The organism is Rickettsiales bacterium Ac37b (genome assembly GCA_000746585.2).
GTDB lineage: Bacteria > Pseudomonadota > Alphaproteobacteria > Rickettsiales > Arcanibacteraceae > Ac37b.
In genome coordinates this window covers 1557130-1614800 of the sequence record CP009217.2, presented here as the reverse complement: position 1 = coordinate 1614800, position 57671 = coordinate 1557130, and the positions used below count along the sequence as shown (strand labels likewise).

The 57671-nt window shown below is 29.7% G+C and carries 52 protein-coding genes and 3 tRNA genes (2 of these 55 only partly in view); 21 read left to right on the top strand and 34 right to left on the bottom strand.

Features of this window, described 5'->3' with window-relative positions; genetic code table 11:
* Positions 1–109: the end of an Orotate phosphoribosyltransferase gene (pyrE, locus tag NOVO_07975; protein AIL65926.1), read on the top strand. It extends 479 nt beyond the left edge of the window; only the last 109 of its 588 coding nucleotides appear in the window; its start codon lies beyond the left edge, outside the window; the stop codon is at positions 107–109.
* On the opposite strand, the gene NOVO_07970 is transcribed toward pyrE, so the two are convergent.
* The 7 genes from NOVO_07970 to bepC all read right to left on the bottom strand — a co-directional run bounded on the left by NOVO_07970 (position 101) and on the right by bepC (position 9109).
* Complete coding sequence (locus NOVO_07970) at positions 101–1126, bottom strand: hypothetical protein (protein AIL65925.1); 1026 nt, start codon at positions 1124–1126, stop codon at positions 101–103. The two genes, pyrE and NOVO_07970, sit on opposite strands and share 9 nt — an antisense overlap.
* A 707-nt stretch (positions 1127–1833) precedes the next feature.
* Positions 1834–2970, bottom strand: a complete 1137-nt coding sequence (gene dnaJ, locus NOVO_07965) for a Chaperone protein DnaJ (GenBank protein AIL65924.1) — start codon at positions 2968–2970, stop codon at positions 1834–1836.
* Between the two features lie 12 nt (positions 2971–2982).
* On the bottom strand, positions 2983–4893 hold the full coding sequence (dnaK, locus tag NOVO_07960) for a Chaperone protein DnaK (GenBank protein ID AIL65923.1): 1911 nt from the start codon (positions 4891–4893) through the stop codon (positions 2983–2985).
* Positions 4894–5017: 124 nt separating this feature from the next.
* Positions 5018–5734, bottom strand: coding sequence for a tRNA (guanine-N(1)-)-methyltransferase (gene trmD / locus NOVO_07955; protein ID AIL65922.1), 717 nt, complete (start codon positions 5732–5734; stop codon positions 5018–5020).
* 18 nt (positions 5735–5752) lie between these two features.
* Positions 5753–6952: an Ankyrin repeat protein gene (locus tag NOVO_07950; GenBank protein ID AIL65921.1), complete on the bottom strand. Its 1200-nt coding sequence runs from the start codon at positions 6950–6952 to the stop codon at positions 5753–5755.
* Positions 6953–6954: 2 nt separating this feature from the next.
* Positions 6955–7578, bottom strand: a complete 624-nt coding sequence (locus NOVO_07945) for a hypothetical protein (GenBank protein ID AIL65920.1) — start codon at positions 7576–7578, stop codon at positions 6955–6957.
* Positions 7579–7696: 118 nt separating this feature from the next.
* Positions 7697–9109: an Outer membrane efflux protein BepC precursor gene (bepC, locus tag NOVO_07940; GenBank protein ID AIL65919.1), complete on the bottom strand. Its 1413-nt coding sequence runs from the start codon at positions 9107–9109 to the stop codon at positions 7697–7699.
* Between the two features lie 267 nt (positions 9110–9376).
* On the opposite strand from bepC, the gene NOVO_07935 reads away from it, so the two are divergent.
* The 6 genes from NOVO_07935 to tig all read left to right on the top strand — a co-directional run bounded on the left by NOVO_07935 (position 9377) and on the right by tig (position 14603).
* Positions 9377–9451 (top strand) — tRNA-Cys (locus tag NOVO_07935).
* A gap of 329 nt (positions 9452–9780) precedes the next feature.
* The gene (locus NOVO_07930) at positions 9781–10704 is read left to right on the top strand and encodes a hypothetical protein (protein AIL65918.1); all 924 of its coding nucleotides are present in this window, start codon (positions 9781–9783) and stop codon (positions 10702–10704) included.
* A 129-nt stretch (positions 10705–10833) separates the two neighbouring features.
* Positions 10834–11703 carry a hypothetical protein gene (locus NOVO_07925; GenBank protein ID AIL65917.1) on the top strand — a complete coding sequence of 290 codons (870 nt, stop codon included), beginning with the start codon at positions 10834–10836 and terminating at the stop codon, positions 11701–11703.
* Positions 11694–12923, top strand: coding sequence for a CCA-adding enzyme (gene cca / locus NOVO_07920; GenBank protein ID AIL65916.1), 1230 nt, complete (start codon positions 11694–11696; stop codon positions 12921–12923). Before NOVO_07925 ends, cca begins: the two co-directional genes overlap by 10 nt.
* Positions 12924–13142: 219 nt before the next feature.
* A tRNA-Leu gene (locus tag NOVO_07915) sits at positions 13143–13226 on the top strand.
* Between the two features lie 36 nt (positions 13227–13262).
* Positions 13263–14603, top strand: a complete 1341-nt coding sequence (gene tig / locus NOVO_07910; protein ID AIL65915.1) for a Trigger factor — start codon at positions 13263–13265, stop codon at positions 14601–14603.
* Positions 14604–14904: 301 nt separating this feature from the next.
* Here the strand turns inward: tig and NOVO_07905 are convergent, their stop codons facing one another.
* Complete coding sequence (locus NOVO_07905) at positions 14905–15123, bottom strand: hypothetical protein (protein ID AIL65914.1); 219 nt, start codon at positions 15121–15123, stop codon at positions 14905–14907.
* Between the two features lie 334 nt (positions 15124–15457).
* Here NOVO_07905 and NOVO_07900 point away from each other — a divergent pair, with 334 nt between their 5' ends.
* On the top strand, positions 15458–15850 hold the full coding sequence (locus NOVO_07900; GenBank protein ID AIL65913.1) for a Transposase: 393 nt from the start codon (positions 15458–15460) through the stop codon (positions 15848–15850).
* Positions 15851–16002: 152 nt separating this feature from the next.
* Positions 16003–16311: a hypothetical protein gene (locus NOVO_07895; protein ID AIL65912.1), complete on the top strand. Its 309-nt coding sequence runs from the start codon at positions 16003–16005 to the stop codon at positions 16309–16311.
* Positions 16312–16315: 4 nt separating this feature from the next.
* Here NOVO_07895 and NOVO_07890 read toward each other — a convergent pair whose 3' ends face one another.
* The 7 genes from NOVO_07890 to NOVO_07860 form a co-directional block, all read right to left on the bottom strand.
* Positions 16316–16477: a hypothetical protein gene (locus NOVO_07890; protein AIL65911.1), complete on the bottom strand. Its 162-nt coding sequence runs from the start codon at positions 16475–16477 to the stop codon at positions 16316–16318.
* Positions 16478–16925: 448 nt separating this feature from the next.
* A complete protein-coding gene (locus NOVO_07885) occupies positions 16926–18272 on the bottom strand; it encodes an Ankyrin repeat protein (protein ID AIL65910.1) in 1347 nt (448 codons plus the stop codon).
* 121 nt (positions 18273–18393) lie between these two features.
* A complete protein-coding gene (locus tag NOVO_07880) occupies positions 18394–19080 on the bottom strand; it encodes an Ankyrin repeat protein (GenBank protein AIL65909.1) in 687 nt (228 codons plus the stop codon).
* A gap of 522 nt (positions 19081–19602) precedes the next feature.
* On the bottom strand, positions 19603–20583 hold the full coding sequence (locus NOVO_07875) for a hypothetical protein (GenBank protein AIL65908.1): 981 nt from the start codon (positions 20581–20583) through the stop codon (positions 19603–19605).
* A 62-nt stretch (positions 20584–20645) separates the two neighbouring features.
* On the bottom strand, positions 20646–21662 hold the full coding sequence (locus tag NOVO_07870; protein ID AIL65907.1) for a beta-lactamase/D-alanine carboxypeptidase: 1017 nt from the start codon (positions 21660–21662) through the stop codon (positions 20646–20648).
* 45 nt (positions 21663–21707) lie between these two features.
* A complete protein-coding gene (locus tag NOVO_07865; protein AIL65906.1) occupies positions 21708–24056 on the bottom strand; it encodes a Sensor histidine kinase in 2349 nt (782 codons plus the stop codon).
* Positions 24057–24071: 15 nt separating this feature from the next.
* Positions 24072–25058, bottom strand: a complete 987-nt coding sequence (locus tag NOVO_07860) for a hypothetical protein (GenBank protein AIL65905.1) — start codon at positions 25056–25058, stop codon at positions 24072–24074.
* Between the two features lie 449 nt (positions 25059–25507).
* On the opposite strand from NOVO_07860, the gene NOVO_07855 reads away from it, so the two are divergent.
* The 4 genes from NOVO_07855 to NOVO_07835 all read left to right on the top strand — a co-directional run bounded on the left by NOVO_07855 (position 25508) and on the right by NOVO_07835 (position 28658).
* Positions 25508–25732, top strand: a complete 225-nt coding sequence (locus NOVO_07855; GenBank protein AIL65904.1) for a hypothetical protein — start codon at positions 25508–25510, stop codon at positions 25730–25732.
* Positions 25713–26012 carry a hypothetical protein gene (locus NOVO_07850; protein AIL65903.1) on the top strand — a complete coding sequence of 100 codons (300 nt, stop codon included), beginning with the start codon at positions 25713–25715 and terminating at the stop codon, positions 26010–26012. Before NOVO_07855 ends, NOVO_07850 begins: the two co-directional genes overlap by 20 nt.
* 663 nt (positions 26013–26675) lie before the next feature.
* Positions 26676–26927 (top strand): hypothetical protein, encoded by a 252-nt coding sequence (locus NOVO_07845; protein ID AIL65902.1) that lies wholly within the window; start codon positions 26676–26678, stop codon positions 26925–26927.
* 420 nt (positions 26928–27347) lie between these two features.
* Positions 27348–28658, top strand: coding sequence for a hypothetical protein (locus tag NOVO_07835; protein ID AIL65901.1), 1311 nt, complete (start codon positions 27348–27350; stop codon positions 28656–28658).
* Here the strand turns inward: NOVO_07835 and NOVO_07830 are convergent.
* From NOVO_07830 to NOVO_07815, 4 genes are all read right to left on the bottom strand, one after another.
* Positions 28517–29320 (bottom strand): hypothetical protein, encoded by an 804-nt coding sequence (locus tag NOVO_07830; protein ID AIL65900.1) that lies wholly within the window; start codon positions 29318–29320, stop codon positions 28517–28519. The genes NOVO_07835 and NOVO_07830 overlap by 142 nt on opposite strands.
* A 118-nt stretch (positions 29321–29438) precedes the next feature.
* A complete protein-coding gene (locus NOVO_07825; GenBank protein AIL65899.1) occupies positions 29439–30320 on the bottom strand; it encodes a hypothetical protein in 882 nt (293 codons plus the stop codon).
* A 21-nt stretch (positions 30321–30341) separates the two neighbouring features.
* Positions 30342–31244 (bottom strand): hypothetical protein, encoded by a 903-nt coding sequence (locus NOVO_07820; GenBank protein AIL65898.1) that lies wholly within the window; start codon positions 31242–31244, stop codon positions 30342–30344.
* 492 nt (positions 31245–31736) lie between these two features.
* Positions 31737–33926, bottom strand: coding sequence for a Sensor histidine kinase (locus tag NOVO_07815; GenBank protein ID AIL65897.1), 2190 nt, complete (start codon positions 33924–33926; stop codon positions 31737–31739).
* 199 nt (positions 33927–34125) lie between these two features.
* Here NOVO_07815 and NOVO_07810 point away from each other — a divergent pair.
* Positions 34126–34202 (top strand) — tRNA-Arg (locus tag NOVO_07810).
* 200 nt (positions 34203–34402) lie between these two features.
* Here NOVO_07810 and NOVO_07805 read toward each other — a convergent pair.
* On the bottom strand, positions 34403–35287 hold the full coding sequence (locus NOVO_07805; GenBank protein AIL65896.1) for a Transposase: 885 nt from the start codon (positions 35285–35287) through the stop codon (positions 34403–34405).
* Between the two features lie 271 nt (positions 35288–35558).
* Here NOVO_07805 and NOVO_07800 point away from each other — a divergent pair, with 271 nt between their 5' ends.
* Positions 35559–35939 (top strand): hypothetical protein, encoded by a 381-nt coding sequence (locus NOVO_07800; GenBank protein AIL65895.1) that lies wholly within the window; start codon positions 35559–35561, stop codon positions 35937–35939.
* Positions 35940–36036: 97 nt separating this feature from the next.
* Here NOVO_07800 and NOVO_07795 read toward each other — a convergent pair whose 3' ends face one another.
* The 9 genes from NOVO_07795 to NOVO_07750 form a co-directional block, all read right to left on the bottom strand.
* The gene (locus tag NOVO_07795; GenBank protein AIL65894.1) at positions 36037–37878 is read right to left on the bottom strand and encodes a Sensor histidine kinase; all 1842 of its coding nucleotides are present in this window, start codon (positions 37876–37878) and stop codon (positions 36037–36039) included.
* 5 nt (positions 37879–37883) lie between these two features.
* Positions 37884–38699 (bottom strand): hypothetical protein, encoded by an 816-nt coding sequence (locus NOVO_07790; GenBank protein ID AIL65893.1) that lies wholly within the window; start codon positions 38697–38699, stop codon positions 37884–37886.
* A gap of 3 nt (positions 38700–38702) precedes the next feature.
* On the bottom strand, positions 38703–39836 hold the full coding sequence (locus NOVO_07785; protein ID AIL65892.1) for an S-adenosyl-L-homocysteine hydrolase: 1134 nt from the start codon (positions 39834–39836) through the stop codon (positions 38703–38705).
* 512 nt (positions 39837–40348) lie between these two features.
* Positions 40349–42712, bottom strand: a complete 2364-nt coding sequence (locus NOVO_07780) for a Sensor histidine kinase (GenBank protein AIL65891.1) — start codon at positions 42710–42712, stop codon at positions 40349–40351.
* 147 nt (positions 42713–42859) lie between these two features.
* A complete protein-coding gene (locus NOVO_07775) occupies positions 42860–43930 on the bottom strand; it encodes a hypothetical protein (protein ID AIL65890.1) in 1071 nt (356 codons plus the stop codon).
* Entirely contained in the window at positions 43911–44486 is a 576-nt protein-coding gene (locus NOVO_07770; GenBank protein AIL65889.1) for a tryptophan 2,3-dioxygenase, read from the bottom strand. The genes NOVO_07775 and NOVO_07770 overlap by 20 nt, the downstream gene beginning before the upstream one ends.
* A 419-nt stretch (positions 44487–44905) precedes the next feature.
* Positions 44906–47296 (bottom strand): Sensor histidine kinase, encoded by a 2391-nt coding sequence (locus NOVO_07760; protein AIL65888.1) that lies wholly within the window; start codon positions 47294–47296, stop codon positions 44906–44908.
* Positions 47297–47370: 74 nt separating this feature from the next.
* On the bottom strand, positions 47371–48435 hold the full coding sequence (locus NOVO_07755) for a Methyltransferase domain protein (GenBank protein AIL65887.1): 1065 nt from the start codon (positions 48433–48435) through the stop codon (positions 47371–47373).
* Between the two features lie 179 nt (positions 48436–48614).
* The gene (locus NOVO_07750) at positions 48615–49349 is read right to left on the bottom strand and encodes a hypothetical protein (protein ID AIL65886.2); all 735 of its coding nucleotides are present in this window, start codon (positions 49347–49349) and stop codon (positions 48615–48617) included.
* Between NOVO_07750 and NOVO_07745 the strand changes: the two genes are divergently transcribed.
* From NOVO_07745 to NOVO_07725, 5 genes are all read left to right on the top strand, one after another.
* Positions 49287–49478 (top strand): hypothetical protein, encoded by a 192-nt coding sequence (locus NOVO_07745; protein ID AIL65885.1) that lies wholly within the window; start codon positions 49287–49289, stop codon positions 49476–49478. The genes NOVO_07750 and NOVO_07745 overlap by 63 nt on opposite strands.
* A 196-nt stretch (positions 49479–49674) precedes the next feature.
* Positions 49675–50871 (top strand): hypothetical protein, encoded by a 1197-nt coding sequence (locus NOVO_07740; protein AIL65884.1) that lies wholly within the window; start codon positions 49675–49677, stop codon positions 50869–50871.
* Between the two features lie 296 nt (positions 50872–51167).
* Positions 51168–51560: a Transposase gene (locus tag NOVO_07735; protein ID AIL65883.1), complete on the top strand. Its 393-nt coding sequence runs from the start codon at positions 51168–51170 to the stop codon at positions 51558–51560.
* 152 nt (positions 51561–51712) lie between these two features.
* A complete protein-coding gene (locus NOVO_07730; GenBank protein ID AIL65882.1) occupies positions 51713–52021 on the top strand; it encodes a hypothetical protein in 309 nt (102 codons plus the stop codon).
* A 53-nt stretch (positions 52022–52074) separates the two neighbouring features.
* Entirely contained in the window at positions 52075–52980 is a 906-nt protein-coding gene (locus NOVO_07725) for a hypothetical protein (GenBank protein AIL65881.1), read from the top strand.
* 280 nt (positions 52981–53260) lie between these two features.
* Here NOVO_07725 and NOVO_07720 read toward each other — a convergent pair whose 3' ends face one another.
* Positions 53261–53479: a hypothetical protein gene (locus NOVO_07720; GenBank protein ID AIL65880.1), complete on the bottom strand. Its 219-nt coding sequence runs from the start codon at positions 53477–53479 to the stop codon at positions 53261–53263.
* A gap of 253 nt (positions 53480–53732) precedes the next feature.
* Between NOVO_07720 and NOVO_07715 the strand changes: the two genes are divergently transcribed.
* Positions 53733–54581: a hypothetical protein gene (locus NOVO_07715; protein AIL65879.1), complete on the top strand. Its 849-nt coding sequence runs from the start codon at positions 53733–53735 to the stop codon at positions 54579–54581.
* On the opposite strand, the gene NOVO_07710 is transcribed toward NOVO_07715, so the two are convergent.
* The 4 genes from NOVO_07710 to argS all read right to left on the bottom strand — a co-directional run.
* Positions 54578–54886: a hypothetical protein gene (locus NOVO_07710; protein AIL65878.1), complete on the bottom strand. Its 309-nt coding sequence runs from the start codon at positions 54884–54886 to the stop codon at positions 54578–54580. The two genes, NOVO_07715 and NOVO_07710, sit on opposite strands and share 4 nt — an antisense overlap.
* Positions 54887–55038: 152 nt before the next feature.
* Entirely contained in the window at positions 55039–55431 is a 393-nt protein-coding gene (locus NOVO_07705; protein ID AIL65877.1) for a Transposase, read from the bottom strand.
* An 89-nt stretch (positions 55432–55520) separates the two neighbouring features.
* Positions 55521–56369 carry a Replication-associated recombination protein A gene (rarA_2, locus tag NOVO_07700; protein AIL65876.1) on the bottom strand — a complete coding sequence of 283 codons (849 nt, stop codon included), beginning with the start codon at positions 56367–56369 and terminating at the stop codon, positions 55521–55523.
* Between the two features lie 43 nt (positions 56370–56412).
* Positions 56413–57671: the 3' portion of an Arginine--tRNA ligase gene (gene argS, locus NOVO_07695; GenBank protein ID AIL65875.1), read on the bottom strand. The gene runs 472 nt beyond the window's last position; only the last 1259 of its 1731 coding nucleotides appear in the window; its start codon lies off the right edge, out of view; it ends in the stop codon at positions 56413–56415.

The window sequence follows — 57671 nt, the reverse complement described above, 5'->3', positions numbered from 1 at the left end:
CTTTATATCTCTTTTAAGAATAGAGGCAAAAACTTATGCAGAGGAAACATTACCAGCTCATTTAAAAAATATGGAAGCAACAAAACCAGGAAGTAGAAATTTAGCCTAGTTTTTCTAAATTATGAGATATTTTATTATTTTTTAACATGTTTAATTCTTTAGTATCAAATATTCTTTCTGCTATTTTTTTACCATATTCCTTATGATAATCATACTGGTATAGCCAAGAACCCCAATAACGTTTATTTTCATCATGAGATAAAAAATATAATATATCATCTTTTGTTATAACTAGCTGTTCTTCTGATGTATATCGTAAATATAATAATGATAATATAGCTTGTTCATGTAAATGAATCAAAAATTTTTTAACATCTTCTTTAAAAATTACATTCGGTTGTTCAGTAACAATGCGTGGATCTCTGCTATATTTTAACCATTGCTGAATAAACTCACGATTTTTTTGATTATTGACTAATAAAACTACTGATGCACATAAATGCAGTGCATTATAACATTCTTCTCGATCACAATCCATTAGCACATAGGCATCTCTTTTTACAAAATGATAATTTTTAGCATGAGATGTATGTAATTTAATTTTTCCTTCGGCAGACATTCCATTATATACAAGTACTCTATTGTATTTTTTAGTAAGTTCTACTAACAAACTTAAATCATTTTTTATATGATAATCACCATCTAAATATAAAATTATTTCTCCTTCTGGCAATCTGCGCATTGCATCAAGAATAATATAAGGCTTCCATAACCAATAACCTGCACCACGTTTTTTTTCTAGTATAAACTTATTATCCATATAAAATTTGTGATCAAGATCTTGAGGACTATAGGTAAAAATTCTGTCAATACCATAATCATGCGCTGATTGATTTTGGAGCTCACGATTTGAATATTGTACTAATCCGCCCCCAGCATAGTTTACTAAAGTAATCTGATCAATTTTTTTAAAGGCAGTACCAATATGATTTTTTATAGCTTTATATTCAAATAATGCGTCATAATATATAATTATTAAATATATATATACTGATAAAAGCAATATCACTAATATCATTAGTGCATCAAAACTTTTGATTAATCTATTCGTAAACCTTGCTATCATTTATATTACTATATAAATATTTTGTTAAACGTTTAACATGTTACCTTATTTATATTAAGAAATAATTAATACGTTTATTGTTAGAAGAGAGCAATATATTTTGAACAAATATAGAGTAAAGGTGATTTAAAATAGTACTAGAAGAGGATTTATCATGAAACTTAAGTTAAAAACCAAAAGTATAAAAATATAGTAAATTGACTTTAATCTAGGATGTAGTTAGCTCAAAATTTTCCTACTATTTGCAGGCTTCGCTTATCACTCTTATAGCAAAAACAGTTTAAGTTTGATACAAGGAATGAGGAGCACATCCTACTAATTGCTAGGTGAATATTGATCGACACCGCATGAAAATTCAAATGTTTTTACTATAGTCCCATATACAACTTAGTTTACTGATAGGTAATAATAATTTTGGCTAATATACTATAGTTTCTTGATTTAAATTAACATATGCGTCACTCTTCGCTAATCTAACAAAAACTAGGTTTCTCTCATCATGCTTATCTGCTAAGGAAGCTGAAAAAACTATAATAGCCATATTTCTTACATTCATCACCTTTTGTACAATCTGATTGTCACCTTTGAATTCTAATGCATTAGGTAAATCTTAGAGTAGTATTTTAAGTATGATGAAGATCTAGGAGCATCGGCACTCACTAACCACGGAAAATTAATTTAAATTAAAAATTATATAAAACTAGATATTACTCCTTTAGTTCTCCCCAAAAATCTTTAACTTTTTGAAAAAAGCTCTCAGATTTAGGGTTAGATTTACCACTATCTTCTTTATTAAATTCCTCTAATAATTCTTTTTGACGAGAAGTCAAATTAACTGGTGTTTCTACAAGTACATGCACATACATATCTCCTCTATTTTTAGAGCGAACAATAGACATACCTTTACCTTTTAATCTAAATTGATCACCGGTTTGTGCACCAGATGGTATAGTAACTTTTGTTTTAGTACCCTCAATAGTTGGTACTTCTATATTACCGCCGAGTGCAGCTATAGCCATTTTTAGTGGAATTTTACAATGTATATTTGCACGTTCGTCAACTGTAAAAAATGGGTGAGGTGCGATAGTAATAAATATATAAAGATCACCAGCTGGCCCCCCTCTTACTCCTGCTTCACCTTCCCCAGCAAGCCTTATACGCGTACCATTTTCTACCCCCGCAGGAATTGATACCACAAGGTTTTTCTCACGATTTACTCTACCAGCCCCAGAACATATTCTGCAAGGATTTTTAATCGTTTTACCCATACCATTACAAGTAGGACATGTTCTTTCAATAGCAAAAAAACCTTGCTGTGATCTAATTTTACCAGATCCTCTACAACTACTACAAGCAGCTGCTTCTTGCTTATCTTGGCTACCAGTAGCATTACAAGTATCACATTTTAACATTGTAGAAAATTTAATGCTTTCCTGTTTACCATGAAAAACTTCTTCTAAGGATACATTTAAATTATATCTTAAATCAGCACCCCTAACGCGATGAGAAGCATTGGAAGCGGCACGACCAGCTCCCATAAAATCTCCAAAAAAGTCGCCAAATATATCAGATATATCTTCAAAACCAGCAGCACCAGCCCCTGCATTACCTGCACCTTGTTTAAAAGCATTATGACCATATCGATCATAAGCAGCTCTTTTCTGCTCATCTTTTAATATATCATAAGCTTCATTAACTTCTTTAAATTTACGCTCTGCTTCTTTATTACCTGGATTTAAATCCGGGTGATACTTCTTTGCAAGTTCACGATAAGATTGCTTAATCTTATCGCCACTTGCATCACGTGCAACTCCAAGTATTGTATAATAATCTGTAGTAGACATAACCCTATATTATTAATTATTTTTATCTTTTACTTCTTCATATTCCGCATCTACCACTTTGCCTTCACTTGTATTACTATCATTAGAAGCATTAGTAGAAGAAGCACTATCATCAGCTGCATTTGTTTTATACATATGCTCACCCATTTTCATAGATACTTCCATCAAAGCTTGAGTTTTATCCTGAATAAGCTGTAACTCATTTCCATTTATTACACCTTCTAGATCCGATATTGCTACTTCAATATTAGCTTTGTCTGAATCTGGTATCTTATCACCATGTTCTTTTAAGCTTTTCTTAGTAGAATGTATCAGACTATCAGCATGATTTTTTGCCTCTACAAGTTCTCTGCGCTTTTTGTCTTCACCGGCTTTACTTTCAGCCTCTTTGACCATACGTTCAATTTCATCATTTGCCAAGCCACCAGAAGCCTGAATTTTTATCTGTTGTTCTTTTCCTGTAGCTTTATCCTTGGCTGAAACATGCACTATACCATTAGCATCTATATCAAAAGTAACTTCAATCTGAGGCATACCACGCATAGCTGGCGCAATACCCTCCAAATTAAACTGACCAAGTAATTTATTGTCAACAGCCATTTCCCTTTCACCCTGGAATACTCTAATAGTTACAGCTGATTGATTATCTTCAGCAGTTGAAAAGACCTGGCTTTTCTTAGTTGGAATAGTGGTATTACGCTCAATAAGACGTGTAAAAACACCACCTAAAGTTTCAATACCTAAAGAAAGAGGTGTTACATCAAGCAATAATATATCCTTTACCTCACCAGTTAATACACCCGCCTGTATAGCAGCACCAAGTGCTACCACTTCATCAGGGTTAACTCCTCTATGAGGATCACGACCAAAGAAACTTTTTACTGTTTCTATTACTTTAGGCATTCTGGTCATTCCACCTACAAGTACTATCTCTTGTATATCGCTTGCTTTTAAACCAGCATCCTTTAAAGCTTGTTCACAAGGTTTTATAGTTCTGCTAATTAGATCATCCACAAGACCTTCTAATTTAGCTCTGGTAATTTTCATATTTAAATGTTTAGGACCACTAGAATCTGCAGTTATATAAGGCAAATTTATTTCTGTTTGCATTGCACTGGAAAGTTCAATTTTTGCCTTTTCTGCTGATTCTTTTAATCTTTGTAAAGCTAAAGGATCTTTTCTTAAATCTATATTATTTGTAGCTTTAAATTCATCTGCAATATAATCTATTATTCTAGCATCAAAATCTTCCCCACCTAAAAATGTATCACCATTTGTAGATTTTACTTCAAATACACCATCACCTGTCTCTAAAATAGATACGTCAAAAGTACCACCACCCAAATCATATACAGCTATAGTTTTTGTTCCAGATTTATCAAAACCATATGCAAGCGCTGCTGCAGTCGGTTCATTGATAATACGCAATACATCGAGGCCAGCTATCTTTCCTGCATCTTTTGTAGCCTGACGCTGTGCATCATTGAAATAAGCTGGTACAGTAATAACTGCTTGGGTTACTTTTTCTCCTAAATAATTCTCTGCAGTTTCTTTCATTTTTTGTAAAATAAAAGCACTAATTTGACTAGGAGAATATTTTTGTCCACGTAGCTCCACCCAAGCATCTTTATTATCAGCTTTTATAATCTTATAAGGTACTAAATTAATATCCTTTTGAGTCGTAGGATCATCGTAAGTACGACCTATTAACCTTTTCACAGCAAAAATCGTATTATCATGGTTAGTGACTGCTTGTCTCTTAGCAGGGTCACCTACCAACCTTTCCCCAGAAGAAGTCTCTGCTACTACCGAAGGAGTAGTTGCTCTACCTTCCGCATTAAAAATAACTTTAGGATCTTTACCATCCATTACAGCAACACATGAGTTAGTAGTACCCAAGTCAATACCAATAACTTTACCCATTTTTCCTCTCTATTACAAAAATTACTTTATTAAATTATTCTATTACAAACCAGATGATACTTATATAGGTATCTATTTTTTGTATACAAGTACCGAACTAAATTATTAGTGGTATTTTTTAATATTAATCCAAATTAATATTGTATTTTTTCCATAAATCCGGCCTTCTATTAGCTGTAATTTCTTGAGCTTTTTTAAAACGCCATTGTTCAATTACTTGGTGATTACCTGATAATAATAGTTCTGGTACAGTTCTATTTTTCCATATATTTGGCCTAGTATAATGTGGATACTCCAATAAATATTCATATTCATTTTGACCAAAACTTTCTTGACTAAGCGCTAAATCTTTACCTAATACCCCTGGCAATAATCTAACCGCTGAATCAATCATATTCATAGCAGCTAATTCGCCTCCTGACAATATAAAATCACCTATACTAATTTCTTCAATATTATATTCTTCAATAACGCGTTCATCAATACCTTCAAATCTGCCACATATAATTAATATATGCCTATAATCTAATAATTCTCTTATTTTCTGCTGAGTCAATAATTGCCCCCTAGGAGACATATAAAACATTTTTTGTGCAAACGATGCACTTTCGATAGCCTTACCTAGGATGTCTGGTCGCATAACCATACCACTTCCACCACCAAAAGGTCTATCATCTACTGTTCTGTGTGGATTTTCTGCAAAATCTCTAATATTACGTAAATCTAAATTCCATATACCTTTTCGTAAAGCGCTTCCTACCACCGAGTAGCCAAGTGGCCCAGGAAACATTTCTGGGAAAAGAGTTAAAATTGTAACTTCCCAAGAGTTTTTTGCCATCATATATTCTGTACTAAGCTATTAGGATAAAAGCTGAATTAAAGAGGTATCACCTTTTTTAATAGCATAATCAAGAGGGGTATTACCAATATAATTACGTATAGATGGATTAGCTCCCATTACAATCAAGGCATTTGCAATATCATAATACCCTTTTACTACAGCTATATGTAATGCTGTAGAACCTTCTGCGTCTATATCGTTAACATTAGCACCTTTAGCTAATAATAACCTTACTACATCTACTTGTTCCATTAAAGTAGAATATATCAATAGAGTTTCTCCATGTTTATTTTTAGTATTAATAGATATATAATTATTATTTATTAAAGCACGTATACCATTTAAATCACCTCTTACAATAGATTCAAAAGCCATATCCTTGTATGAATCACTTTGAATAGGCTCTGAAAGATGCCTATTATCTTTATTATTAGCAGATATCAAGCTTGCATCATAAGATTTGGCCACTTTATAATTTATCTTTAATAATTTATTAATAAAATTTGCGTTCTCGCTATTAGTTACTATATGCTTGACCTTATTCTTTAATTGTTTACGTTGTTCATCAGTTAAACTTTGATCATCATAATATATAGGCGCAATATCATATGGTATATTAGTATCATCCGCTAATACAGATGATATTTCTTGTTTTAAAAATTCCTCTGAATCTTTTCGAATTTTCGTTTTGTCCTCAGATACTATCTTCTTAACAGAAGGATTAGTTTGTTTAAAAACTTTTGGCGCCGTTTCTTTTATCTCTGGTAAGCTATTTTGAACTTTTGTTTGATTACTTTGCGTATTATCAGATGTATTTGTCTTCTTATCTGATGTTTTTTGATCTACTACCTTTTCATCAGGTGTTTTTTGTTCTACTTTTTTTGACGAATCCGCGGCAGATTTTTCTGTATTTGTATTATGATCATTAACTAAACTACCAATATTTATATTATTATTCCATGGCGTAAAGTCCGTTGTATTATATTTAATAGGCGAATCTTGTGACGATGATTTTAATACTTTACTATTAGAACCATTCAAACTTGGTGATGAAGGAGAAGCACTTATATTATTAATATTTTGTTCATTAGACGATAGTGTATTTTCTTGGTTGGTAATGGCTGGAGTATTGGATAGCTGCTGAGCCATTAATCCAATATCACTATATAAAAATATAGCCAATATAATAACATTCCTAAGCAATCGCAGTATTTTCATAATCAATCTTCATCTTTAGGAATTAACTTCTGTACTTCTTTTTCTACAATATGTTTTACTATACTAGGTAAATTACTATCTAACCATTCTTTTAAATATGGTTTTAAAATTTCAATAATTAAATCTTCTAATGAGGTACCGTTTCTAAAAGACAATCCATCTGATAAAGGTTTACTTACTGTACGCACCAGATTCTTTAAGGTTTCAGACGTTTCCGCAACTGTTTCCTCAGAAAGCATCACATTCTTAGGAGATTTATTTAAAGATTCTAATGATTTGCTATCTTGATTTTTATTAGTCATTATCTGTGTTTCATCATTGCCTATATTATTCTGAGATAATTTTAAATCTTGCTTTCCTTTTTTGACCTCTAATTGATTTGAATTTTCTTCTATTAACTCATCTTCGCTATTTCCAGAAGTAGATTGATTATAAATTCCTTTTTTATCTTTAATATCTACACCTTCTTCTAATTGAATACTATTTTTTTGGTTATCTATTTCACCATCCTGTACTATTTCAGTTAGTTCTAATACATCTTCCTTGCTATTATCTCCAGTGATGACTCCTTTAATAGTTTGCAGAATTTGTTCTACTGATACCGCTTGCTCTCCAATATTTTTCATTTCAAACCAAAGTTAAGTTATTATTTTAGTAATTATACCAACAGTTTTAATAAATAGCATATTATATTAATACTATAAACACATTTTATATCACAATGTGTTAAATTTTATTTAATTTTTACTCCTCAGAAAAACCTATTAGTTGTTTTTTTGCTTTATTATAATATGCATTAGTATCAAATACTTTAACTGGCAATTTTAATTTTTGTGCTGTTAAATCTCCTACCGATGCTTTTAAGGTATAAGTACTTAAAACTTTACTATATTTTACATTACTTAACCTAAGTTTTGCTTGAAATAATTTTTGCTCTGCCTCTAATACATCTAAAAGCGTACGTGTACCCACTTCTTCTTCTTGTTTCATGCTATCTAAAGCTATAGACGCAGCATCAACGGCATCGCTAGAAGACTTAAATGCTTCTTTATATGATGATAATTTATTCCAAGCCTCAATAACTCCCTCAATTACCTGCTCTCTAGACTTCTGAAGTGTATATTTAGAACCTTGAACTTCTATTTTACTATTACGTACTGCCATATATTCAAGACCTGACTGATATATAGGTATTTGAACATTTAACATTACCTTTTTATCGATTACTTTTTGAATAACCCTTTGTGCGGCATTGTTAAGTGTATTATTATCTTGCCTTGCAACAGAAGCATTAATAGAGGCGGATGGCAAAATTCCTAATTTACTACGTACTAATAAATCTTTTTTAGAATCCATATTTAACCTAGCGCTAATAACTACTGGATGGTTATTAGAAGCTATTTCAACCAAATCTCTAAGATTCAAAGGTAAGTTATTAATCTCTTGAATCATAGCTAAATTTGCAGGTTCTATACCTATTACTTGTTTATATTTAGCTTTTGCTATTTCATAATCACCTTCAGCTTGAGCTTTGGACGCTAAAGCTGAAGATAATTGAGATTTTGATTCAGCTACATCAGACCTTGTGGCATCCCCTACTTCAAATCTTTCTTCTGCATATTGTAAAGCCTTAGCAAGCATTTGAACATTGTAAATATTAATATCTAAAGACTCTTTTGCATACAAAACTCCTATATATGCTTGAATAGCAGATAACAATACTTGTTGTTCAGTATTATAAAATGAAGCTACATTTGCAAAAAAAGCTTTTTTGCTTGCTTTAACTCCAAAAACGCTACTACCTGAACTAAATATAGGCTGCTTAACTTGGATACTATCCGCAGAGATAGGTCCATTCAGTTGATTACTGGGTATATTTTTTACTTTTATATTTTGATAGTCCCTACCTCTGTCAATTCCCGCAGCTATACTGGGTAAAAATTCAGCACTTGCTTTGTATACATTTGTACCTGCAGCTTTGAGTTGCTCAAGTGCTTCCTGCAGATTAGGATTATTGTTATAAGTATGAGTCAAGGCTTGGAATAAATCTATAGGCTGAGCTGGATCAGAAGATTTAGCGTAAGATGAGTTTGATAATAATATTACCGTAATTACAGAAAAAAATAAATTTATAATTGTTTTATCAGCTCTACTCATCAATGCCCTATTGTTCTTATAATTATACTAAAAAAAATTTTATAAAATTAAAGTCTTTTTCGTTTAAGTAGTCAAGAATATACCTATATAAAAACTTATATTACATAAGCAAAATATTTATATAAGCAATCTAAATGCCACAACTGATCTAAAAATCAAAGTATTTTTATACTTATTATTATAAAAATTGCAATTCGTAAATTTAACTATTGAATTATAATCAATTTTGTTTATATACTCGTTACAATAATGAACTTATATAAACCTGGCTGGGTAGCAAAGTGGTAATGCCGTGGACTGCAAATCCTCAATGCGCCGGTTCGATTCCGGCCCCGGCCTCCAATAAGTATTAGGTTAGTGATAAATATATTACATGGATTTTTAGCCATTTTTTTATTGTTTTCTCCTCTTGTATACGCAAAGGATGATAATTCTTTTACAAACAAATTTTATAATCCTTTATTAATAGCTACGCAAAAAAATCTACTCACAGATATAGTTTCTTTAATAAATAAGGGATACAATGTTAATACTCGTGAAAATAATATTACTCCATTGTTAATGGCCTCCTATAATAATACTATAATAATAACCTAGAAATTGTAAAATACATTGTCGAAAAAGATGTAGATATCAACTCCTCTAATTCTCAGGGCAATACTCCATTACATGTGGCATACAAATATCCTCAAATTATAGATATCTTAATACAACATGGAGCTGATCCTTTCAAAAAAAATAAATATAACAAAAATGCTGTTGAATTAATGTTCGAAAATAATAATAAAGATGCTATTCAAATTCTTCTTAAACATAAAGTTTTAGATAACATAAATACTACAGAACGTAATAATTTACTAAACTTAACAACTTCTATGTCAATTAAAAAAATATTTGTACCTAATAATGAGCAGCCATCTACCTATGTATTAGCAAAAGAAGATTTAATAGAATTACCTTCAGGTAGTAATATTTTAGTTACTTCTAATGTTTATAAAGATAAAAAAACAACTTCTACAATTAAAGAATTGTCAAAAACTTCTTTTATTACAACTGAAAAAGTAGCTTCTACTCAGCAAAATCACTTAGCCTTAGCTGATAGCAATACAGAAAATCATGATAAAATAAGTAATATAGCTGAATCGTTACCTTTAACACAGCAAAATCACTTAGCCTTAGCTGATAGTAATACAGAAAATCATGATAAAATAACTAACATAGCTGAATCGTTACCTTTAACACAGCAAAACATGGTGAAAAAATCTAACATAAAACAGGCTATGAATGTTTCTGCACAAAATCAATCTTTTAATAAAAATGTCAATATATTTGACAAAAACAATAATAGTCTTTGGATTGAAATTAAACTTTTAAATATGAGAAAAATTAATATTATAAATAATATTTTAAGACAAAATATTACATATCCAATTCGTATCCAAATAATTAGACCTCTATATGATGATAATAATTTAATCTCTGTTAGAGCTGGCCCTATTCACTCATTTAATACAGCAAGTAAATTATGTAAATTAACGAATCATCTAAGCAATGTTTGTATTATTACAGATAAATTATCTGTACAAAGTTTTTAATAATATCAACATTATCACACATGTTTTTTAGCTTTCTATAAAAATTATTAATTTTCTTATTAATTACTATATATTTTATATAAGATTTGCTATATTTTATACGTGAATTTGTTTAACGGGAGGACAAATATGATAACGGCAGGAAGAAAAAGCGATGCTGTTATTTCGGTATGTCAAAATAATGATAAGAAAATTTTAGAAATACAAAACGTTAATCATGCTGCCGAACAATTGCTAGGTCAATACAATAATTCATTAAAAAACCATTCTTTGTATGAAATTATGACGCCAACAAGCGTCGAAAAAATTAGTAGTTATTTAGATTTTGAAGATAATAGTAGTGATCTTGCCAATGTATTAAATAAAATGCGTAAATTAGAAATAATAGGTCGCAACGGCAATATTGTAAATGTTACAATAAAGGCATTCTACTCTTTATCAAACAATAGTAATCCTGTTATAGAGCTTTTAATAAGAGATATATCCTTATACGAGAAAATAGATCAATTAAAACAACAGTTACAAACTAACAGAGCAGATCCTGCAAGAACAGAAGAAGCAACAGGCATAATGAACAAACAAGCATTTTTAGAATGTTTATCTTTAGTATCAGAGTTTATCAGTAATAATCCTATTGATTCCTGCATCGCGATGATCAGCATATCTAATTATAGTAATATTGTAAAAAATTACGGTACAACCATTACCAAACAATTTATAACAGAAATTGTACATAGATACAATGAGTGTACACGTATGGAAGATGTTATAGGTTCTCTTCAGGATAATACTTTAGGAGTTATACTATTCAATTGCAGTGCTCAAGATGCTGTGACAGTTGCAACTCGTATAAAACATAAAATACATTCTTCACCTATTGTAATTGATAACAATATCAATATAATAGCAGAAATAAATATAGGTTATATTGCGATTACACCTAATACCAGCATATACAACCTTATAGATAAATGTGAACTTACTTCTCCATGTCTCTAGCAATTCTTAATAACCATAAAAGCGCTATAAATTTATTACATATTTTACAGTCCTCAGGTAAACAGGCCCGATTTATTGGAGGATGCGTGAGAGATGCATATCTACATAAAGAATGTTCAGATATAGATATTGCTACAACCTTATTGCCTAACGAAACACTTGCTATAATGCATAGTTATAACATACACACATTAAAAACTGGTATAGATTTTGGCACAATCACTGCTATATTTGATAAACAAGCTTTCGAAATTACTACCTTAAGACGTGATATATATTGCAACGGTAGACATGCAAAAGTTATATTTACTGATTCATGGTCAGAAGATGCTGCTCGTAGAGATTTCACTATTAATGCTATGAGTTATTCGCTTAGCAATCAAATACATGACTATTTTAATGGCATTGACGACTTAACCCATGGTATTATAAGATTTGTTGGTGATCCTCACAATCGCATTGTAGAAGACTATCTACGTATACTTAGGTTATTTCGCTTTTTTGCCTATTATGGCAAAAAACCATTAGCATCAAGTATTTTATTGGCATGCAAAGAGCTAGCTAAAGGGATCAATATTCTTTCAGGAGAGCGTATACAAACTGAAATGTATAAAATACTACAAGCTCCTACTTTTGATAATGTATTATTATTAATGCATAATACAAACATTTTATCTTATTTAATAAATTATTTTAATATAGACTTTAATTATTTAAAATTCTTACTTAGAATAGAATATAAATTTAATATATCTATTAATCCAATCAGGAGATTGGCCGCTTTATTATGTCAAGAAAGTAATCAAACAGTAAAAGAACTTGTAATACGCTGGAAACTTTCATCTAAAGATAAACGCCATTTATGCTATCTTACTAAGCCACAAATTTATATAACAGGCGAAGAAACTACAAAAGATTTATATAAAATACTCCGCTTAGCTGATAAAAATTATGTATATGATCTAGTTATATTACAGTGGGCTAAAATATTACAAAAAAATAATTATATTAATGAACAAAAATTACAAGACACGTTAAATATAATTAATAATTGGCATCCTATATCCCCTCCAATTACTGGTCAAGACTTAATTAATATTGGCATTCCCCCTGGTAATGAGCTTGGTAAATTATTAAAAGAGGCTATAAATTTTTGGGAAGAAAATGATTACCGCCCTACAAAAAATGAAATTATTCATTATATTACGAGCAAAATATAATTATCTAATAATAATAAATATAACTAAAAGCTAGTATCATTTATTTTTATAATGACTGAAATTTAGGATTGCTTAAAACTCTTTAATAGCTATAATGAGCCGAAATAATTATAATAAATATAGTAAACTAACTTGCTTTATGATAAGAAAAACTAGTGTAGAAATATTTCTGCATAATATAGGAGAGATATTATCCTTAGAGCAATTTAAATAGCTATCGCGGGTGTGGCGAAATGGTAGACGCGCAAGACTTAGAATCTTGTAACGTGAGTTGTGGGGGTTCAAGTCCCTTCACCCGCACCATTTAATAATAGGTTCACTGCTTAAGGAGTAATATTTGTGACTAAAAATAATTTTCAAGTAACGGAACTAAATAATGAAGGCTTAAAAAGAGCATATAAAATTGTGATTCAATCAGAGATATTGAATCAAAAGCTTGAGGACCGTATTAATGAAGCTGCAAAATCTGCAAAAATTGACGGATTTAGACCTGGAAAAGTACCTGTTTCTGTAATTAAAAATAAATATAATGAATCTTTACAAGCTGAAGTAGTTGAAAAATTAATAGACGATAGTTTAAAACAGTTTATGGAAGAGAAAAAACCTTCCTTGGCAGAGCAACCGAAAATTGAAATCAAAGAGTTCAAATTAGGTGAAAATTTTGAATATCAATTATCTTTTGAAGTTTTGCCTGACATTACTATTCCCGATTATTCAAATATCAGTATAGAAAAATTAGTATGTGAACCTACTGAAGAAGATATCGAAGAACGTCTTAAAAAGATTGCAACTACTACACTAAATTATGTAAAGTCTGACAAAACTGTGGCTGAATCTGGTGATACAGTAATAATAGATTTTGAAGGTAAAATTAATGGAGTAGCTTTTGCACAAGGAAGTGCACAAGATATGAAAGTAGAGTTAGGTGCTGGAAGATTATTACCTGATTTTGAAAAGCAACTTATTGGTGCATCTATTAATCAACCATTACAAATAATACTTACTTTCCCAAATGATTATATGGCAAAAGATTTAGCAGGGAAAGAAGCAGAATTTAGCACCACTATAAAAGAAATTTTAGCGGGTATTCCATACGAAATAAATGACGAACTAGCTTTAAAGCTCGGGCTTGATAATTTAGATGCCCTAAAAGGCAAAGTCAAAGAAGCGTTGGAACAAGAATGGAAACAAGCATCGAATACATACACTCGTAAAAAATTATTTGATCAATTAGAAAAAAAGTGTGATTTTCCTATACCTACTTGCTTAGAAGAGCGTGAATTTAATTCTCTCTGGCAGCGGATCTCTGAAATTAAAAAAACAGATCCTTCATTAGCTGATAAAACTGATGAAGAACTCCAAACTCTTTATAGGAAAATGGCTATAAGGAGAGTTAAATTAGGTATTTTACTTACAGAAATAGGTAAACAGCATAACTTATCTATTACGCAAGAAGATTTAAGGCAAGCAGTATATGCCCAATCCCGTATGTTTCCAGGGCAAGAACATGCTGTATTAGACTATTATCGTAAAAATCCTAAAGCAGTAGAACAATTAAAAGGCCCTATTGTTGAAGATAAAGCTGTAGAATTATTATTGAGCCAAATTACTACTACTGAAAAAATGGTTGGCTATAGTGAATTACTAGAATTATCTGATATAAAAGATGAAGATATGTAAAAGTTATTAAGAGAGAATAGTTTTATACTTATTCTCTCTTAATCATACTACATACTCTATATCATAATATATAGCTTTTAAATTTGTTATTTGGGACGTTGTCGTTCCTCTTCTTATGTACTATTTGTCTTACTCTTGGACAAATTATAGTAAATAATTGTATTTACGATTAACGGTATAGCCCCAGATCATGATCGATAGGATAAATAATTGAGGAGATTTTGTCCAGATAGAAATGATCTATTCATAAGAGGTAAGATCTTTAAGTCTTTTAGCACAGCTATAAGCCATAATAAAGCTCTCAATATATTCCTAGATTGTTGATGGGATTCATAATAGTATCTTTGACTGTAGCTTCTTTTAAAACCCTGTTCGCTAACCTGTCCATTGGTCCAAGATGATTAGGCTTAGTCAATCTATGTTCAATATCATTTTCATTACAAACTCTTCCAAAAATATGAGTAAAAGCATGCCGATGAGGAGCATGGTTAGTAAATTGGATACCATTATAAGTTAACACTGTATGGATTTTATATGGAACTGCTTCAATGAAGTTTCATAAAAAATCTGCTGCTATACCTTAGTCATAGATTTATGAAGTTCAGCATATGCCAACTTTGAAGTTCTATCTATAGCTACAAATAGATATAGTTTACCTTCTTCTGTTCTTACTTCAGCAGTATCAATATGAAAATAGCCTATAGCATATTGCTTAAATTTTTTCTTCTTAAGCCTTTTATTATTGCCTATCTCAGGCAATTTACTAATACCATGTCTTTGTATAGTAAATTAAGTTGATAAAGACATGATATATGATATATTAAAAAGCTCATAAACCCAAAACAGTAGAAGCAATGGCATATTCCTTAGATTTACGTAAAAAAGTAATTCACTATGTTAATAAAGGTTATACCAGAGAAGAAGCTGCAAGAATTTTTGGCATAGGTGAAAGAACAATTTATAGATGGTTATCGAGATCGAAATCCGGGAATTTAGCAGCCACACGAGCAGCTAAGCCATGGAAGAAGCTTGATCCAATCAAATTATTAAACGAGGTGTCTAAAAACAGCAATTGGCTATTATCTGATTTTGCAAAGGTTTTTAATGTGTCTACAGCTGCTATCTGTTTGGCATTCAAGACTTTGGGGATCACACGAAAAAAAAGACCACACTCTATCGTGAACGGGATGAAGCAAAACGGCAATTATTTTTGGCAGCTATCGCAAACTATAAAGCGGAAGATATAGTTTATATTGATGAGAGTGGAATTGATAGCTATTTGTACTATTCTTGGGGATACAGTCTCAGAGGAAGTAAAGTTTATGGTGATATCTCAGGTAAAAAACATGATCGAGAAAGCTTTATTGCAGGTAAGGTTGGGAAGAAAATTATTGCGCCAATGTGTTTCAAGGGCACATGTAATACAGAAGTTTTTAACGAGTGGGTTAGTCAGTGTTTGGTGCCCGAACTAAGATTTGGTCAAGTTGTAATACTTGATAATGCAACGTTCCATAAGTCAGCTAGAACTAGGAATTTAATAGAAGATATAGGCTGTAAACTTTTATTCTTACCACCTTACTCTCCTGATCTCAACCCAATTGAAAAATATTGGGCTCATTTAAAAGCTAAAATCAAACCTATCATTACTAATTTTAATAACCTTAGCGATGCTATTGATTATGGCTTCTCTATGCCATTCTCAACTTAATTGACTATAAACAACGATGTAAACTAGAACGGGTCAAATGAGAAATAGAAGTTTCTAAAGCATAAAGATAATCATTCAGGGGAAGAAGAGTGTGTTTACGAAATGCTACTATAAGAGCTTCTTCATTGGCTGTTAGGACAGTAGAACATATTTTTTTGGGTCCCATAACTCGCTATCGTAGATATAGTTTCTCTTTTTCCATTTTTGTACAGTTTTAGGATTAATCGAGTAAGCTTTAGCTAATTTTGCTATGCTTTCTTTACTATTTTATAGTGCTCTACTATTGCCTCTGTCATTTTGGCGCTACTGTGTAATATTTGTCCCATAATTTCCCCTTGGAAGGTAAATTTTTGTACTGTAGCATAGTTTGGTTTATTATATTATCATAATCTGGGAGCATACATAAGGCTAAAATAAAGCTTTTACCTATAATTTTTTCAGCTTCTTGAGAAGACAGGAATGATGAGTAAAATTTACTTTTTGTTAGGTTAGTGAAGAGTAACGCATATGCTAACTCAAATCAAGAAACTATAACTGTATCCCGAATTCAAATTAATTTACTCTATAATATCCCTTTACAAAAATTGTACTTATGCATAATTAAAATATAAAATTTAATTTTTTGACGGAGATAGAGTTTCTTTATTTTTATTATTTACTATTTCAGCTGTAAATTTACCTATTATATCGCTATTACTTTGCCATTGTTCTCTATATTGTTCATCAACATTTATATTAGACATTATTTTTTTTAGTCTTTTTTCTTGAGCTTCAAAACGTTGATATAAAAAAGTAATGTTGCGCTGCTGCTTATCAATAATGTTCTCCAAATATACTGTACGCTCTGATAATTGATGAGTTTTTTCTACAATATCTTTCATTAAATCTACATTTTGACCTTTAATATAATTCTTCTTTAAACTATTAATTTGGCTACGTTGATGATCTTCTAACAATAATTGATCTATATTCTGAAAGATCATTTGAGTTTCATTAGGGTATTCCTCTAAAAGAAATAAAATTTTTCTTTGTCTATTTTCTTGTAATATTTCCTTGAAAAATCCTTCAGGTGTAAGATTGTAATTTTTACCATAGCTCGCTAAATTTTGTTTTAAACTAGGATCTTGCGTAAAAGGAGATATCTTACTATAAGGTTCTTTGGAAGGAAATTTATCTGGAAATTTGTGATTAAGTATTATAGCAAGCGGTTGTTCAATACTGTTAACTATTTGCTCCGGCGTCGCTTTAATATATTCTATAAGTTTTTCTATAGGAGAACGTATACCTAAGCATAAGAATGGTTTTATCTCTCTTATTCTTCCAAAATTTCGGTGTAATAAACATAAAGATGTTAACCTTATACAGATTTTTTCTAGTTCTATTTCAGGATTTAAATATTCATGAAATTTTGTAATATCCCCTTCATATATGCTATCCGCCAATAGTCCTATTATAATTATGTTATGAAATGTATTAGGAATATCTATATACCCTGCTCCACGCCTATTCCAGACTAGTTTTTTCCCTAGACCAGAATCGGTTTCCCACTTTATTAATTTTATGGGCAATACGGCACCATAATCTATTAATATAGAAGCTACCTCTAACCTATTCTCTTTTAAAGCATAATATAATGGAAAATAATCTACCATATGTATTCCATCTAGATCTGCGCCTGATCGTATAAATAGATTCACTATATCTGTATATCCATTTATTATGGCAGCAACTAAAGGGGTCTTATCATTATACATTATTTCTTTATTCGCATCATATTTTACCAAAATTTTAGCAATTTCTATAAAACCTTTTTCTGCAGCAATATATAAAGCTGTTTTATTATCACTATCACGCTCATCAAGTAATATTTTACCATTTTCAGAATTCAAAAAAGTTTCTAGTATATGAATTTGGTTATTATTAACTACTTCAAAAAATTCCTTACATATAGCTGCTAACATATATAATTACTGTATTACATTAAAGTTAAAATTTATATTATACCGTTATATAATAAATATAGTCAAGGCAATTTAAATAATACAAGGCGCAAGACTTCATCTGGACAACAAACTATAATTTTTATAAAGCTATATTAGGAGCACTAATTGAAAGTGGTCTTTTACTAGATAAGGTAGGAGACTTATATTCAAATGCATTAATCGTATGAAGAAAATCCTCTATTTTTAATTGAATAACTAAAGGAAAATTATCCAATTGAAACAAAGAGCGTCTTATACCCAAAGTACTACATAAATATCTTAACCTTGGAAAAGCATCATCAATTTTAATACCTTCAGCAATATATTGAGTAACAGAGGAAGTTCCCCAATAAATACTTTCAGCATATAAACCTGACTTTATTATAGGTAAAAAATTCTCCGGCACTTCAACGAGATCATTGGTAGTGCGCCACTTAATAATATTATTATCTTCTATATTAATATATATTTTAGCACCTCTATCAATCAATTCCTGAGCAATTTTAGGATAATTATTTTTAATAGAGTAATATAGGGGAGTAGTAAATATACGTCCTGTGCCTTCAATACGCGCTCCCAATTTAAGCAGCTCTTTGGCTGTATCTAGATGACCGTTTATTACCGCTAATGTAAGTGGAGTATAGCCTTCATCATCAATAATTTCTTTATTCACACCTGATTTTATAAGTTCGACTGCTGCAGTTGTGTATCCTTTTTTTACTGCCATAATTAATTTTATTTCCTTATTAGGCAACGCTTTAGGGGGCTCAAAACAATTATTTTTCATATGATGTTTTTACCTTTAGTAATTTTATACTAACCTCTATAGTAAAGGTAATGAAAATATTACATGAACAACAAGCGATGAAGTAATATTTAAATTTCTTAAGCTATATTTTAAATTTCATTTAGTAATATACTAATATTAAATATAAAATATTACAAAATAGTAAAAATATAATTTTTATTATAAAGTAATTGAAGAAACTAAATAATTTTTACATAATTGTTTCAAATCAAGAAACTATAGGGAAAAGCTTATAATAGTATACTTATGAATGATATTACCGTCTTTATGAAGGATTTTCTAGAGGAGCGTGGTATATGGTCTGCTAATAAAGACTTTGTTAGCAATCTTTTGACCAAATTTTATCTAAAAATATTTGGTTAACAGTCCCAGTAAATTAAGTTGAGAATAAAGTTACGCTGCATTTGTTCTAAGTTAATTTACTTTTTAACAGTCTTATAATGGGTTTATTAATAAAAATAATAATTTAAATATTTTTATTACCTTGTGGAAGATAAATACTTATTTCTTACTTTCTATATCTTGTTTTACCATTTTTATTAAACAGCTTGGAACTTTTCCATAACCATAACCTAATCTGAACTTAATAGGTTTAGTATTATTAACACTGTATGCATGTAAAAGATCAAGTTGTTTATATCCTTTAAAGCTTTTTCCATAAGGACCAGCATATTGTCCATATAGCTCTTTAATCCAACTCTTATCAAAATAACGAAAGGGTATACCAGAATCATCCTGCAATACCATACGACTTTTTTCTAATATAACATTACGCATTGGTATAAACCGAGGATCAAAGAATGCATATTGAGCCGCTTTTAAATATGTTATTAAAGGTGCATCCTGCTTTTTCAAAAAAAGCTCCATAGCATTTTTATTCATTAATGAAGTGCTAATATAATAAATATTTTGCACAAAGTTTTTATTAGAATTTTTAACTTGTAATTTAATTCCGTTACCATTAATGTTTGGTTCTATGTTGCCTTCGTCAGTTAGTATAATTTGTTCAGAACTAATAATATTAAATTGAAGCTTTTTTAATAATACAACTATAGGTATAATTACCCCATGATTAGGTTTACCAAAATCTGACCACATGTCTTTTGTAATAAAAAAGCTTCTACGTAATAATGAAAAAATACCTTGCGATAGCTTATCTAAATTAATATTTTCAATAGTTAGATTTAATATTTTGCCGGGGGGTTCTAATCCAATCATTATATATGAACTACAACTAGGAAACAACATCATCATGTGTACTACATCAGGTCCAGAAAAAGGATAAAACAAAGTACAATTCAAAAATTTGTCTTGTTCCAATTCAGCGTGTGCCCATTTATCTATTTCTTTTAAATTTGTATTATAATAATTTTGCCATAAAGCTTCTAATTGTACTGTGTCAAGAGAATTATAATTATTATTTGTTAAACGTTCTGCAATTTCATCCAGCGTCATAGCGTTAGTATTTATGACACTTAACATAAAGAGAATTATTAATATATATTTTATAAACATTTTGTAATAATTTAAGTTAGTTTTTAGATTTAATAAGCAAAAATATGCTCTAAAAATTTTCTACGTAATATATATGGTCCTACAGTTTGTTTATTTGTTAGTATAACCATACCTATTTGCTCTTGTGGTATATAAGAAATCAAAGACGACATTCCACAACAATCGCCATTATGCTCTATAATAGTTAATCTTTTATTACCTAAGCTGAGATTTAAATTGTACCAAAAATATCCATATGTAGTCGATACAATAACATCCCAATCATCTACACATTGTGCCTTTTCAACACGAGTATGTATATTATATAATTTTTGCATCTCAATTAATGAAACTATGCGTTTGTTATCAAATATTCCTTCTAATAAATGAAAATTAAGCCAAACTAACATATCATCTAGGCAGGAATACATTCCTGCCGCAGAATTAACTTGAAAAGTTTCCCAATTCATTTTTATATTATTATTGTTATACGGTATAGCGATATTTTTAGTCTCAGAAATTTTTTTGGTAATATTTGTGCCAGTATTGTATAAATGTAGTGGATATAATATTTTACTATATAATAATTGTTCCCATTTTACATTAGTTTTACTTTCTATTATTTCTTCTAGTAAAAGTAATACTGCATATTGATAACTAAAATCAATATTGAGAACTTTATTATAACACAAAAGTTCCTTTATGAGAATTTGAACGAATTTATGTTTATTATAATTTTCTTTAAGGTGAGTAGAACCAAAATTTTCTTCTAATCCAGTATTCATACACGCTATCTGTTTTAAGCTTAAATTGGAAATTTTATCTTCCCAATTTAATATATCATTATCGACTAGCATAGATATTAATATACCTAAAAAACCCTTAGAAAGAGAAGCAATTTGAAATAAAGTTTTTGAATTAATAGGTAGATGATTATCATAACCACAAACACCATATGTTTTCTTAAATATCACACTACCCTTTTTTATAATACCTAGTGCAATAGCTGGTATTTGTAATTTTTGCATTACGCCTAAAGTTATAGAATCAAAAAGTTTATGGGCCATCTAAAACAAACCTAATATAGTACTTAATAATAAACTTAATAACTATTAAAGCGTAGTAGTAACCGATTTATTAATTACTCTATTAACTACTTCTAATATTTCTTCTCTCTGGTAAGGTTTTCTTATATAGTCTGAAATTTTATCCATATATAATTCACGGTCAAAGTCTAATATTCCTGTCTGCAGGATAACAGGAATATGGGTAAAATTGGTATTTTTCTTAATAGTTTCTAATAACACTAAGCCGTCTATATCTGGAAGCATAATATCTAGTAAAATTAAATCTATCTTGTAATCTTCAAGGTATTTTAAACCAGTATACCCATTATTTGCTTTAATCAAAGTATAATTTGTGCCGTATAATAACATTTCTAAACTAGTTAAGCATATTTCTTCATCATCGATAGCTAATATAATTGCTTTTTTTGTATGAGATAACTGTGTATTATCCTTAGCAGAAAATGTATGACTTTCTATTATATATTTAGGATCATCTATATTACCCATAGGTATAATAAATGTGAATTTTGCACCATGTGGTATATTGTTACCAGCCCAAATACGTCCACCATGTGCTTTAACTATTCTTCTACAAATTGATAAACCGAGTCCTATTCCACTAATTTTAGATTTAGTATTACTGCTTTGTATAAATGATTCAAATATATGATCCAATTCTGTGGCAGGAATACCTAAGCCTTCATCTGTAATTGAAATATATAAACCCTGTACTTTTATATCAGAAATATCTAATTCTGTTTCTTTAATTTCTAGGATAATTTTTCCTTTAGAGGAAAATTTAATAGCATTAACTACTAAATTATATAAAACTTGGGTAATTTTTTCCTTATCCACTAAGGCATATATTTTATCTTTGTCATGTGTTTCTAAAATAATGTCTAAATCTTTACCATAGGTATATATTTTACAATCTTTTAAAACCTCGCTACTCAAGCTTACTATATTCACTTTTTCTAGATAGAGTTGCATATTAACTAGGTCAAATTTGGCAAGGTTTAATACATTATTTACCAAAGTAAATAACCTCATAGCATTATTACTTACTAAAATAGCTAGCTCTTTACGTCTTTCATTGGAAAAATCTTGCCAATATTCAACTAAAACACGTGATATGGACATAATACCTTGAGTAGGAGTTCTAATTTCATGGCTTATATTATTTAAAAATATAGTTTTAGTTGAAAGAGCATCTTCTAATTCCTGTGTTCTAGCTCTTACTTTTTCTTCTAAGCCATCTTTGGCGATAGCTAAATTGACATGGGCCTTTGAAATTAGTGCAGAAAGCTTCCTTTCTCTTTCTAGTAAAGTTTTAACATTGTTTAGAGCTATAGCTAAATCACTTGCTTCCATACTATGAACTTTAGGAATTTCAACCTCTGTACTGCCTCGAGAAATAAGATGAGCTGCCTGAGATAGTTGTAGCATAGGTTTTAGTACGCCTCTATAAAATATTACAATTAAAAGTATAATGATAATAAATAAAAAAGATATTTCTGTAATATTTGCTAAAAAGCTATGTATAAGCGCTTTATAAGATACCCCTTTTTTTATAGAGTTATATACGCATAATATAAATGGTAATTTATCAAGTTTTAAAAAGACATAGCTATCACCCATACCAAACATTGGAGTATGAGAAACAGTTTTAATATAGCGAAAATCAATATTTTGTAGAGCATATAATATAGGTTTATTTGAAACTATAGATTGATTAGGAGCCTCTAATACTATTTGCATGGATTGTGGATCAATTATAGCATAACTTAAATTCTGGTCTTTAATTAAGCTATACAAAACTCTAGATAAGCTAAAAATTTCGAATCCAATAGTTAATGTACCTATATATTCTCCTTGATCATTAGATATGCCTATGCCAGCTGGAATAATCCATTTTCCACTTATGTAACCAAAATTTACTGGATCGAAATGCATTACCCAATTAGTTTTTGCGGATTCTACAACATATTCTCTATGTCCTAAATAGATAGGTTTCTTTAATATACCATGAGCACTATCTACTACTGCATTTTTTTGAGCGTTTACCCAGCCTATAGCACTCCATGAGGAAATAGCATAGATTTTTGGATCTAATGCAAATAAACGTAACAGCTTATATATATATTTTAAGTCTTTACCTGACTGACTTTCATCATCAATAATTTCTCCTAAAAAACGCATTTTGTTTTCGGTATAAGTAATTGTGTGGGTTAAGTGCTTTTCAATAATATCCGCACTACTCATTAGACGTACTAATACGCTCTGGCGTCTGATATCTTCAAATTTCCATGTAACATAGGATAATAATACAAAACCAAATAATATAGTAATAACTATAAAACGTGTCCACAGAGAATAATAACGATTATTAGACATTAATTAATTATAACCTTATTTTTGCTTACTTACTGAAACTAAATAATAACTAACCAACTTTTCCTTTAATATATTAGGCAAAATATATGATAATGCGATAGCAATATATTCGTCAATCATGGATAAAAGTGGATATTTTAACAATAAAGCCTCACTTAATATTTTATTGATTCTAAGTAGGTTAACATTTAAACTAGATTCTCTCGCATCCTCTTCAATTTCCTTTATAGCGTGATATATATGAAAAAAGTTTTCAATATGTACACCGTTATGATTTCTTGAATACAATAAATCGCCTTCTTCTAAATTTAAATCTTGACCATCAATTTGTATATTAAATTTACCTTCCCTCAATGTTTTAAAAGCTTGTTGCTCTTTTAGTAATACTCGCCTTCCTGGAAGGGAAAGAATTATCTCAGAGGTAGTAATATTTCCTAAGAATGACATAGTATTTTGCCTCAAAGCTCTAGTTTGTATATGAGCAAGTACTCCAAATATAGAAAAAGTAATATCTAATTTACCTATCAATTTAGCAAGATCATCAAGGTTGTCCTGTATATTAGCATAAAAAAAATGTACTGTAATGTTATTTTTGGTCAAGATTTTAATAATTTTATTATTATCAGGTTTTTTATCGCTTTCCCAAAATCCATTGGCAAGTAACATATTAATATAATATTCTAAAGCGGTTTTACTAATTTCATATGCAATTAAGTTAATTTTTTTTCCTTTTTTTTCTAGAGAACTAGCAATACTCTCATATACAACTTGATGCCTACCATTTCCGCAGCCAAAATCCATTATATCTATAGAATCTTTATATTGTGCTACTTTTAAAATAGCTTTTTGTATTATATGAAAATCATGTGAAGTAATTTTATTGTTATATAAATAATTATACATAGATCTTGTACCACCTGAATAATATTTATCATATTGTTCGGCACTTTGATACGTCCAAGCAGAATTAGAATAATCAATTATAGATTTAGCAACTTTCATATACCCATCGTGTAATTTGTATAACATTATCAATTTATATACGCTGCAATAGTAAATGCAAATATTTTTCACATTTATATAACCCTAAATGATAATTAGTAATTTATTAGTTACATAGTTATTACATATAAAACATTTATAAAAGAAAAAATATATTAACACATAAATCCCTATTATATAATTTAATTGACTATTTTTCTGCTTAAATATTTTATTTTTATAATGTTTACATATTCATAGTATCATGCTTCATTATAAATAGGTAGGTTATTATTTGAACAATAAAAATTAGAATAAAATTATGATTTTGCTAAGTGTGTGGGTAGCGGCATATACTACTTTAAGCTTTTATGTATTTGTTATAATATGATAATATTAAACTTTAATTATTTATTAAACTAATTGTTATAAAAATAATTAGATTAGCGATTGAATGATAGGAGAAAAATATGCTATTAATGGAGAAATACCGCTCAATTAGAGATAGACTAACTAATATCCTATTACCCACAGAAAGAGATAATAAAAATTATAAGACTAATGTACAAGAATATTTAAAAGAATTGTATCATATAGCGTATGAAATTGTAGAATTTAAAAATCAGAAAGGGAATATAAGATATGATTATGATAAAGGACCGTTGATAGAATATCTTGGTAAGCATATTTGGTAAGCATATCTTTAGAGAGGATTTATTATCGGAAGAAAAAGATTATTATAAGAATTTTTTTTGTAATCTTGACAAGGATAAGAATCTAACGATTTATAAGACTATTTGTGAGGAATATGAATTATATATTAATAAAAATATTCCAAAATCGCCTGAACTGTATATTTACAATGAATACGATCCTAAAGTAGATCATTTTCATCCTACCTCAAAAAGATATCACACAGAGCATGTTTTAATAGGTCGACAAAAAGAATCAAAACAAACATGTCAAATTTCATAATATCTTAAAAGCTTTTTATTTTTAAAAGAAAAGATAAGATTGAATATTATTGATTAGAATAGGTTCTTAGCTATATAAGAAGTTTGTATATTATATAAATATAGTAAATTGATTTGCACTCGGGACACAGTTCGCTCAAAGCTCTCTTACTAATTGTAGGCTTCGCTTATCGCTCCTAGTCCCAACCACAACTTAATTTACTGGAGTCTTTTTACTAAATTAATAACAAATTATAATTAGCATATGCACCACTCTTCGCTAACCTAACAAAAACTAGGTTGCGCTCACCATTACTATCTGTTAATTCAACTGAAAGAACTATAGTTGTGCGCTTTTACACAAAAAATGACTAATAAATATATTAAATTTCAATTTATAAATTATAATATTAACTAATTATCAATAGATTGATAATAATATTAACTAATGAGACTCAGACAAATAGGAGATTTTAATCTCTTATAGTCAAAGCAATTTAAAATAGTTAATTGTTAAAATAATCATTTGGAATAAGACACAGGTAGTAGATGAGCTACATGGCTATATTTAAATTACGTCGACTATAAATTAAACAAATAAATTTCTTTTGCCTTATTAACTTATTAGCAATTCACCTTGCAATATGAAAGGGTAAGATTGATAGTCATAATTTATGAGGATAATATGCCAAAAAATATTAAAAATCATACTAACTCACAAAATAATGAGCCTAAAATTAGTGAAAAAACAACAGAAGAATTAGGTTATCTTATCAAAAACTTTTCTTTGATTAATATGGCACATCTAGAAGATATAAAAGTAGAAAATAAAGTAGCTGTACAAAACTTAGTTAAATATATACAGCTCTTGGTAGATAAAATAGATCCTACAAAATCAGGTCCATATCAAGGAGAGCAACAAGCTAATTTAAATTAGCTAAAAAATGCAACCAAAGGAACTCAAGCTTATCAAATTTATTTAAATAATCTTCCGATTTCTATTGGTAAGGTTGAAGGATTAAAAATAGGTAAGAATGGTAGACGTGAAAAGGGGGAGCTTGATGTTTTAATATCTCCATCAGATTTTTCTAAGCTATTAGAATATAGTAATAAGCTTACAAAATTACTTCCTATAAATAATAAATCAGACATACAATATAGCAGCATCCCTATATTTCAACTTATACCTAAAGCTATCCAAAAAATAACTGAGAAAAATGTAGGCCCATCCCAAGACACGCAACAAAGAGTATCGGAAGAAATCATCACCAAGCTAGACAAAAGAATAACCCCCTCTCTTAATCATAGAGTAAATCTAAAAGAAGAAATAGATGCTTTAGGTGAGTTAGTTAAAAGCGTGGTAAATGAACCTACTCAGAATGAAGAATATAATAATATATCAAAAGAAATTTTACAATTAGTCAATGAAATAAAATCAAATCGCTATCAGAGAAATATGGCACAAACTGCTAGATCTGCTGCTTTATCAGCAGGAAAGCATGCGCACGAAGCTAGAATTGAATTTTCTATTGATGGCAAGGATTATAAAAAATTTCAAGAGCTCAGCAACAAATTACACAAAATAAGTGCAGAAAAAATCCCTACAGAACCAAAGAAAAGCCCAGAATTTACTGGACGCATAAATTTAACAGATAAGCAATTACCTCAAAAATTAAGTACTTCCAAAGCTTTATCTTTAGGTCAGGAAGAAATATTAAGAAGTAAATTTTTATATCTTGATAATGCAGAAGATTTTACTAATAGCCTACAGAATTTATTTGAAAATTTAGAAAAATATCAAAAAATAAATCAGAGAGACCTTGAAGAAATTCTAAAAAAAGTAGAAAGAAATAGCATACAAATCAATACAAAATACTCAAGGGAAATCAGAAATGATCTTGATTCCCAATATCAAATGTTATTAGAAGAACATATAAATGAAATTTCGGGCAATATTCAACATATATTAAAACAATACATTCAGTATGGAGAAGAATTACATAATCAAGTCTTTGATTTGTCCAAAAATATAAGCAAAGAATTAAAAAATATCTCTAATTTAATACGGGAAACTGAAGTAACTTTACAAAATCAAATGGATAAAATGCAAGGAAACTATAAGCCGTCTTTAGAAACTATACCTGAAGATGTAGAAGCTACTTTTAATCCTTCTCAAACTTTCTCTCCAAATGATCTGTGGATAAAACTAGAAAATTCATTTACGCAATTAGAAAAATTTACTGATAAAAATACAATTAATATACCTTCTTTTCAAGACCAGAGCTCAACATTAAACAACATATATGATTTAGATGATTCGGGTATAAGCAGCGGCACAGATATATCCGATAGTGAAACTGACCTTACTAATACTAACAAAATCCACTTAGAACAAAAATCCCTATCATTAAATACTCAAAAAAATATAAAGCCAGAACTAGGAAAGGTAGATACTAAAGCATCTTCTCCAAGGCAGACAGATATCGAACAGATAGTACCAGATATCAAAAGGCTATTTGGCGAACATCACGTACCGCAGAAAGATATAGAGCCCTTAGTTACTAGTGTACGTAATTTATTTAAAGCATCTTCTCCAAAACAAGCAGATGTCGAACAGATAATGCCAGATATCAAAAGGCTATTTGGCGATATAATAAGTAAAAATTGAGATAAAGATAATTTACTAGCTTTTACTCCATCCTTTGGAGATATAGCATTCATAGTATATTGAGTTTGATTAGATAGAGGATTATATTCTTCTATCCTTCTAAATACCTTATTATAATTGCTATGCAGCATTTCTATGCATTTTTCTAAATTTGGCGTTAATTCAATAAATTTTTCTAAAATATATAAATTACCTTTTTCCACAGCAAATATAAACATGCTATCTTTATTATCATGAAGAATAGCATCTCGCTTTGCTTGAGTAGTTATTATTTGAAATAATTTATCTATCCCTGTAAAGCTGCTATGTTCTATAAAGAAATTTAATAATTTCTTAGCATGCTTATAAATGATGTCTTCACAATCTGAAGCAGTTATTGGTAGTTTTAAGAGCAAATCTAGTGTATTTAAATTACCCTTTTTAATTATATTAACAAGGTCTAATTGAAAATATATTTCATGCATTTTCAATCTTAGCATATCAACAAGCTGTATATCATTAGATTCGCAGGCCTTTTCTAACATATATTCATATATTTCAGTATCAGTAAGATTATCTTTAAAGTCTGATATTTCCATATCCATCGTCATATTTTGTGTAAATTTCTTCAAATATTCTTGCCTATAATGCACAATAAGCTCTTCAATATTGCCTGACAACATAATCACCCTCCCCCTCCAAATATTAATTATTTTATTTAAATTTAATATATACTATAATTAATATCAAGAATATTAATAAAAGAAAAATTATTAATTTTATTATAAAACTAATTCTCTTTTATCGAGCTATTTCCATAACTTGTCCTTGTAAAATTTTTTCTACAAAGCTTACTTCAGATTTTTGCTGGTTACTTGAAACTTTAGCCATCGCCTTAAGCACCTCTCTTCTTTCCTCCGCTGATAACTTGTTTTGGGGATCAAATACTTTAAGGATAATATCCATAGCTGGCTCAGATAAACCAAGCATTGATTTACTTACTTCTACTAAATTTTTAACATCTTTGCTTTCTGCATATTCTTTCATCTGTAAAATTTTAATAATAGATATTTTTGGATTATTAATACGTATTTGATATAATTTTTGGCTAAATTCTTTAGCTTCAATAACTTGTTGTTTTAAAAACTCATTATCAATATTTGCAAATATTGCTTGCTCAAGAGCTGGATGAAAACTTAATATAAGTTGTATTATAATTAAATCTTTATTTATATCATTGATTGAGAAAAACCCTTTATCTATAGTCCTACGCTTTTTATCAAGATCAGTTAGGTTGCAAAACAATTTATCTATAGTAACAAGATCATAGTTTTTCACAGCTCTATAGAATATGTGATCAGCATTATTGTTTATTTTATTTTTACGTTCTTCTGCGATTATTGGTAATTTATCCACCCAATTTAAAATTTGACCATCATAATCATGGAGAAGACTTCTGAATATCTCATTAAAAAAAGCTTCATTTATATATTTTATAATACTCGATATAGTTTCTATATTATTATTTTTATATTCTTTTTTAATTATTTCTATTATATCAGAGACTACTGAAGAATTCATACCTCTAAATATTAGAAAATTATAACGCGAAGAATTCGATTTAATTTTTTCAATTACTTGACGTTTTTTTTCTTCGTCAATATCATATTCTATATTCTGCACGATATCTCCTCTCAAGTAAAGTTAACTAATTCCTAAATTATAATCTTTATTAGTAATTCTTTCGTTAATTATTTTATTTACAAAGGTTACTTCAGATTTTTGCTGGTTACTTGAAACTTTAGCCATCGCCTTAAGCACCTCTCTTCTTTCCTCCGCTGATAACTTATTTTGAAGATCAAATTCTTTAAGGATAATATCCATAGCTGGCTCAGACAAACCAAGCATTGATTTACTTACTTCTACTAAATTTTTAACATCTTTGCTTTCTGCATATTCTTTCATCTGTAAAATTTTAATAATAGATATTTCTGGATTATTAATACGTATTTGATACAATTTTTGGCTAAATTCTTTACTATCTTCAATTTGTTTTTTAAGTAATGGATTTTTGCAGTGTGATATAACTATTTCTATACATTCTGGATCTAAACTTAGTATAAATTGAGCTCCAGATATATTCTGAAGAGCAACTCCGGATTTAAAGATTATATTATCCTCTGCATGAATAATAGCATCAAGTTTTTCTTGACTAGTTATTATTTGAAATAATTTATCAACGCCTGTAAAATTGCAATGCCCAATAAACAGCTTTAATAATTCATTAGCATGCTCATAAATTATGTCTTCACGATCTGAGGTGTTTATTGGTAATTCTAAGAGCAAATCCAGTATATTAATATAACCCACCATAATAGTATTGAAAATTAATGCGCTACGATCACATTTTTTTACATGTAATATTACATGATATACAAGATCTACATTCTTAGATTTACATGCTTCGCCTAACATATAAAAATATACCATATTTTCATTAGGAACTAACTTATAACCAGGAAAAAAAACCTTCATCTTAAGCATAAAATTGTTAATCAACTCCTGCTCATAATATTTAGTAAGTGCCTTGAAATTATTTGATAACATAATTATTCCTTGCATATATCAATCATTATTTTTTTATCTATCTATTTTCCAATGTTTTTCACTTATAATTTTATTTATAAAGCGATAAATGAATATTAAAGAAAAATCAATTAGTTTATATAAATTTTATATAAATATGGAGTCAATATACGCTTACCCTTATTTATCAAACTCTCCTTTTGTTTAGTTTTTCTATCGCCTAAAGTATAATTATTTTCTAAGGCCTAATAGCTGAATTGCATATATTAGATTATATAGCTCAAAATTATGGTTTTTGTCCGGTATAGTTTCCATAACCATCACTTTTGTAAAACACTATAGTTAATTATAAGTTTTATTTGGGACGACACTATGTAAGGAAGCTGAAAAAACTATAGTCAAGAATATAATATATTTCATTTCTCCCTATCTGCGGATGAGGGGTATATTAAATAATTAGATCTATTAAACTATCATATTCGGAAGGCAAAGCTTTCCGAGGGTGATGGTTGATTAGTTATATGGTAAAGTAATTTGAATTTTTGCTCCAATCGTAGATAAATTCGAAAATTTTATAGTACCATTATGATCTTCAATAATTTTTTTTACTATTGCAAGGCCAAGCCCCGTACCTTTGGTTTTATTGGTTACATACGGCTCAGTTACTCTATCTAACAATTCTTCTGGAAAACCAGCACCATTATCAATAATATCTATAATAAAGTAACTTTTTTCTGAAATAATGTTTATCTTAATAATCCCCTCTTCTATTTCTTTACTATTAAGCCTACTTTCTATTGATTCTTCAGCATTTTTAAAAATATTAGTTAAAGCTCGATCAATTTGATTAACATCACAATTAATAACTATAGGTAATATTGGTAATTCCGTAACATATAAAACATTTGTTACAGCACATTGCCTAGAAAAAATAGTATTATTAATAAGTTCGCATATGTTGCTAGGAGTAAAAATTGGCGCTGGCATGCGTGCAAAATTAACAAATTCTTCTACAATACCACCTATATCAGCCACATGCCTTATAATTGTATTAGTATATTTAGCTAATAATTCTTTATCATTTACTTCTTTATCATATTTTCTTTTAATACGCTCAGCAGCAAGCCTAATAGGTGTAAGAGGATTTTTGATCTCATGTGCGATACGCCTTGCAATATCTGTCCAAGCAGCGCTACGCTGCGCTGTAATGAGATCTGTTACATCATCAAATGTTACTATATAACCAATAATATTATTATTAAGTTGTTCTGTAACAATACGTGCAAGTAATATATATTTTTTATTATTACGTATAATTGTTATTTCTTTATTATCTAATGTATTAATTTCCTTGTCTATATTCTCTAATAAAATAGCCATTTCAGGGCAGAAAGTAGAAAAATCTTGTTTATATGCCACAGACGTATCTGTTGATAGTAAATTACAAGCAGAACGATTAATCATAGTAATTGTTTGCTCTTTAGATAACACAATAATACCAGCCGAAACCCCTGCTATCACAGTTTCACTGAAATGACGTCTTGCATCTATTTGCTTACTCGCTTCTATCAATTCTGTACGTTGTTGTTCAAGTTTTTGAGTCATATTATTAAAAGCTTTACTAAGCAAGGTAATTTCATCATTATATATTTCTTCTCTAACGCGCGCGGATAGATCACCAGCTTTTACTTTTTCTGTAGTGATAATAAGACGATTGATACGTTTAGCAATCGTAGAGGCAAATAATATCCCTATAGACATTGCAGCAAGTGTAAGTAATAATGAGACTAATAGAAATATAAATGAAAATTCAATTTGTAAATTTGAAATACTAGATTTTAAACGTATATACTCATTTACAGCGCCGCGAGTATTTTGCATATGATTTAAAACTTGACTATCTACAGGACGCCCAACCAGTAGATAGGTATCAAAAAAATTGTCTAACTTAATTAGAGCTCTAACACGATCATGTTCATTAGTTAATATAACTACTTCTCCTGTATCTGCACGCTCTAAATATTCTTCAGGTAATTTTTCTAATTCAAAAGTTAAGGCAAAACTTAAATAACCTTTGGCTATAATTTTTTTATCACTTCCTCGGAATGCTAATGCTTCTGTAAGTGAACGATATACAGACTGATCACTTAAAACATGATTAAAAAAGACTGGATCATCAAGAAGATCAGAAACGTGTCTATTTAAATCTTTAGACATGGCCAAAGAATCTGCTCTAATATTATCACGATGCTCCTTTAAATATGCATCTGCAACAGCTACTGATTCTTCAAGAGCAGTACTTACTCTAGCATTAAACCAAGATTGAATACCATAATTGAAAAACATTATAGAAAAAGTTGCAACTATAATTGTAGGTACTGCAGAAACTAGGCTAAACATAATCATAATACGAGTTTGTAGACGAGAACCATCAAAATGTTTCTGTCTATTCACCCATAATCCCATTAAACGGCGGCTAATGAGAATAGTTAGAGCAAGTAATAAAATTAAATCTATTAATACCAAACTAATTACAATGTGTGGATCCGGCCCCATATTATTCGTTGTTTTAGTGGCAGCACTATAAGTGGATATACCGCATATAACGGATAAAATAGTCAGTATAAATGTGAGTTTACGTTCTAACCCCATTTTTTTGAACCAATTTATTAAAAGATATGTCTTAGCAAAAGTAGAATACATCTCGGTTAAATATATTTTAAATTATATAACTTATAATTAGGGTATACTATAAATTCATTAGCTTGTAAAAAAGATTTTATAGATAGTAAATTGAAGTCTCGTTATAGTTTGACCATAAAGGATCTATAATTTTATTTGTAAATTTACATTTTACTGTTGATTTTCGTGATCGAATATCATAAATTGCATTTGGTTATTTGCGCCCTTAGCTCAGCAGGATAGAGCAACAGATTTCTAATCTGTGGGTCAGGAGTTCGAATCTCTTAGGGCGCGCCAGCTTTTCTCTAGTGTTGGTGAGAATTTTTTTTATACTTAAATATTTAGTGCTACCTTCGTGCTACTTTTAAAATAAATAATATAAAGTTTTTAAGATATAATTTTAGTAAAAAAATAATTTATATTATTGTTAGTTTTATTAGAATTGCTTTACTTAGAGGGGTCTGTATCAAAAAGTGGGGCAAAATTGAAGTTGTTAGTTAAGAACATAAGACTTTAACTCGCAATCTATAATTTTCAAAATTCTTAAATCCATAAGTACGTCTTTGTATCAATTTCATTTTTCTATGAAAGCCTTCGGTAATACCATTATTTCTGCTAAATCTCCACATTCGCCCTCTTTCATCTTTCCACTCACTTAAAGTCTTACCTAGAGTTTGTAATAAGGTAAAGCTACTATTTTTCAGTTCTTTGATAGCTTCTAAAAATACCGGGATCAGATCATATTTAACACTGGGCTTTGATTTGCGTTTCTCACGCAGGCAGTTGATCAATTTCTCCTTAAACTCATATATTGATCTGATTGCTGGATGACCTTCTAAATATTGTTTAAACCTCCTTGATTGTTCTTCTGTCATATTTTTCTTATGCATCATAAGTAGTTTTACATAACTTCGCTTGTGTTTAGTTTCAGGATCAATCATTTGCGCTTGCTTAACAAAATAGTAATTGACCAACCTAATCACGTGGAATCTGTCAGCCACGATCTTAGCATTGGGGAACCATTTTCTAATAATTGCATGATAGCGGTAACGAGTATCAATACAGACCACTCTAACCATTTCTCTACCTTCTAGTTTGCTTAGATAATCTTCTAAATCTTTTGCTGATTTGCCTTTAACCACATCAAAGATATTATCTCTTGCCAGATTACAGCATGTCGTAGCAAATCCTTGCTTCTTCGAAAAAGAATGCTCATCAATGCCAAGTACTCGCGGGACTAGACGAGAGTTAAACTCCTTATTCTCTGACTTATAAAGCGCATGGTAGCAGCGCTCTATAGTTGAGGTACTCACTCCAACTAGCTTGGCCAAATCTTTTCTAGACACACCCTTATTATATAGGGCAAAGATTTCTTTTCTCAAAGTTTCACTACTGCTTCTATATTTTTCACTTTTATTCCGGGTAAATTTACGATAATATCAAATCTCGGCATTGTTGATTCTTATATGTACGTTTTTCAAGCTACTAACGTAGCACATTTAGATCAACTTTGACCCTCTACTTGATCCAGAACCCTAGAATTGCCATAGGAATTGTACAAGAAAGGAATTTTGGAGGTAAAGGTAAAGGAACACAGTTTTATTTTATGAATCCAGTTAAAGACAAATGGTTTAAACCAGGAATACCTTTAGAATGATAGAAGTAATAACTCCTAAAAGTAATATTTTTAAGATTCATGACCAATATAAAGAATTTCCATATTATGTTGGAAGTGCTATTATTATGGTTGATAGAATAATTGTAGCATATGATCCTGATGAGATTAAAGAGTCAATCCCCAATTTTGATTATAATCGTAGCATCTGGTGTTATGATTTAGAAGGAAATATATTATGGTACGTAGAAAAGCCCTACTATATTGATAAAGAAACCGGAGCAAAAGTTATTTATGATAAACCTGTAGATTCTCTTGCTTATAATACAAAAACAAAACAAATATATGCTTTTAGCTATCGAGGCTATGTTTTGGATACAAATACAGGCAAATTAAGTGATGATTTTGAGATAAGGTAAAATTACTCTATTCCTGGATAAAAAGCTTCAAAATAAATATTTAAATTAAAAATACACTTTATTCATTAATATAAAAATATATTTTTAAGATATAAAATCAAGCGCCATGTTTTACCTTTAAAGCTTGTGCAAGCTCAGCTATGACATTCTGTTTCTGATAAGGTTTTTTGATATAGGTAAAAATGCCAAGTGTGAATGCTCTTTCAATTTCGGCATTATCTGAAGAGCCAGTCTGTAAAATAACTGGAATTTTTCTAAGTGCTGGATCCTGCTTGATTTCAGCGAGTACATTTAAGCCATAAATATCTGGCATCATTAAATCAAGTAAAATTAAATCTATTTCCTTAAAATGTTCTTTTAAATACTCAAGGCCAGCATAACCTCCCGCTGCTTTATGGAGATTATAACCACTTCCAAAAAGCAGTAATTCCATACTCATTAGGCAGGCATCTTCATCATCTATTATTAAAATGTTAGTAGTTTTAGTAGTTTGAGTGGTAGGTTTTGTAGGTATTTCGACATTATTTTCTGCAATAATTTTATGGCCATCCACCTGTTTGGCCTGCGATATTGGAACAACAAAATTAAAAGTTGCACCTTGGTCTTGGTTATTTTCTGCCCAAATTTCACCATGATGAGCTTCGATAATTTCTTTGCATATCGCAAGTCCAAGGCCGGTTCCTCCTGCTTTTGTTTTGGTCTTACTGCTTTGAACAAAGACCTCAAAGATAGTATATAATTCATTTTCAGGAACGCCAATTCCTTCATCTTTAATAGCAAAATGATAAGCTTCAGATTTATTTTGGTCATCATAGGTAATTTCAGAAAGCTCTAGCGAAACAGTGATGGTAGAATTATTTGGGCTGAATTTGATGCTATTAACAAATAAATTACGAAGCACCTGCCCAATTCTTTCTTTGTCCGCTAGGATAAAGGCATCTTTTAAAGGAGTGAAATTAATTTGCAGCTGCTTGCCATTAATATATAAAGTTTTGGCCTCTTCAATCATTTCCGTGATAATCAAGTTTAAATCTATTTTCTCTAAACTAAGCCTCATCTTTCCTGCTTGGAACTTAGAAAGATCAAGGAGATGGCTGAGAAGTGAAGACAATCTTTTGGCATTGCTTGCAATTTTATCTGCTAACTCATATTTTTTTTGCTCTTCCAAAACTTGCCAATGTTCTACTAACCCTTCAGATAAGCTAGTAAACCCTTGCATTGGCGTCCTAATCTCATGACTCATGTTATTGAGGAACTCTGTCTTGGCGGCTAGTGCTTGCTGAAGCTCGAGAGTGCGTTCCTCTACTTTTTGTTCCAGTTGATCTTTAAGTTCTTTGGTAACTTCTAATCGAAATTTTTGTTCATTGTAAATAGCAGATTTCTTATAAGAAAATAAAACAAAATATATCATAGGTGCTAGATAACTTGCTAGCACCCCTACCATATGTGGGGGTAAATCATGATTATAAGTTGTATTAATAAAACAAATCCACCCAAGACCTACGCCTAGAAATACCAATATAGAATATGATAACCAATCCACAAATAAGTTTAATATTACTAACCCAAGCAACCCATTAACTACCCACACATATGAATTAGGGTTTTTAAATAGTAGATAGGAGAAAAAAAATGGTAAACAATATAATAGGGTGACATGAAAATATATTGGTAAAAAAGTTTTAAATTTAGATAAGAAATGTATTTTTAAGATAAATGGAAGCGCCAGTAGCCCAACTATACATCTCATGAATAAACTATCATATCCTTCAGGCACAGCAATAAAATTGTTAAAAAAATAAAAACCTAAAAAGCCAATAAATAATACTATGCCAAAGCTAAATAAATATGGCTCTGCTTCCTTGGTATTATAAACCATTCTTTTATGAAGATTTTTAAATAATTTTTTAGCAAAGTTATATATATTTATAGAATACATAAATTTTACACTTTATTACATAATATTATATAATTTAGAAGTGGAGACTCAAAAGAATCACTAAATAAATCTATTTGGGGATTAGTATAAATTTCTGAATAATTCTCCACAGAAAGTCCACAGGATTTTAACCATTTATTTGCACTTTCAATATCAAGCCATGCTATATTATGCATAGGAATGAGGGAGCATATAGGTAAAGTTAATAGAAATTTAGTTTTGGGATTAGATAGCTCTATATACTTTTTTAAGCACGATGTTGGATTATATACGTGTTCTATAGAATCCTGAAATATATATAAATCATACAACCCAACAAAATCATGAGTATTTTCCATATCTCCCTGTTTAAATTCAACAGTACTTTGCCAATTTTGATCCCAAATAGTTAATAATTGTTCGGCAAAAGTAATAGCAGGAGTAGCTATATCACAAAGCGTTATCTTTGCTGATTTATCTTGTAAAGTTTTTCTTACATATTTGGAAGGCACACCAAAACCTAGATCTATTATAGTACTGGGATTTGCTATTTGGATAAATTCTATTACCTGCTCTTGTCTTGCTATATGCCAACTTCCTTCTAACAAATTATGAATATGTAATACCATTCTTATTGCAGGTTGGTCATATATTTCATTACCATGTGAAAAAATATCAAGATTATAATCGAGGAAAGTTTGAATTATTTCCTCTTCAGTTATGTTAACTGCTTGAGCTAGTTGATTCAATTCATTTTTATATAAAGCATTATTTAACACGGATTTTACCAATCTAGTTAATTTTTCTTCCTTGGTTATTATTTTATCAATTATATCTGTCATTTATTACCTATTGTTTAATTTTATATATTTTTTTGTAATATTATTTTGCAAACTTTCTTCTAGTCTAACAAAACCTAGATTATCATTATTAAGAACTTGACATACCCCAGCTAGTAATAATGCAAAAGTAAGCTGGATGTTATGTAAAGGTATGTTATCTTTCTCAGTAGCATAAAAATTAATGGGAAAGCCGGAATTCAGTAAATACATATTATTTACTATAACATTATTATGGCAATTATTGGTTGGTTGAAGCAGTTTACGCAAGTGAACAGCGTCAAATTCTCTATCAGAAGAAGAAATACTAGCTAATATTACTCCTTTTTTAAGAAGATGATATATAGAACTAGAAATAGCTACTTCTCCAGTGGTACCTATAATTAAGTCATAATCTGATAAATTTAATTCGGTTGGTTCTAAATCACTTAATGTTGTAATAGTGTCATAGCATTTTACCTTATATTTAAGAGATAAGGACTTAGATAAACAGCTACCGAGTATCCCATTACCTACTATAAGGCAAGTGGTAGGAAATAATTTTAATTCATTAAGATGATTAGTTAGTTGATTAAGTGAAGATTCAATAATCATTGGAGATTCTATATTCAGTTTTGCTTTAGAACGTGCTACATTCATTACTGGAAAGTGTAATTCCTTATTTTTTAATTTGTTATATCCAGAAGAAGTCTGTTCTACACCATAGATATTCGAATATTCTGATAATAAATTATTAGCAGCTAGCAGCAATTCTCCTCCATCATCCATAATAATTACTTTATCATTCTTACCAAGATTCATGCGAGTAATTTGTTCACGTAAAAAATGATGTATATTATGTTGGAATTGTTCATCAAATGAGAGGTGGCTATCAAAATAATTACTTGAATTATCTACATATATTCCTTCTTGCCTCATATGCTTTATAACTAAATTAGAGGTAGAATAGCATTTACCTATCACTGCGCAATTTTCTGGTTTAAGCCCTAAATCAAACATTGAACGTAACATTAAATGAGTTGAAGGCAAAACATGTTGGCAAGCTATAATATGTATATTTTCTAAATTTGTTTTATACATTAAATTGGCTACATATTCGAGTAAGGGCAACCTTACATAAATATTTTCATATTTAATCATAGAATTATTACTTTATAATAAAAAATATAAGTTTTCTTTAAATGAGATATAGAGTATGCATATTTAAAATAAATACTGTAGAAAAGTATACTATTTTATTAACAGCAGTTTAAATATTAGGTGGTTTTTTATATTGTTTGTTACAATTAAACAAGTAAATCTTTTTTAATCCATTTTAAAAAAATATTGCTACAAAATTAAGAAAAATTAGGTAGATATTCAGGTTTACTTATTGCTGAATTTAGAAATTATTTTTAACAACTTGACACTTACTATAACCAAAAATCTGTATAATAAACCATTTGTAAGTGTAGGAGCAAATCTTGATACTAGTCAATGGTATGCTTATAGTCGCAGAGGTTATAAATTAGATTTACAAACCGGCAAATTAAGTGATGATTTTGAGATAAGGTAAAATTACTCTATTCCTGGATAAAAAGCTTCAAAATAAATATTTAAATTAAAAATACACTTTATTCATTAATATAAAAATATATTTTTAAGATATAAAATCAAGCGCCATGTTTTACCTTTAAAGCTTGTGCAAGCTCAGCTATGACATTCTGTTTCTGATAAGGTTTTTTGATATAGGTAAAAATGCCAAGTGTGAATGCTCTTTCAATTTCGGCATTATCTGAAGAGCCAGTCTGTAAAATAACTGGAATTTTTCTAAGTGCTGGATCCTGCTTGATTTCAGCGAGTACATTTAAGCCATAAATATCGGGCATCATTAAGTCGAGCAAAATTAAATCTATTTCCTTAGAATGTTCTTTCAAATATTCAAGTCCCGCATAACCTCCCACTGCTTTATGGAGATTATAGCCACTTCCAAAAAGCAGTAATTCCATACTCATTAAGCAGGCCTCTTCATCGTCTATAATTAAAATGTTAGCTGATTTAGTAGTTTGAATAGCAGGTTTTGTGGTAATTGCTACATTATTTTCGGCAATGATTTTATGGCCGTCCATCTGTTTGGCCTGCGATATTGGAACAACAAAGTTAAAAGTCGCGCCCTTATCTTCATTATTTTCTGCCCAAATTTCACCATGATGCGCGTCGATAATTTCTTTACAGATAGCAAGGCCAAGACCCGTGCCTCCTGCTTTTATTTTGGTCTTACTGCTTTGAACAAAGACCTCAAAGATGGTATATAATTCATTTTCAGGAACGCCAACCCCTTCATCTTTAATTGAAAAATGATAAGCTTCACTTTTATTTTGATCATCATAAGTAATTTCAGAAAGCTCTAGCGAAACAGTGATGGTAGAATTATTTGGACTGAATTTGATGCTATTGACAAATAAATTACGAAGAACTTGGCCTATTCTTTCTTTGTCTGCTAGGATAAATGCTTCTTTTAAAGGAGTGAAATTAATTTGGAGCTGCTTGCCATTAATATATAAAGTTTTAGCCTCTTCAATCATTTCCGTGATAATCAAGTTTAAATCTATTTTCTCTAAACTAAGCCTCATCTTTCCTGCTTGGAACTTAGAAAGATCAAGGAGATGGCTAAGAAGTGAAGACAATCTTTTGGCATTGCTTGCAATTTTATCTGCTAACTCATATTTTCGTTCATCGTTAAACTCTTGCCAATGCTCAACGAGGGAAGTTGAAATCACAGTAAACCCTTGCATTGGCGTCCTAATCTCATGACTCATGTTATTTAAGAACTCTGTCTTGGCTGCTAGTGCTTGCTTGAGTTCTACAGTATTTTGCTCTAAGGATTTATTAGTCTTTTGTAATTCTTCTTTAGTATCTTCAAGTTTAGCTCTTATATTATTTATTTCATTAGTATAAGTACTTATTTTCTGAATTTGGTAAGCAAGATTAGAAATTTCTAAAGAATTATATTTTTCAGGAATTAGTACCTTATTTTTACCTTCTGGAATAAATCTTGCCATGTCTGATAGCATTTTAATAGGGATAATTAATTTATTTCTAAAAAATAGGAATAAAATAAATAGCAATAAGCAAATCATAAAACTAAATATAGCTGGTAGAATTACTCTTTCTCTAAATAATTTACTAAGTATATAATCATCTTCTCCTACTAAAATTATAAAAGGATAGTCATTCATACGTTGATATACAAAATATTCTGTACCATTATATTGTATTTTTTTATTTAAGATACCCATACTAGGAGTAAGAGGAATCAATTTTTTCAATAAATTTTTATCTATTAATATAGCGTTAGCATTGGATTGGGCTATCAAATCAAAATTGTCGTTAAATAGTAAAAAACGAATACTGTTAGCATTAAAGTTTTCCTTAATTTTATTGACCAGTTTTTCTATATCTATTCCTGCCGAGATAATTCCTACAGGCTTTCCTTCCTCATTAGTTATACCTAAACCTGCAGGAATTCCATAATCTACTATTTGATCTTTACCTACTATTCCTTTTCCAACTTTAGGATCAATAATGAGTGTCCATGGCTTTAATGGTGCAAGATTCATCCATAATCTCTCTTCTTTTTTGACTGTGGGAAAACTATCAAGAGCTCCTTCAGTAGCATTAGCTATAACTTTTCCGTCTAAAGTTACAAAATCAAAATTTGTTAAGGTTGATATATCTTGGCCTATTTTAGCTATTAAAAATGACCTTTTTAAAATTTTACCTACGCCTTCAGGAGTATAATCATGTCGCTTAATGATTTTATCCCCCATAACCCTAGCAAATTTTTCAATATAATTAAAATTACTTTCTACAACAGAGGTAATTTTTGTCAGTTCATTAAAATATATAAATTTTCTATCTCTTTTGACAAATTCGTAAGTTATAAAACTCACTAATATAGTTAAGATTAAAATTAATAAAGGTATAATTACTACTAAATAAATATACTGTTTGTATAAAGAGAAATCTTTTCTCATTTTGAATATACCAAAAAAGTTAAGTTATGTTACTAAGTATAAGAGATATAATATATATAAAATTTTAAAATATTATTAATTATGAAATATTTTATTATTTTAATTTTTTACTAACATTTATTAAGAAAATTTTGTTAATTATAGAAGTTAAATTATTGCTGCTATAGATATACTTAGAACCTTATCAGATTTTTTAAAAAGACCAAAAGGTAGATTCATTGATAAGAACAATGATAGCAGAGTATCTAAATATTTTTTTGTCTTATTTTTTGATATAATATAAGGTTGCTCTACTGACATTACTTTTACATTATCAACGATTTTTAAATCAGCATTGATAATATCTTCAATTAATTCATTTTTACTATATACATGACCATAAGTGTAAATAAAATTATACTGATCATATTTAGCAAAATATAAATCTCCAGGTTCAGTAGCTAATTTTAAAACAGCTGATAATTTTTCTGCCATTTCTATTGATCCATATTTTAAGAAAAGTTTATATTGTTTTCTTAAAATATCATAAGCTATAGATTCTTCCAAAAGCGAGATTTTGGTAGATACATTAATAATAAACTCTCCTTCGCTACTTAACATCTTGCCTATATCTTTAAGCAAGTTTTGTCTATTTTGGCGTTTAGGAATATGGCCTAGGACTGTAAATATACTTAAAGCTAAATTTATAGGCTTTTCTATTAGTGTATTTATATTAGATAAATTCTCTTCAGAATTACCATGAATAACTTGTATAGTAAGATTATTTTTGTTCCAATATCCTAAAATATTTTTTTTATTCTCATCAATACGACCCTTATCCAGGATAAATCCTTCGTATTCTATAATTTCTATAAAATCCTTTAAACCTACTAAGCTTATATCATATGCAATTAACTCAATAGATACATTAATATATTGTTTTGCGATTCTATAAATAGAGGAAAAAAGTCTTCCATTACCACATCCAAAATCCAAAATTCTAATAGATTTAGTAAATATTTTTGGCTGAAGAGTAAATAGGCGGTGATAAATTCTTTTGAAAGAATTATATATTACAAAATATTCTCTAGGTATTACCTTATTTGTGCCAAATCTTTTATTGTAGATAGAATCATCTTTTCCCATATAATATCTGTCATACTGATGTGCAGTATTACTCTCATTTTGATGATAATGATTAGGAAAGTTATTATCACTATTATTGTTGGGTAGCTGCATTTGCCATATCACTCCTAATTTGCCATAGATGAGGGAAAAATTGACGTTGTATTCCTTTATTTAAAATTTCTATAGACACTCCTTTTAATGACCTAGATTTTATCCCTATAGAGCGTTCCACAAGCTTCATATGCTTATATAAAAATATTTGAAATAATTCATCAAACTCTACTAATAATTCTGCAACAAGATAACTATCATTGTGTGAATATTCTGAATCATAGATTTTTTCTATATTATTTAAATCATTATTCAAATAGTGTAAAAGGAAACTTTCCCATAACAAATTAGCTATTTTAAAAATAGTTCTAAAACCTGGCGACTCCATCCCACTACCTTTACCAAGTCCTATCCTAATTTTTTGATATTCCTTAGGAGACATAGTTTCTAATACAGATAACTGCTCAATCATAAGTTGTTGCGTCTTATGCACTCTTTTAAATAAAGTAGTAATACGATTGGTATTATTTAATTTTATATATTCATTTATATCAAAAAGTGTATAATTAATAAGTTTCATCCATAATTCTTCTACTTGATGAACTATTTGAAACATTAATTCATCTTGATTACATAATTTTTCAAATGGTTTTTGACAAAGCAATAACTTTTCAGTATTTAAGTACCTCTCATAATGCAGTTGTACCCTTACCTTGCATTATTTTATAAAAGTCTTCTCTATCCATAATATGAAATACATTACTCCCTCGTGAATTCAATTATATAAAGATATTATCACAATCTATATTAATTACTACAGCTACATAAATTAGTATAATCATTTTGAATGAATATAACATAGATTCATATAGACTTTCTATAGCCAGAATTTTGACCATTTTGGATATTATCCGTAATAAAAGCGAAACATTAAAATATATTAATATATTTTAACATTTTTTATATTATAAATATTTATTAATAGTCAATAATTTCTTTATAATTACAATTTAAAAATACTCACAAAAAACTTATCTATGTGCTTTCTGACAATACTCGTTCTAATTCAGCCATGATAGCTTGTTTCTGATAAGGTTTTTTGATGTAGGTGACAATGCCAAGTGTGAATGCTCTTTCAATTTCGGCACTATCGGAAGAGCCAGTTTGAAGAATGACTGGGATTTTGGCAAGCTCTGGGTTCTGCTTGATCTCAGCGAGTACATTTAAGCCATAAATATCGGGCATCATTAAGTCGAGTAAAATTAAATCTATTTCCTTAGAATGTTCTTTCAGATATTCAAGGCCAGCATAACCTCCCGCTGCTTTATGGAGATTATAGCCACTTCCAAAAAGTAGTAATTCCATACTCATTAAGCAGGCATCTTCATCATCTATTATTAAAATATTAGCTGATTTAGTAGTTTGAGGAGCAGGTTTTGTAGGTATTTCGACATTATTTTCTGCAATGATTTTATGGCCATCCATTTGTTTGGCCTGCGATATTGGAATAACAAAGTTAAAAGTTGCACCTTGGTCTTGGTTATTTTCTGCCCAAATTTCACCATGATGCGCGTCGATAATTTCTTTACAGATAGCAAGGCCAAGACCCGTGCCTCCTGCCCTGGTTTTAGTTTTGCTGCTTTGAACAAAGACCTCAAAGATAGTATATAATTCATTTTCAGGAACGCCTACCCCTTCATCTTTAATGGCAAAATGATAAGCTTCAGATTTATTTTGATCATCATAGGTGATTTCAGAAAGCTTTAGCGAAACAGTGATGGTAGAATTATTTGGGCTAAATTTGATGCTATTGACAAATAAATTACGTAAAACTTGGCCTATTCTTTCTTTGTCCGCCAGGATAAAGGCGTCTTTTAAAGGAGTGAAATTAATTTGGAGCTGCTTACCATTGATATATAGGGTTTGAGCTTCGTCAATCATTTCCGTGATAATCAAGTTTAAATCTATTTTTTCTAAACTAAGCCTCATCTTTCCTGCTTGGAACTTAGAAAGATCAAGGAGATGGTTAAGAAGTGAAGACAATCTTTTGGCATTGCTTGCAATTTTATCTGCTAACTCATATTTTCGTTCATCGTTAAACTCTTGCCAATGCTCAACGAGGGAAGTTGAAATCGCAGTGAACCCTTGCATCGGCGTTCTAATCTCATGACTCATGTTATTGAGGAACTCTGTCTTAGCCGCGAGTGCTTGCTGCAGTTCTGCAGTGCGTTCCTCTACTTTTTGTTCTAAATTAGTATTATGGGTATTAATTTTTTCATAAGCTTGTTGAAGGTCGTTTCTAGTATTATTTAATTCTTTGGTATAGATAAAAAGCTTTTCTAACTGCGTAGCTAAAAGCTCTATTTCATAGGAAGAATGAAGATTAGCAGAAAAGGAAATAGTTGATTTATTATCTACAATTTCCTCTGCAATATTTGCTAAATCTACTATAGGTAAAAGAAATTTATTTCTAAAATATATAAATAATATAAGAAGTATACCTATTAAAATTATTGATTGTATTATGGCAGGAGCAGTTTTTTCTTCAAAGTCTCTTTTAAATGAAAATATGTTTTCTCCAAAAATTATGATAAATGGATAGTTAGGCATTACTTGATAATGGGAATAATATACATCACGGAATTCAAAAGGAGTTGTTAATAGCCCTGTTTCACCTTTTGAATATTTTAACTCTTTTATAGCTGCTTCGATTGATTTTGGTAGTATATATTTAGGTAAGATATTATCTGAACTCGTTACTAAGCTATAATCATCTGCTAGAATGATAAAATTCAAATAGGAATTATCAATTAATTCTTTTAACTTCTGATTTAATTTATCTATTTCTAGTCCGGTTGAAACTGTACCTAAAAATTTACCCTCTTGATTGGTAATACCAAATCCTAAAGGCACAATCTCATCAACAAAAATTTCATCTTTGCTGATGATTGCTTTTGCTGGTTTAGAAATATGGAGAATCCAGGGCTCATTTTCAACAAAATTCACCCAGCTTCTATCACTATTTTTAACTAAAATAGGCTCTTGAATATTACCTCTAGTAGAGTTAGCTATTACATACCCTTCAGGAGTAACAAAATCAAAGAGAGTTAATGCTAATACACTTTCTTTCACATGCATATTTGCTTTAAGCCTTAGAAGCAGGTCTCCGATTGACTTACCATCTAAATTATTTTCATCTGCTATTCTTTGCCCTATTTCTTTAGCAAAACTAGCAGCATAATTAAGGCTTTCTTCCAAAAAGCTAGAAATTTTATTCACTTCCCCTACATAAAGGGCATATTTATTAGATTTATAGGAAGAATAATTTAACCATATCAATACCAAAGAAAAAAGTATAAACACTCCAGGAGTAATAACAAGCAACTGGAGATATTGTCTAGTAATAGAAGGAACTTTTTTAGTCATTATTAACCATTTTATAGTTAAGGTATATATATTAATACTAATAACTATAGTAGTAAAAAATATTAAATAAATAATTAATTTTTATTGATAGCTACTACTGAAAAATGTTTTCCGAAAAAAATCTTAACTGAGTTAGGGATACAGAATAAGGAAAATATTTCTGATAATAGAGCATCAATAAAAGACTTACTTGGGCTGGAGGAAATTTCAAAAGGGTGCTTTATTGATAATAATTTAGGAGTTTTTAATATTTGTAAATCCACCTCCTTTAATTCTTCTACCAATTCATTTATGGAATAGATATGCAAAAAATTATTTATAATTTGTGTTTTAGAACCTGTACAATAATATATATCACCCTTTTCTTGAGCTAATCTCAAAGCTAACACTTGGCTTTTATAAGATTGCTGGTTTTCCAAGAATCTGCCACATTCTAACTGTTTTCTAAGTTTAGTATAAGTTAGATATTCACGCCAAAAACTTTTAATAGTAGGCATGGTAAAAATTAATTCAGCATTTTCATTAGAAATAGATTTAAATAATTTTAAAGTATCACTTCTGTTTTGCTTGCCTGGAATATGAGCAAGCACTCCAAATATACATAATATTATATCAAAATCTTTACCTAGTAATTCTTGAAGAATGGCTTTATCACAAGAAGAATCAGTATGAATTAGTTTAACTAATAAGTTCTGTTTAGTGAATGTTTTTGTAATTATATCTTGCTTAGAAATGGTAGCCTCATTACAGCTAGAGAAATCATTATTTAGCAATTTATCTTCAAAAAGTTTAATTGCTTGATAACTAATATCATAATTTATTAATTCTACAGTATATTCCTTGTTTGTATAGGATAAAGCAAGATCTTCTAATATTTCAAATAATCTTCCATCTCCACATCCAAAATCTAATATTTTAATTTTATTATTTTGAGCTTTTTGCTTCTTACGATTATAAATTCTTTTAAAAGAATTGGTAATCAATTCTTTTTCTTTATAAATAGTTTTATTATGGCCAAATCTTTTATTATATAAAGAAGAGTTTCCTCCTTCATAATAAGTATCATATTGCAGGGATAAATCATTTTTAGAAATAAAAAAGTTGTAATCTTTAAACAAATAATTATCAGTTCTATTCATAGAACATACCTAGAAATTATATTTTTAATAAATAGTAAAAGTAGTTAATGTATTTTAATAATTTTATATTATAAATATTTATTAATAGTCAATAGTTTTTTAACAAAACGTAGTTTGAATAACTATTATAATTAGTATATTAGATTTTTTGTGACTTTTTAATAAATATACTATAAATTTTAATTATCCAAAACTTCTGCAATTTCGTACATTATATTCTGTCTTTGGTAGGGTTTTTTGATGTAGGTGACAATGCCAAGCTCAAAAGCTCTTTCAATTTCGGCATTATCTGAAGAGCCAGTCTGGAGGATTACTGGGATTTTAGCGAAGTCTGGATCCTGCTTGATTTCAGTAAGTACATTTAAGCCATAAATATCGGGCATCATTAAGTCGAGCAAAATTAAATCTATTTCCTTAGAATGTTCTTTCAAATATTCAAGTCCCGCATAACCTCCCACTGCTTTATGGAGATTATAGCCACTTCCAAAAAGCAGTAATTCCATACTCATTAAGCAGGCCTCTTCATCGTCTATAATTAAAATGTTAGCTGATTTAGTAGTTTGGGTAGCAGGTTTTGTAGGTATTTCGACATTATTTTCTGCAATGATTTTATGGCCGTCCATTTGTTTGGCCTGCGATATTGGAATAACAAAGTTAAAAGTAGCTCCCGAGCCTTCATTATTTTCTGCCCAAATTTCACCATGATGCGCCTCAATAATTTCTTTACATATCGCAAGTCCAAGGCCAGTTCCTCCTGCCCTGGTTTTGGTTTTAGTGCTTTGGACAAATGCCTCAAAGATGGTATATAATTCATTTTCAGGAACGCCAATTCCTTCATCTTTAATAGCAAAATGAATGTACTTGCTGAAATTAAAAAAGATCCAGACCTTGCCAAAATCCCAGTAATCCTCCAGACGGGCTCTTCAGATAGTGCCGAAATTGAAAGAGCATTCACACTTGGCATTATCACCTACATCAAAAAACCTTATCAGAAACAGAATATAATGTATGAACTTGCAGAAATATTGGATAAAGTAGTTTAATTGCTCTTAAACTAGAAATTAATTTTTAATTAATTAATAGTTAATATAATAAAGTAGATAATTTATATAATATAGGTAAATCAAAATATTATCAAAAGCTAAGAGATGCTTATGCTGGGAGTCAAGATAAAGCACAAGAATTTTGTTTAAAAGTTAAACAAATGAATGATGGCTTTGATAATGAACAGGAGTCTTAATGCAAGATGATGATAATAATCAGGAAAAAAATTCTTCTAAGCCTGCAGTAAAAGAAAAAACTAATGTTGAACAAGAATTAGAAAGTAAGCTTCTCAAGATAATAAAGAATTTTAGTGAAATTAATCAAGAGTTGCAAGCAAAAGCTAATCAAGAGAAAGAAAAAAGAGAAGCAGATCTTAATAAAAATGAATCTAGAAATAAAGAACATAGATTAGAGCAGGATAAAGAAAGAAAATATGCAGAAGTAAAGTCATTACTAGAATTAGCACGCGCAGCTTCTATCGCAGGTAATTATGATACTGCAGCTAGTTTACTGAGTCAAGCTAGTTCTATAATAGCTAGTAATCCTTTGCTTAAGGGTAGTAATTTAGAAAGTAGATTACAAAATATTGCAAATGATATGCGAGAGGTACAAAATGGTTATGTATCTATTCATGGTATAAATGGGTTAAGTGCAAGAGAGTTATCTGCAAAAGAAGTAGAAGAAGTCAAAAGCTTATTAAATAAAAATATGCTAGATTATTATAAGGATAATACTTATAAAGAGAAAATTCATTTTGCTCGTAAAGAAATAGAGGAAGGTAAGGAATTATCTACTCCTATGTTGAAGGAATATATGAATCATACTTTAGAAAAGGATAATCACGAGAGGCAGCAATATATCGATCGTTTAGTCTTAATGGTAGACCATCTTGATCAAAAAGAGAAAAAAGTAGGTATAACTGAGGAAGAAAACAAACAAAGAAAAATATATAAGAAAGAATTAAAGGGAGCTAGGTTAGATAGAGAAATTAATGAAGGCTTAAAAGATTTAGCTCAAAAAGAAACTGGTAAAAGTGATCTAGATTCAATACGAACCTGCTGTAATAAGAAACTAGAGACAGAAAAGGGGCAGGAAGAAATACAAAAGGTAGTAAAAAAGGCTAAAGAAAAAATGGATTATACAAAGAAGAAAGAAAAACATACAGAAAAGAAGGTAACAAAAGAATTCACTGATCCTACATTTCTAGTAAAAGATTTTAAGAATCAATTAAAAAATAAGCTCAAAGAAAAAAATTCCCTGACCAAAACCAGTAATGAAGTTATAAAGGAGCAAGATTCTTTATCTGATAAGAGATTAGGAAATCTTGCCCCTTCAGCAACTCCCTCTGAAGCGCCTCAAAACCAGATAAAGAGGGGCCTGCTAAATAAATAGGCTTATTATATAATATGGATAATATTACATAATAGAACAGTTGTTACTACGCCCTCTATCGCATGCTCTTAATAATTCTGCTTCTTGATATTTACCCCATGTAGGTTTTTGAGTGTCTCGTAGTATCTCTAACGCTGTATGGCCATCTTGATTACGTGTAGTTAATTCACTCGAGTCTTTAACCAAACTAATGACTGTAGCAGATTGTGTTTCATCAGTAGCTATAGTAAATTAAGTTGATAAAGACATGATATATGATATATTAAAAAGCTCATAAACCCAAAACAGTAGAAGCAATGGCATATTCCTTAGATTTACGTAAAAAAGTAATTCACTATGTTAATAAAGGTTATACCAGAGAAGAAGCTGCAAGAATTTTTGGCATAGGTGAAAGAACAATTTATAGATGGTTATCGAGATCGAAATCCGGGAATTTAGCAGCCACACGAGCAGCTAAGCCATGGAAGAAGCTTGATCCAATCAAATTATTAAACGAGGTGTCTAAAAACAGCAATTGGCTATTATCTGATTTTGCAAAGGTTTTTAATGTGTCTACAGCTGCTATCTGTTTGGCATTCAAGACTTTGGGGATCACACGAAAAAAAAGACCACACTCTATCGTGAACGGGATGAAGCAAAACGGCAATTATTTTTGGCAGCTATCGCAAACTATAAAGCGGAAGATATAGTTTATATTGATGAGAGTGGAATTGATAGCTATTTGTACTATTCTTGGGGATACAGTCTCAGAGGAAGTAAAGTTTATGGTGATATCTCAGGTAAAAAACATGATTGAGAAAGCTTTATTGCAGGTAAGGTTGGGAAGAAAATTATTGCGCCAATGTGTTTCAAGGGCACATGTAATACAGAAGTTTTTAACGAGTGGGTTAGTCAGTGTTTGGTGCCCGAACTAAGATTTGGTCAAGTTGTAATACTTGATAATGCAACGTTCCATAAGTCAGCTAGAACTAGGAATTTAATAGAAGATATAGGCTGTAAACTTTTATTCTTACCACCTTACTCTCCTGATCTCAACCCAATTGAAAAATATTGGGCTCATTTAAAAGCTAAAATCAAACCTATCATTACTAATTTTAATAACCTTAGCGATGCTATTGATTATGGCTTCTCTATGCCATTCTCAACTTAATTGACTATATCAAAAACTCTGGTAAAAAAATTGACTATGATGAAATTCAACAAATGAATAAGGAAATTTTTAACCATAAGACTATAGATTTCCAGAGTGATCAATCTTACTATCCTAATCAGGAAAAGAGAGGTAGTAAATGGTATCCAGTATCCGAAGAAAATGAGGTTATTAATATAGTAAAATTTCAAAATATTAATCCAGGTGAAATAAGAATTGAGCGTTTAAGACAAGATATGATATTAAGCCATGCAAATTCTAACCATACTATTACTATACACCATATATATGATAAGAAAGTGCATGCTAATGTGAACGTATTTGCATTTGAATCATTACCTCAGTTAAGTGAACCAATATACGTATATAATGTCGATATCGATTTATTAGCAACGCAATTTCAAAAAGCACAGTTAAGTTATAATGTTTTATTAAATATGCACTTTTTGGGTAAAAAGCAAGACTGCTATGATTCACTACAACTTAAATGTGTGTTAGCTTATGAAAGTATAAAAAAAATATCTGATTATAATCATTTTTTTCAAATTCTAGGATTTGAAGATCTATATGAGTATAAAATATTTTTAGAACAATGTAAGACTATATCACATCAAATTTTAGAATTAAAACATTGTATTAATACTCCTTTAGTGGAAGCTTATAAAGAGATGATGAAGTATAACCTTTATCTCAAGCCTTATACTGAGGAAAAAATACAAAAATATACTAATATTATAGATCAATTAATTGATTCTGGGACTCTTAACAATATTACTATATCTATAAATAAAATGCTCAATAGCACTGAATTAGCAGATTATACTGATAGGGATAGACCGAATGTTAAAATTGATAGTGAATTTAAAGCGATAGAAAATTTTTCATTAAATCCTAATGATTCTCTTAGGGAAAATGAACAAAATTTGTCAGGATTAAATAGTAATATTGAAGTGTATTAGGTGTGTAGAACTATAGTAAATTGATTTGAATCCAGGACGCGGATAGCTATGGCAATTTAAATATTACTTTGTTGTTCATTGACTACAATAGTATTTCTACGCTTCGCGCCTCGTATTATTTAAATTGCCTTTGCTATAGATCAAAGCTCTCCTACTATATTTGTAGGCTTCTCTCTATCGCTCCTCGTCCCAAATATAACTTAATTTATTATTTATAAGAATTGATTTTTTATGTAAGAAAGTTCTATACTCAGCTAAGCATCAAGGTTTAACTGATAAGCTATGTATGGAAGTTACTGGCACTATTTAGGTATTCTTCTATTGCTCTTGCTAAATAATAACAAGACATAACATCAATATCTTCTTTTTTAATACCTTCTAATTTTATCTCTAATCGTTTATAGAGTTTTGAATTATATAAAGTGTCTTCATTTACTTCTAATTTAATATCTATTACATCTTCTTCATTGCGTTTGATTTGATTAAGTGTTGCTACCATAATTACTTCTTTTTTTGATATAAATTTAAAGATTATTTTATAATTAAATTATATGAGAGGCTAATTTAATATTATATTTCATGAATATTTTTCTGCAATTTTGCTAAGCGTGACAGCGTTTATGTAAAAAAAATTATTGACAAAAATTAATACATAACACATATTACATTTTTAAATATATTAATTCCTTTACCGATTATCGCTATAATATTTATAAGTTAATACACTACCAAGTGTTTTAAGGGAGATATTTATGAAGAATGAGTTATATTATACGAAAGTTAGCGCATTTGAAGAGAAATACACGGAAGATAGTAGTAGTGGAAAAATTAGCGTAGAACAAATTATTAAAGGTAAAAGAGATATATTTATCAATAATGCTCCCGAAGAACATTTTACGCAAAAAAAGATATTGGTAAGAGATTGGTTCTTATCAACTCTTGTTTTACCTAATTATTATAATGATATTAAGGAGAAAAAATTAAGTCTTTATAGAGAATTACAAAATAAGGGTTTTGAAATTTATGGATATATCGATGGTCATTTAAAAAAAATACATAATGTAGAAGAGCTTACCTCTATTCAATTTAGATCAGAAAAGGAAACTCAGGAAGATGCTGGTAAACTAGGGTTCACTAAAGATGAAATCTATATAGCTGGCCCTATGGAAAGTTTAAAGCTATTAAAACTCAAAGAGTATAATATTGATGTTCAGCTATTAAATGCTCTTTCTTCTAATTTAAAGAAAGAGTTTCTCAAAGAACTTAATAATAAAGGCGATATTAAGATAAAATGTAATATCAATTCTATTACACTAGAATATATATTAGCGAATCCCGAGGAAGAAATAGGTAGTTATGTCGATCATCTTTCTTTTTCTTACATCATAGAAATAGATAACTTAAATAAAATATTTAAGAACTGTCCTAATATTAAAGTTTTAAATTTTGAAAATAGATTTTGGAAGGTAATTTCTAGTAAAGTTTCTGAGATAAAACTACCTTCTTCAGTAGCAAGATTAAACTTATCTAAAACGGAAGTAACATTTCAGGATTTAAACCTCTTGACAGAAAATTGTCCGAATTTAACTATAGTCAATTAAGTTGAGAATGGCATAGAGAAGCCATAATCAATAGCATCGCTAAGGTTATTAAAATTAGTAATGATAGGTTTGATTTTAGCTTTTAAATGAGCCCAATATTTTTCAATTGGGTTGAGATCAGGAGAGTAAGGTGGTAAGAATAAAAGTTTACAGCCTATATCTTCTATTAAATTCCTAGTTCTAGCTGACTTATGGAACGTTGCATTATCAAGTATTACAACTTGACCAAATCTTAGTTCGGGCACCAAACACTGACTAACCCACTCGTTAAAAACTTCTGTATTACATGTGCCCTTGAAACACATTGGCGCAATAATTTTCTTCCCAACCTTACCTGCAATAAAGCTTTCTCAATCATGTTTTTTACCTGAGATATCACCATAAACTTTACTTCCTCTGAGACTGTATCCCCAAGAATAGTACAAATAGCTATCAATTCCACTCTCATCAATATAAACTATATCTTCCGCTTTATAGTTTGCGATAGCTGCCAAAAATAATTGCCGTTTTGCTTCATCCCGTTCACGATAGAGTGTGGTCTTTTTTTTCGTGTGATCCCCAAAGTCTTGAATGCCAAACAGATAGCAGCTGTAGACACATTAAAAACCTTTGCAAAATCAGATAATAGCCAATTGCTGTTTTTAGACACCTCGTTTAATAATTTGATTGGATCAAGCTTCTTCCATGGCTTAGCTGCTCGTGTGGCTGCTAAATTCCCGGATTTCGATCTCGATAACCATCTATAAATTGTTCTTTCACCTATGCCAAAAATTCTTGCAGCTTCTTCTCTGGTATAACCTTTATTAACATAGTGAATTACTTTTTTACGTAAATCTAAGGAATATGCCATTGCTTCTACTGTTTTGGGTTTATGAGCTTTTTAATATATCATATATCATGTCTTTATCAACTTAATTTACTATATATCCCTAGCTCTTATTATATACTCTTTTTTTCTTCCATCAACCCTTGAAATTGTACACCTAGCCAGTATAGGCTAGCATTTACATCAGATCCACGTATAGATTTATGTAATGCACTAATTAAATTATAATGGCTATCTCTAGATTTATCATATAGAGGGGTACGTTTTTGCAGAAACTCCCGTAGTTTTAAGGAGGTGAATAATTCCTGGTTACCTATTGCAAAAAGTTCCTCACACATGTTAAGTAGATATCTACCGTCACCATCAGCCATATTGATTAATAGATTTTTTGCCTCTTCATTTAAAGGTAATTTGAGATTAATTAATTGTTCTGCTCTTACCATAATATTTTTTAATGCTTCATCAGACAATCGCCGCACTTCTAAAACCTTACAGCGTGAAAGGAGGGCGCTATTTAATTCAAAAGAGGGATTCTCTGTGGTAGCTCCAATCAAAATAATGGTACCATCTTCAATATACGGCAAAAAAGCATCTTGTTGAGTACGATTGAAACGATGGATTTCATCAACCATGAGTAGAGTTTTTTGCTGAAGTTTTTTGCGCTGATTAGCTGCATTAAAAATTTCTTTTAACTCTGCAAGTCCGCTCGTAACAGCTGATACAATTTCAAAATGACTACCACTTTGGCTAGCTAGAGTACGCGCTATAGTAGTTTTACCAACGCCTGGGGGACCCCATAATATAATACTTTGAATATTACTGCTTTTAAGCATACGGTTAATTGTACCTTCTTTATTTAATAGATGTTCTTGCCCAAAGATGGTATCAAATGTATTAGGACGTAGTTTATCTGCTAAAGGTATTGAAAACTGCTTGCTACTTTGCCAATTTAAAAGACTCATAATGATAATATTTATGTAATTAATTTCCTATATATACTAAACCTTACATTTTCTCTACTACCTGAATACCTAGAAGTTCTAATCCTAGTTTCAAAGTTTTTGCTACTAATAATGAAATAAGTAGACGACTGAGTTTTATATCTTCTTCTTTACACTTTCCGATATGACATGATTCATAAAAATTATGAAATAATGATGCAAGCTCATAAAGATAGTTACATAACAAATGAGGGGTTAATTTTATTTCTATAGAACGAATAATGTCTGGGAATTCACTGATTTTTAAACATAACATTCTTTCTATATCATTGGTAATGATAATATTACCTTTAGCATTAATAATATTAAAGTTTTCTTTTCTAAATATAGAATGAATTCTTACATAGGCATTTTGCAAATAGAGGGCTGTATTACCATTAAAAGCTAGCATTTTTTCCCAGCTAAATACATAGTCTTTATTCAGGTCATTACTCAGATCAGCATATTTTAATGCACCTATTCCTATGCTATTTGCTAAGTTTTTCAGTTCATATTCACTTAATTCAGGATATTTTCGTTTTAAGCTATCAGTTGCCTTATTTTCTGCTTCTTCGAGTAATAAGTTTAGCGAAATAGTTTCACCGCTTCTAGTTTTAAATGGTTTATGATCTTCCCCAAGTACGGTTCCAAAAGCTATATGGTTGAGTTCAGTGGTACTGGGATTAAGCCAATTAGCATATTTTAAAGCAGAAAATAACATAGCAAAATGCTGCTTCTGCCTCATATCAGTTACGTATATTATTCTATCAGCGTGGAGAGTATTTAGCCTATACTTCGCAGCAGCAAGGTCCGTTGTATGATATAAATATCCCCCATCAGATTTTTGGATGATCATAGGCAAAGGATTTTTATCTTTATCATAAAATCCTGGTACAAATATAACTTTTGCTGATTGACTTTCTTCTGCAATGCACGTATTAAGCAGTTCCTTAACTATATCTGGTAGCATAAAATTATAAAAGCTTTCGCCTCTTACATCTTGCTCAGTTAATAATACTCCTAGTTTTTTAAATATGCTATTAAAATGCTGATAACTTATTTTACTAAGATTTTCCCAGATACTATAAGTTTCTTTATCATGCGATTGAAGTAGTGTTAATCTTTTTCTTGCTCTTAATTCAAAATTTTTATCATTATCAAACAATTCTCTTGCAGCTTTATATGCTTGATTAAGTTCACTTATATTATTGAACTTAAGATTATCTTCAATTATGTACTGTATTAAGAAACCAAATTGTGTTCCCCAATCTCCTGTATGATTTT

Coding starts and splice junctions, on each gene's coding strand:
- NOVO_07755 (AIL65887.1), bottom strand. CDS start 48,435: ATGAATAGAACTGATAATTATTTGTTTAAAGATTACAACTTTTTTATT.
- NOVO_07895 (AIL65912.1), top strand. CDS start 16,003: ATGTGTTTCAAGGGCACATGTAATACAGAAGTTTTTAACGAGTGGGTT.
- NOVO_07705 (AIL65877.1), bottom strand. CDS start 55,431: ATGGCATATTCCTTAGATTTACGTAAAAAAGTAATTCACTATGTTAAT.
- NOVO_07785 (AIL65892.1), bottom strand. CDS start 39,836: ATGATTAAATATGAAAATATTTATGTAAGGTTGCCCTTACTCGAATAT.
- NOVO_07875 (AIL65908.1), bottom strand. CDS start 20,583: ATGTTAAGTGTCATAAATACTAACGCTATGACGCTGGATGAAATTGCA.
- NOVO_07720 (AIL65880.1), bottom strand. CDS start 53,479: ATGGTAGCAACACTTAATCAAATCAAACGCAATGAAGAAGATGTAATA.
- dnaJ (AIL65924.1), bottom strand. CDS start 2,970: ATGTCTACTACAGATTATTATACAATACTTGGAGTTGCACGTGATGCA.
- NOVO_07950 (AIL65921.1), bottom strand. CDS start 6,952: ATGAAAATACTGCGATTGCTTAGGAATGTTATTATATTGGCTATATTT.
- NOVO_07945 (AIL65920.1), bottom strand. CDS start 7,578: ATGAAAAATATTGGAGAGCAAGCGGTATCAGTAGAACAAATTCTGCAA.
- NOVO_07820 (AIL65898.1), bottom strand. CDS start 31,244: ATGTTATCAAATAATTTCAAGGCACTTACTAAATATTATGAGCAGGAG.
- rarA_2 (AIL65876.1), bottom strand. CDS start 56,369: ATGAGTCTTTTAAATTGGCAAAGTAGCAAGCAGTTTTCAATACCTTTA.
- NOVO_07845 (AIL65902.1), top strand. CDS start 26,676: ATGCCAAAAAATATTAAAAATCATACTAACTCACAAAATAATGAGCCT.
- NOVO_07830 (AIL65900.1), bottom strand. CDS start 29,320: ATGTTGTCAGGCAATATTGAAGAGCTTATTGTGCATTATAGGCAAGAA.
- bepC (AIL65919.1), bottom strand. CDS start 9,109: ATGAGTAGAGCTGATAAAACAATTATAAATTTATTTTTTTCTGTAATT.
- NOVO_07710 (AIL65878.1), bottom strand. CDS start 54,886: ATGTGTTTCAAGGGCACATGTAATACAGAAGTTTTTAACGAGTGGGTT.
- NOVO_07900 (AIL65913.1), top strand. CDS start 15,458: ATGGCATATTCCTTAGATTTACGTAAAAAAGTAATTCACTATGTTAAT.
- NOVO_07735 (AIL65883.1), top strand. CDS start 51,168: ATGGCATATTCCTTAGATTTACGTAAAAAAGTAATTCACTATGTTAAT.
- NOVO_07745 (AIL65885.1), top strand. CDS start 49,287: ATGAATGTACTTGCTGAAATTAAAAAAGATCCAGACCTTGCCAAAATC.
- NOVO_07815 (AIL65897.1), bottom strand. CDS start 33,926: ATGTATTCTACTTTTGCTAAGACATATCTTTTAATAAATTGGTTCAAA.
- NOVO_07730 (AIL65882.1), top strand. CDS start 51,713: ATGTGTTTCAAGGGCACATGTAATACAGAAGTTTTTAACGAGTGGGTT.
- NOVO_07775 (AIL65890.1), bottom strand. CDS start 43,930: ATGCAGCTACCCAACAATAATAGTGATAATAACTTTCCTAATCATTAT.
- cca (AIL65916.1), top strand. CDS start 11,694: ATGTCTCTAGCAATTCTTAATAACCATAAAAGCGCTATAAATTTATTA.
- NOVO_07780 (AIL65891.1), bottom strand. CDS start 42,712: ATGAGAAAAGATTTCTCTTTATACAAACAGTATATTTATTTAGTAGTA.
- NOVO_07800 (AIL65895.1), top strand. CDS start 35,559: ATGATAGAAGTAATAACTCCTAAAAGTAATATTTTTAAGATTCATGAC.
- NOVO_07890 (AIL65911.1), bottom strand. CDS start 16,477: ATGGGACCCAAAAAAATATGTTCTACTGTCCTAACAGCCAATGAAGAA.
- NOVO_07770 (AIL65889.1), bottom strand. CDS start 44,486: ATGTTTCAAATAGTTCATCAAGTAGAAGAATTATGGATGAAACTTATT.
- NOVO_07860 (AIL65905.1), bottom strand. CDS start 25,058: ATGAAAGTTGCTAAATCTATAATTGATTATTCTAATTCTGCTTGGACG.
- NOVO_07855 (AIL65904.1), top strand. CDS start 25,508: ATGCTATTAATGGAGAAATACCGCTCAATTAGAGATAGACTAACTAAT.
- NOVO_07725 (AIL65881.1), top strand. CDS start 52,075: ATGAATAAGGAAATTTTTAACCATAAGACTATAGATTTCCAGAGTGAT.
- NOVO_07870 (AIL65907.1), bottom strand. CDS start 21,662: ATGGCCCATAAACTTTTTGATTCTATAACTTTAGGCGTAATGCAAAAA.
- NOVO_07715 (AIL65879.1), top strand. CDS start 53,733: ATGAAGAATGAGTTATATTATACGAAAGTTAGCGCATTTGAAGAGAAA.
- NOVO_07865 (AIL65906.1), bottom strand. CDS start 24,056: ATGTCTAATAATCGTTATTATTCTCTGTGGACACGTTTTATAGTTATT.
- NOVO_07740 (AIL65884.1), top strand. CDS start 49,675: ATGCAAGATGATGATAATAATCAGGAAAAAAATTCTTCTAAGCCTGCA.
- NOVO_07760 (AIL65888.1), bottom strand. CDS start 47,296: ATGACTAAAAAAGTTCCTTCTATTACTAGACAATATCTCCAGTTGCTT.
- NOVO_07790 (AIL65893.1), bottom strand. CDS start 38,699: ATGACAGATATAATTGATAAAATAATAACCAAGGAAGAAAAATTAACT.
- dnaK (AIL65923.1), bottom strand. CDS start 4,893: ATGGGTAAAGTTATTGGTATTGACTTGGGTACTACTAACTCATGTGTT.
- NOVO_07880 (AIL65909.1), bottom strand. CDS start 19,080: ATGAAAAATAATTGTTTTGAGCCCCCTAAAGCGTTGCCTAATAAGGAA.
- trmD (AIL65922.1), bottom strand. CDS start 5,734: ATGATGGCAAAAAACTCTTGGGAAGTTACAATTTTAACTCTTTTCCCA.
- NOVO_07795 (AIL65894.1), bottom strand. CDS start 37,878: ATGTATTCTATAAATATATATAACTTTGCTAAAAAATTATTTAAAAAT.
- NOVO_07925 (AIL65917.1), top strand. CDS start 10,834: ATGATAACGGCAGGAAGAAAAAGCGATGCTGTTATTTCGGTATGTCAA.
- NOVO_07970 (AIL65925.1), bottom strand. CDS start 1,126: ATGATAGCAAGGTTTACGAATAGATTAATCAAAAGTTTTGATGCACTA.
- NOVO_07885 (AIL65910.1), bottom strand. CDS start 18,272: ATGTTAGCAGCTATATGTAAGGAATTTTTTGAAGTAGTTAATAATAAC.